The organism is Psychrobacillus sp. NPDC058041 (assembly GCF_042885655.1).
Lineage (GTDB): Bacteria > Bacillota > Bacilli > Bacillales_A > Planococcaceae > Psychrobacillus.
In genome coordinates, this window is the sequence record NZ_JBHVRO010000016.1 from 1 (window position 1) to 57671 (window position 57671).

The window sequence follows — 57671 nt, forward strand, 5'->3', positions numbered from 1 at the left end:
ATCAAACTCTCCATAATAGAGAACTTAAAAAGCTCATTTTGTTTTGCTGGCATCATCATTAAATGATGTCAAAATTGTTTTGCTATCAAACTAACGAAGTTAGTCTTTCAAGCTGTATGTCTTAACGTTTTGCATGTTCAGTTTTCAATGTTCATGTTGTGTTTTTGTTGCCGTGTCGTTTTGGCGACTTTAATATCATAACAAGTTTCGTTATCAATGTCAACAACTTTTTTATTTCTTTTTTTGAAGAAGTCATTAATGAAAATGACAACTTGATAACTATACCACCCTCTAATGTATCTGACAAGGGTTTTTCTGCACTTTTTTTAAAAAGAATTTACTTATAATATTCAGCACAATATCTAGTAGATATTAAAAAGGCGAGGCACTATAAATAGTAGTACCTCACCCTCCTATTATAAAGACTTCTATATTAATTAATCTTTATGTCGCATTGTTGGGAACAATAATACATCGCGAATAGATGCAGCGTTAGTTAATAACATAACCAATCTGTCTATTCCAATTCCTAAACCACCAGTTGGAGGCATCCCATATTCTAATGCTTCTAAGAAATCTTCATCCATTTCATGTGCTTCATCATTACCTGCTTCTTTTTCTACTAATTGTGCTTCGAAGCGTTGACGTTGATCAATTGGATCATTTAGTTCTGTAAATGCATTTGCATGCTCACGTCTAACAATAAATAGTTCAAAGCGATCTGTAAATCGACCATCTTCCGGATTTTTCTTCGCAAGAGGCGATACTTCTACAGGATGGCCATATATGAATGTCGGTTGAACTAATGTTTCTTCTACTTTTTGCTCAAAGAATTCATTTAATACATGACCTACTTCCATAGAAGGTTTTACTTCAACTCCATGTTCTTTCGCTAACGACTGTGCTTCTTCCTTAGTCATTTCATTCCAGAAGTCCACTCCAGTCGTTTCTTTTACCGCATCCGCCATATGCCAACGTCTCCAGCCTGGTGCGAGATTGATTTCGTCCTCACCGTATGTAACTGTAGTAGATCCCAATACTTCCTGGGCAACATGCGATACTAAATTTTCTGTCAGATTCATGATGTCTTTATAATCAGCATATGCTTCATACAATTCAATCATCGTGAATTCAGGATTATGACGCGTTGAAACGCCTTCGTTTCTGAATACTCGTCCAATTTCATAAACTTTTTCTAGTCCGCCTACTATTAAACGTTTTAAATGTAACTCAATTGCAATACGCATATATAGTTCCATGTCTAGTGCATTATGATGTGTAATGAATGGACGCGCTGCCGCTCCACCCGCAATAGAATGCAATAAAGGCGTTTCCACTTCTAAGTAACCTTGACTATCTAAGTAACGACGCATAGATTGAATGATGCGACTTCTAGTTATGAATGTTTTTTTGCTTTCTTCGCTTGTCATTAGATCTAAATAGCGTTGACGATAGCGCTGCTCAACATCCTTTAAGCCATGGAATTTCTCTGGCATTGGGCGTAGTGATTTTGTTAAAAATGTGAATTCTACAGCTTTAACCGATAATTCACCTACTTGTGTACGGAATACATTTCCTCGCACACCTACGATATCACCTAAGTCCGCTGAGTTAAATAATTCGTATGCTTCTTCACCGATTGCATCTTTACGTACATAAATCTGTATTTGACCACCAAAGTCTTGAATATGAGCAAATCCAGCTTTACCTTTTCCACGCTTTGTCATAATCCGACCAGCAATTACGACTTCATGTGCAGTTTCTTCTAATTGTTCTTTCGAAAAATCAGCAAATTCAGCAATCACTTGATCACTTAAATGCGTACGTTCGAATTTACTACCAAAAGGATCTAATCCTTTCTCTTGTATTGCAGTCATCTTTTGTCTTCTCACCAAAAGTTGATCGTTTAATTCTTCTACATTAGACATGTTCGTCACTCCTCCACTACCTATTATCCGCAAGTATCAATCTATTACGTTGAACTTATTGTACACAATTTCTGCACGCTGTTCACCTTTTTCCTACACCAGGAAATATTTTTCATTATTCAGATTATAAAACGAAATGGAAAGAGCCATCACTTGAAGTGATAGCCCCTTTAATATGAAACAAGAATAGATTCAGCATCGTTGTATTCTTGCGATACTTCTTCTGCAAAATAGTTCAAGTAGTCTTTTAACTCTTGAGCAGACTCTGTTTGGTTAACCATATTTCTCGCTCGTCCATTCCCTCGAATACCTTTTAAGTACCAAGCAGCATGTTTGCGCATTTCTCGTACCGCAATGTCTTCACCTTTTAAGGCAGTTAAGCGATCAAAGTGTAATAGGCACACATCAATTTTTTCTTGTACAGAAGGTTCCGGTTTAAGTTCACCAGATTCCAAGTATTCAACCGTACGATAAATCATCCATGGATCTCCAAGTGCTGCACGACCAATCATTACTGCATCTACACCAGTTTCATCCAACATACGTTTTGCATCTTGAGGAGTATTTACGTCGCCGTTTCCAATGACAGGAATATTTACTGCTTCTTTCACTTGTCGGATCAGATCCCAATTCGCATACCCTTCATACATTTGTAAACGTGTACGTCCATGTACCGCTACCGCCGCTCCTCCTGCGCGTTCAACTGCGCGAGCATTCTCTACAGCATAAATATGATCGTCGTCCCAACCAGTACGCATTTTCACGCTTACCGGTTTTTTAACATTATCCACAACTGTGGACACCATCTCGTAAATCTTGTTCGGATCAAGAAGCCATCTAGCTCCCGCCTCGCATTTAATGATTTTATTTACCGGGCATCCCATATTAATATCAATAATGTCCGCCGAGGTATGTTGATCTACATATTTAGCAGCAGCAACTAGCGTTTCTTTTTCTCCACCAAAAATTTGAAGTGATAATGGATTTTCACGTTCATCAATATAAAGCATACTTAAAGTCTTTTCATTTTTATAAACAATCCCTTTATCACTGATCATTTCCGCGTAAACTAACCCCGCACCAAATTCTTTAACAGTTAATCGGAATGCTGAGTTACATATACCCGCCATCGGTGCTAAAACAACACGATTATCCATTTCAAAGTTACCAATTTTAAATGGTTTTGTTGATGCAATTGACATATTCATTCACCTTCTTTTATTTCTCCTATTAATTCGCCTAGCTGTATATCAAGAACAGAAGAAATTTTTTCTAGCTGCCCCTCATTCGGAACTCTTTTTCCTTGTTCTATTTGACCAAGTATAGACACTGAAATATTCATTTCTTTCGCAAGTTCAACTTGGCTTAATCTTTTCAATCGTCGAAATGCACGAATGCGTCTACCCCATCGAATGTTTTCCATAAATGAACGCCTTCTTTCTGAAGAAGTGCAAGCTTCAATAAAGAATGGTTTGTTAGAGGCTCAACTAATTCTGAATTTAATTCCACAAGAGGAACGAGCACAAAACCTCTTTCCGTCATCCTAGGATGCGGAATAATGAGGTCCTCTGTTTTCATAATCTCTTCATTATACAACAAAATGTCAAGGTCTACAGTCCGTGGTCCCCACCGAATCTCTCGGGTACGCCCAAGTTCTTCTTCAACTTCATTGCATTTTTTTAATAATTCATGAGGTGTAAGTTGCGTTTCAAGCTCCACTACAATATTTAAAAAAGCCGATTGATCTACATAACCAACAGGATCTGTTTCATAAACAGAGGACACCCGATTCACTCGTATACTTCCCGTTTCATTTAGCAATTGAACAGATCTTTTAAGATAATAAAATCGGTCTCCAATATTCGAGCCTAGTGATAGATATGCAATATTCATAGCTTACCTCTCGTAATATCAACCGCAACGGAAGCATAATGACCTGCAATCGGCGGATTTGGCTTCACTAAATGAATACGACAACCAGTTACTTTTGCTTCGTAATCCTTTAATATTCTTCCAGCTATCTTCTCCGCCACTGCCTCTATTAATAAATAGGGTTTTCCTTCCACTATCTCCTTACAAAGTTCAAAAACCTCTGCATAATTAACGGTCTCATCGAGACTATCCATTTCACCAGCTTTTTTTAAATCGCAAGCTAACGTGATCGTTACACGGAAAATCTGACCTAGCTTCGTTTCTTCTGGTAACGCTCCATGATATCCGTAGAACTCTAAATCATTTAAGTGTATGTAATCCATAAATATTACGCCTCACTTTCCTTATATTCCACTTTTCCTGTTAGTGCATCCATCATCTTCGTCATACGTGTAATTTCTTTCACGTCATGTACACGCACCATATGACAACCAAGCTGCAAACCATAGCAAACAGTCGCACCTGTTCCTTCTATTCGTTCATCAACTGGAAGATTGAGCACATTTCCAATTAGTCGTTTACGAGAAGTCGCAAGTAAAACTGGATAGCCCATATCTACTAACTGTCCTAAATGCTGCATCATCCAAATATTTTGGATTGTAGATTTCCCAAAGCCGATACCAGGGTCTAACCAAATATGTTCATCAGGCACTCCCGCCTCTTTTGCAATTTGAATACTTTCTACTAAATCTTGTTTTGCTTCTGCCCAGAAATCGTTGTATTCTTCGTTGTCTCTATTATGCATTAATATTATTGGAACACCCATCTCTGCAGCCACCATTGCCACTTTCGAATCTCTCTTTGCACCCCAAATATCATTAATGACATGGGCGCCAGCTAAAACCGCTGCTCTTGCAACCGCTGATTTGTAAGTATCAATGGATATAATCGCATTTACCTCTGCTCGGATTGCTTTAATAACCGGAACAACACGCGCTATTTCCTCTTCATCTGAAATGGCTGTATGACCTGGTCTAGTAGATTCTCCACCTACGTCGATAATTTTAGCACCATCCGCAACCATCTGTTTCGCTCGAACAACAGCTAATTCAACCTCATTAAATTTACCACCATCCGAAAAAGAATCAGGCGTGACATTTAATATACCCATTACAATCGTTTCTTTTCGAAAATCTAATATAACCCCTGCAGCTTCAAATGGCCTCGTATTATATTTTAAATTCATCTTCTGTACCTTCTTTCTGAATACACTTAACATACGCCTCATGAAGCGTAGCATACACAGGTCCTCGATTACCTAAAAAGTACTTCTCTTCTATCTTTTTAATAGGGACAATTTCTTGAATTGAATTTGTAATAAATACTTCATCCGCTTTCTCTAGTACATCTTTTGTAAATAAACCTTCCTCTACTACGAATGGAGAATCTTTTATCAGCCAATCCCGTGTGATCCCCGCTAAAATTCCTGTATCCAAGGACGGTGTATATACCTTTCCTCCCTTAGCCCAAAATATATTTGACGTAATTCCTTCTGCTACAAATCCATCAGAAGTTAGAAAGAAACCTTCTAAAGAGGCAAGCGAGGGAACTTCAAATCGCGCTTTTACATTATTTGCGTAATGATGGGATTTATGACGTATTGGACTTTCGGGAGAATTTCTCAAGGTTTCAAGCCATACTGCTGATTTTTCCGTTCCTCTAGGAACAGCATGCAATGCTTTTCGGAATAAAATCACTGTTGGCTTTTCATAATTAGAAGGCTGGAGTCCAATATCTTGCACACCCGCCGATATATTTAATCGAAAATAACCGTCTTCATTATTATTTGCCAATGATAACGCTTCTATCGCCTGTATCAGAGTTTCTTTTTCATATGGCATTGTAATACGAAAATCAACCATTGCACGAGTGAGTCGGCTCCAATGCTCTTCCCATAAAAATACTTTCCCATTATACGTACGAAATGTCTCAAAAAAACCAAGCCCATACAAAAAACCATGATCATACGGAGAGATAGTTAGTTCATCCGCTCTGTATAATTTTCCGTCTTTCCAAGCGTCCATATTAGTCCCTCTCCATCATAGAAGGACTGTATGTTTCGATAAAGTTTTGGATAAGCTTTTTTCCTTCCTCAGTCATTATCGACTCTGGATGAAATTGTACACCTTCTATGGGAAACTCTTTATGACGTAGCCCCATAATTTCCCCTTCCTCTGTCCATGAGGTCACCTCTAAACATTCAGGTAACGACTCTTTTTCTACAAGTAATGAATGATATCTTGTTGCTTGAAAAGGATTTGGCATATTCGCATTAACCCCTTTTCCATCATGAAAAACAGGCGAAGTTTTCCCGTGCATTAATCTTTCTGCACGAATTACATTTCCTCCAAATGCTTGTCCAATCGATTGGTGTCCCAGACAAACACCGAATATTGCAATCTTACCTGCAAAGTGTGTGATTGCCTCTAAACTAATTCCAGCCTCATTAGGAGTACAAGGACCTGGTGATACAACAATTATATTTGGCGCTAACTGTTCAATTTCAGCAATCGTTAACTCATCATTGCGAACGACCTTCACTTCTTCTCCGAGCTCTCCTATATATTGAACGAGATTGTAAGTAAAGGAATCATAATTATCAATCATCAAAATCATTGTTTTCCTCCTTCTGCCATAGCTTTCGCTTGCCATAATGCTTTCGCTTTGTTTAAAGACTCTACGTATTCAGCACTTGGTATAGAATCTATTACTATTCCCGCTCCCGCTTGGATATAAGCCATCCCGTCTTGAATAAAGGCGGTTCGGATAACAATATTTAATTCCAAATCCCCAGAAAATCCTAGCCAACCAATGGATCCAGTATACAATCCCCTACGAACTGGTTCTAACTCTTCAATTATTTCCATCGTTCTAATTTTCGGGGCGCCCGTAATTGTTCCACCCGGGAACATCGCTCGGATAATATCTGTATTAGATGTGTTAGGACGTAGTGTCCCTTTCACATTCGAAACAATATGCATAACATGTGAATACCGTTCAATAACCATAAACTCATCCACTTCTACAGAGCCATAAGTAGATACTCTTCCTAAATCATTTCTTTCTAAATCAACAAGCATGACATGTTCTGCTCGCTCTTTTTCATTGTCAATTAATTCATTAGCCAAAGCTATATCTTCTAGATTATTTTTTCCGCGCGGTCTTGTTCCTGCAATTGGACGAGTAGACAAATCGATTCCTTTCTTCTTAACTAATAGTTCTGGTGATCCAGATACTACAGCGAATTCTGGCGATTGAATATAAGCCATATATGGAGATGGATTAAACGCACGAAGAGCTTCATACATAGAAATTGGCTCGACCTCTAATTTTTTGGATTGTCGAACAGATAGATTTACTTGAAATACATCACCTTGTGCAATGTATTCTTGCACTTGACGAATGGCAGATTCAAATTCAGGTTCATTTACAGACACAAATAGTTCTGCTTGATCATCAACTACTTCAGTTGCAGTACCTGGTTGAAATAGTCGTTCTGCCCTTCCACTTGCGGCCTTCAGTTCTTCTTCCATATCGGCTAAATCTACATCACTAGTTGATAGTTTCATGCATGTAACAGTTTCTGCTGCAACATCAAGAACAGCCCAGAAATCAAACACATAAAAATAAATATCCGGAACATGCAAGTCATCCACCGCTAGACTAGGTAGAACTTCTATTTTACGAGCGTAATCGTAACTAATAAAACCAGCAGCTCCGCCTTGGAAATCCGGTAAATTTTCTTGAGAAGGAATGTAGTAAGACTCCACGAGCTTTTCCAATTCGTAAAGCGGTTCACCTAAACGCACCTCGTCTTCTCCGCTTCGCCATTTTATATGTAAACCAGTATCTACTGATTTTGTCACTGCAATTGGATTCCAAGCCGCAACACATAAATGTCCGCCTCTGCCACTTTCCAAAAATAAATGATGTGATTCTTCTTTCGTTATTTCTTTATACGCATAAAAAAAAGCTTCTTTCGACATGTTGAAAGTCCGTGTTTGTAATTTTAGTGAATCCACTTTTCTTAATCCCCCTAAAAAACGATTTGCATTCATCTTAACTTGAAATCGCTACTTTTCGCCACATAAAAAAAGAGGAAGCACAAATAGCTCCTCTCTTTGTCTATAATTGATGACTTAATTTAACGGGCTAACCTAAGACTTAATAAAAAGATTGTCAGTCGAGGCAACCTAAATTCGTGACATCCATATCGCACAGTAGAAAAACTTTTCAGAAACAAGAAAAACCTTCTTTTGAATGCGAGAGTTTCATATCAGACCTAAATTAGTCTTCGAATTGGTATAGTGGTGTACTTAAATAACGCTCACCATTATCTGGAACGATTGCAACAACTTTTTTACCTTTTCCAAGTTGTTTTGCAAGTTGAAGCGCTCCGTAAATAGCAGCTCCTGCAGATACACCACCAAGAATACCTTCCAATTTTGCAACTTCGCGAGATGTTGCATAAGCATCTTCGTTGGAAACTTGAATAATAGAATCATACATTTTTGTATCTAGTACCTCAGGAACGAACCCAGCTCCAATTCCTTGAATTTTATGGGGGCCAGGTTTACCGCCAGATAAAACATTCGAATCTTCTGGTTCTACTGCAGCAATATGAATATTTGGGAATTTTTCTTTTAATACGCCACCCGCACCAGTTATTGTTCCACCCGTTCCAATTCCTGCTACAAAGCCGTCTAACTCATCAAATGCTTCCGCAATTTCGGGACCAGTTGTTAATCGGTGAATTTCTGGGTTCGCTTCATTGTTAAATTGTTGAGGCATAAACCATCCATTTTCATTTGAAAGTTCTTCCGCTTTCGCAATAGCACCTTTCATTCCGTCTGCTCCAGGTGTTAATACTAAATCTGCGCCATAAGCACGAAGTAAGTTTCTACGCTCTAAGCTCATTGTATCTGGCATTACCAATACTGCTTTATAACCTTTTGCCGCTGCAATCATCGAAAGGCCTATGCCAGTATTACCACTAGTAGGCTCAATTATTGTGCTACCTTCTTTTAACTTTCCTTCTTTTTCTGCCGCTTCAATCATGGCAAAAGCAATACGATCTTTTACGCTACTTCCTGGGTTGAAGAATTCTAATTTAACATATACTTCTGCATCCTCAGGGCTTGAAACTCTGTTTAATTTCACTACTGGCGTTTTACCAATCAATTCAACTACGGATTGCGCTAACTTTGCCATTATCTCACTCCTAATCCCTACTATTTTAATAGGTTTTATTTTTTTAATCATACCAATTACAGAGAATAAATGTCAATAAAATAACATTCCAGAAAAGAAAAAATTAGAAAAGCCGAGCAAAAAGACGCCCGGTCCTTTCAAGAAAAGTAGCATATGAATGTCGTTGCTTTCCACTATTGCGGACGCTTTTCGCAGGCATGGCTTCAGTCTCCTCAGGCCAACACTATGTAGGTCACAAAGGCATTGCCACAAGAGGTGGCGTTCTTTAGCCTATGTTCCTGCGTGGCCTTCCGTTATAGAGTGGCATGATCACTACGTTTACTTAAACTAATTCTATCCTCTTAGCGATAGCTTAGCTAAATCATGAGTGAGACCGGTGAGCCAACACAACGAACGCGTATCAGTGGTGATGGTTCATCGCTCACCCCGCTGAACGCGTTCACCTGAAACGGAAATCCGCGGTATTATTTAATTCTCTAAAGTACTATCAGCATTAGTTAGGGAACTACATTTTATCCGGATGCACAAAATTTCACCAAGCAATAGCATCTCTTATTCAACAACGATTACAGGATAGATGATCATTATTTCTATCTTCTTACCGATAGCTGGGCTCAATCTTCTCGTTAAGTACTACTCACTTAATGGATTGTAGTGAAAGGTGACGACTCCAGCGGGATGAGTGAGACAGATGAGCCATCGCAACGTACGCGTAGCGGCGGTGAGGGCTCATCGCTCACCCCGCGGAACGCGTTGAAATCCGCGGTATTAATTAATTCTCTAAAGTACTATGAACACAGTTTCGCAGGATAATATTCCATATACTTTCTTTTAAGAAATGCGAAAGCACCCTTTTAATTACATGTTGTCTTCACTAATTCTTGAGTGCTTTCGACGAAACATTGGCTACACTATTTACGTAGCCTGAGACGACCAACAAGTGTTGGCACAGGCGACTCGATTCTTCGCCCGCAGTAAGCTTCGGAAAACAACTCGGTGGAGGACGTTATAAATAAAAAGCGTACTCTATAGAATACGCTTTTACTTCTCGCTATACGACCATTTGGCATCGAATTCTTGCCAAAACGCTTCTGGGGTAACTGATTGAGTAAGCTGTTCTAGAGCAAGTTCTCGGTGAATGTGATCTTTCACGTCCGCATAAGAGAATGATTCGCCTTTAAAAACACTTACAACTTGCACGACTGCAAATCTTCCATCTTTCAAAGCTACTATATCACTCCATTTACCCACCTCAATGTTTGGTAAAGCAGAGATAATGGCAGTATCTACCGACTGTGCATCTGCTGATATATATCCTATATCCCCCCCTAAACTTGCAGAACTAGCGTCTTTCGAGCGCTCTCTTGCCAGTCCTTCAAAAGATGAACCATTCTTGAGTTCTTTTACAACTTCTTTTGCTTCGTCCTCCGAAGAAGCATAAATAACACTTGTACGGTAGGAAGTAGGGATATTATATAAGTTTTTATTATTATCATAATATGCTTTTATAGCTTCGTCTTCTATTACTATATCCTTCGCTAAAACCTTTTCTAAAATTAAGCGAGATCGAACTTTTTGACGCATCGTTTCTTCATCATACGATTGAAGTGAAGTATCAGTTCCCTCTTGTGTAGAACGAATTAGAGCTAGTTCTAAGTCTATTTCTTGATCCGTTACTTGTATATGGTTCTTTTTAGCTGCAGCTTCCATCACTTCTGCATTCACTAAATCCAGTAATACCTCTTTCCCATACATCGATTCCATTGAAGCCATCCACTGTTCCTTCGTAATAACTTTCCCACCAACAGATGCGACTACTTCTGTTTCACTTACTTTCTCATTCGGTATTAACCAAGCAATAAACCATAGTAAATTGCCTAGAAAAAGAAGACTAAGTAGAAGAAGAACCGGTTTTGTTTTTAAATGTCGTTTTTGTTGTGGATTGAAGTTATCACGCGTTGATTTCATCGATAAATGACTCCAATTCCTCTACTGAGTATTGATATTTCTCCATACAGAAATGGCAATGCGCTTCCGCCCCTCCATCTTCCTCAATCATATCTCGAATTTCATTTTCGCCTAAGCTAATAATTGCACTACCAAATCGTTCTTTTGAACAATTACATTCAAATGAAACAGGAGTAGAGTCCAAAATCTGCACATTATCTTTTCCTAAAATCTCAAAAAGCAATTCTTCAGGAGTTAATCCTTTTTCAATCATTTTTGAAACAGGTTCCATATTATTGAGTCGTTCCTCAAGAATTGTAATCGTTTCATCATCGGTACCAGGCATTAGCTGAATGATAAACCCTCCCGCCGCTAGAATTGTATTGTCCGGATTGACCAATACACCTAGGCCGACAGACGAAGGAACTTGCTCAGATACTGCAAAATAATACGTAAAATCTTCCCCAATTTCTCCAGATACGATTGGCACTTGGCCTGTAAAAAAGTCTCTTAAACCTAAATCCTTTACGATAGTTAGTGTACCTTCCGTCCCTACTGCACGACGAACATCTAGTTTCCCAACTTCATTTAAGTCGAAATGAGTTTGTGGATTCATTACATATCCACGCACTTCACCTTTTGCATTACTATCAACTATCATTGGACCAATTGGACCATTACCTTCTACTTTGATAGTTAGCTTATCTTCACCTTTAAACATAGCCCCCATCATGACTGCAGCCGTCATAGTTCTGCCAAGTGCAGCTGACGCAGTTGGCCATGTTTGATGACGTCTTTGTGCCTCTCCCACAGTTTCGGTTGTCCGGACTGCAAATGCGCGTATACTTCCTTCATAAGCTAGTGCTCTTACTAAATAATCATTCATTTATTTCATTCCTTTTTCATTTAAGTTTCGTTGATAAATTAAATACAATCCTTTTAATGTTAAAAACGGGTCGATTATGTCCACGATAGTTGTTTCTTCACCAATTAAAGTCGCCAGACCGCCTGTTGCAATCACTTTTGGAGTGTGTTTTGATATTTTCTTCATCCGATTTACAATTCCCTCTACTTGTCCTACGTAACCATAAACAATACCGGACTGCATTGCAGCAACTGTGTTTTTCCCTATTACATGTTCTGGTCTAGCTAACTCTATTCGAGGAAGTTTACTAGCTCGAGTAAAAAGAGCCTCTGTTGATATACCAATTCCCGGAGCTATTGCCCCTCCCATGTACTCGCCCTTTTCATTTACAAAACAATAAGTCGTGGCAGTTCCAAAGTCAACTATTATGAGGGGACTACCATACTCATGAATTGCAGCGACAGCATTTACAATTCGATCTGCCCCAACCTCACGAGGATTCTCGTACTTAATATTCAATCCTGTTTTGACGCCCGGTCCTACGACTATTGGTTTAATACCAAAATATTTTTTGCACATAGCCTCTAATGAAAACATAATTGGTGGTACAACGGAGGATATAATAATACCTTCTATTTGGTTAAAGGAAATATTCGCATGTGAAAATAATGCTTTTACTTGCATACCATACTCATCTTCTGTTTTTTGGCGGTCTGTTTCCATTCGCCAATGATGGATAAGCTTTTCTTTTTCATATACACCTAAAACAATGTTTGTGTTCCCTGTATCTAGCACAAGTATCATCTAGCTTGTCCTCACTTTTCGTAAGTTTTCCAACACATCATACCATAGAAAGAGCCAAAGAAAAAAGCTGATTGCCTCGTATAGTACATGAGGCAATCAGCTAATATATTCTATTAATCTCTTCGTTCTTCTTGAATTGGATTATTCGGCTCAATTACTTGGCCATCTTCCTTCGGTAAATCAGCAGTAGATGGATCTGTTGGTGCTCCTACCGCATCCGGTACATCTTCACTTTCTTCCACTTTTACTTCATTGCTAGCTAAATCATACACACGTTCCGGAAGTGTTCCATGTTCTTCCAAATGTTTGATTTGAGCAGCATCAAGCGTTTCTACTTCTAATAACGTTGTCGCAATTAAAGTTAATAATTCACGTTTTTCTGTTAAAATTTGTTTTGTTCGCTCATATTGCTCTTTAATCATTCTTTGCATTTCCTGGTCAATTTCATAGGCAATTGCATCAGAATAATTTTGTTCTGAGTTAAAGTCACGCCCTAAGAAGACGTTTCCGCCTTGCGCTTGACCAAACTGCATTGGACCTAATTTATCACTCATTCCATACTCCGTTACCATGCTTCGAGCAATGCTAGTTGCACGTTGGAAGTCATTATGGGCACCTGTAGATACTTCCCCAAATACGATATCTTCCGCTACACGACCACCTAGTAATCCTGAGATTTTATCTAATAGTTCTGGTTTTGTCATGAAGTAACGATCTTCTTTCGGAAGCATAACCGCATACCCACCAGCTTGACCACGAGGAACGATTGTCACTTTATGCACGATTTCTGCATCATCTAGTGTTAATCCGATAACTACATGTCCCGCTTCATGGAATGCAACAATATTACGTTCTTTTTCAGAAATGACTTTACCGGATTTTGCTGGACCAGCTATTACCCGATCTGTCGCTTCATCGATGTCACTCATGTCAACTTTTTTCTTATCACGTCTAGCCGCTACTAGCGCTGCTTCGTTTAATAAGTTTTCTAAATCTGCTCCAGAGAATCCCGGAGTACGTTGTGCTATCGCTTTTAAGTCCACTGATTCATCAAGCGGCTTATTGCGAGCATGTACTTTAAGTACTGCTTCGCGTCCTTTAACATCTGGACGACCTACTGTAATTTGACGGTCAAAACGACCTGGACGAAGAAGTGCTGGGTCTAAAACATCTGGTCTATTCGTTGCAGCAATGATAATAATACCTTCATTTGCACCGAAACCGTCCATCTCAACAAGTAATTGGTTTAGTGTTTGTTCACGTTCATCATGCCCACCACCAAGACCGGCTCCACGTTGACGACCTACTGCATCAATTTCATCTATGAAAATAATACAAGGTGCATTTTTCTTCGCATTTTCAAACAAATCACGAACACGGGATGCCCCAACTCCGACAAACATTTCTACGAAATCTGATCCACTAATAGAGAAGAATGGTACACCGGATTCCCCTGCTACCGCACGTGCCAGTAATGTTTTACCAGTACCTGGAGGACCTACCAATAAGATCCCTTTCGGAATTCGAGCTCCAATTTCCACGAATTTACGTGGATCTTTTAAGAAATCTACTACTTCTACTAGTTCAGCCTTTTCTTCATCTGCACCAGCAACATCTGTAAACCTTACTTTTTTCTTTTCATTATCGTATAGTTTTGCTTTACTCTTACCAAAGTTCATCACACGGTTTCCACCGCCTTGTGACTGACTCAATAAGAAGAAGAATAAAATAATGATAATTAAAAATGGTATTAATCCTGAGAAAAATTGAACCCAGCCACTTGTTTTAGAAGTTTCTTTAACATCTACTTTGACTGATCCAGCTTCTGCCAGTGCATCAATTTTCGCTTGCAGATTAGTACTATTAGGAGGAAGTTTTGTTAGAAACTTTTCTCCATCTTTATAGCCTTTCATTTCACCTTCAACAAAATATACACCTTGTTCCGGCTGCATTGTAAAGCTTGTTACTTCTCCTTTTGAAAGTGAAGTCATAAATTCAGTATAATTAATATTTTTGGTTGGTGCGTTGCTCGTATTAAACGTGGCAAAGATCCCAACAATTACAAAAAATATTAATAGGTATAATATAGCGTAACGCAATGCTCGATTCATTCCCAGCCTCCTCACAAGGTAAACAGAAAAACTATATGTAATCTTATCATACGATTTTTTTCACGTACAATGAAAAGCCTTTCAGTTCGGTAATCAAATACGCCATGGTATATTTTCTTCCGGACTTTGAATTATTTTGCACGATTAACTCCTACACAAAACCCCTAAAGGTTTTAACTTATCCCACTAGATACAGTTAAATTAAAAAGAATAAACTTCTTTCTTTAACACGCCAACATAAGGCAAATTACGATACTTTTCAGCATAATCTAATCCGTAACCAACAACAAATGCGTCCGGAACTTCAAAACAAACATAATCTGCTTTCAAATCTACTTTTCGACCAGTTGGCTTATCCAGCAATGTAACAAGTTTTATGGACTTTGCTTTACGGTATTTAAATAGATCTACTAGATAACTTAATGTCATACCGCTATCAATAATATCTTCAATGATGAGAATGTCGCGACCCTCTACACTCGTATTTAAATCTTTAATAATTTTTACTTCTCCTGAAGATACAGTAGCGTTTCCGTAACTTGATACATCCATATAATCCATTTCAATGTACGTATCTACACGCTTCATCAAATCGGACATAAACGGCATTGCCCCTTTTAATATTCCAATAGCTAGCGGGAACTTATCTTTATAGTCTGCCGATAGTGTTGCACCAAGTTCACGAGTCTTTTCTTGAATTTGTTCTTCCGTTAATAGAATTTCTAGAATGTCTTTTTCTAACATTTTAGTCCCCCCTAATAGTTAATTTTGTTTTAAGTATATGACATAATTTTGCCCTTGATACTCCTTTGAAAACCGCTTTTCATAACGTAGTCCAATCACCGCAAGTATATCATTGTTCTGATTTACGAGAAGTGGCCAAACACGTCTATCCTCAGCTGAGACCTTTTCGTCTATAAATAATCGAGAAACCTTCTTTGGCGATGACATCCCTTTCACTTGAATGCGATCTCCTTCTTCTTTTTGCCTTATAAAAAGCGGTAGCGAATTATTTTCCAATTGAACAAACCATTTTTCATTTGAAATATTCCCATTTAAATTACTCGTTAAATAAATGGAAAAACCAGCACCAATATCATGCCAATAATCCTCTTGAATTACAATTTCCCCTGGTAGTGGAGATTCATGAAAAGAAGATGTAAATTGGACCGTATTATAATGACGAACGAGGAGAAAACCGTTTGGTAAGTGAATTTCCATGTTGCCTTCACACTCATTACAAACCGAAAGAATGGACTCAACTAATCGATCATTTAGTAGGATCTCGGATTCATTGTAGAGATAGTTTAATAGTAGTAGAACTACTCTTCTTTGTAAAGCGCTGGGAACTTCAGAAAAGCGCATAGTATCAAGAAAAAAGTTGCCATTTGAATTAATCGTCACAAGCTGTTCAAACTTTTCTTTAGCCATCACCTTAAGAAGAGCATCATCCTGTTGTTGTTTCTCAACAAATGATTGAATTTTGTCACTCACATGTGAGTTTTCCTCTACTAAAAAAGGCACCACTTTATGACGAATACGATTTCGAGTATATGTATGTTTGTCATTGCTCGGATCATGTCTAAAATTTTGATGTAACAGTTGGATATAATCGAGAATTTCATCTTTTGTTACACATAAAAAGGGCCGAATAATCTCCCCTACTGAAAAGGATCTTCTCATAGGTATTCCCGTGATAGAAGAGGCCAGCGTTCCCCTCACCAAGGACATCACTACTGTCTCAATTTGATCAACGGCATGATGACCCAGTACTAATTTTTGATATTTATGCTTTTCCATTATCCTTTCGAAATATGCATAGCGTTCCTCTCTACAAATAACCTGAACATTACCACCTTCAATGGAAACCCTGTTTGGAACTTCAATTTTTGTACCGTAAAAAGGTATTCGTAGAGTTTCCGCAAGCTGCTCAACAAAACGCATATCCTCTTCAGATTCCTCTCCTCTTAACTGATGGTCGGTGTGAACAATAGCTATTTCACATGCATACTCCTTTTGAAGTTCATATAGTACACGTACCAATGCAACCGAATCTGCTCCACCAGAACAAGCGAGAAGAAGACGCTCTCCTTCTTCTATCAACTTATGCTTGTCAATGTATTTTTTTACTTTTTGAACGAACGGGAGCATCTTCTCACCTCTTTTCTATTTAATATCTATTCAGATTCCGGTGTTTGTAGTCCTGTGAGACATCGAAGTAGGCACTGCTTGTCAGCGCCTCCGCATTTCTTATTAGTGTACCATTTTTTCTTGAAATTTGGTTGTTTCGCGTGGTGAAAAAATGGACCATTCCGGAACAACATGTCTCACTTGCATGAAAATAACGGTTCGATCGTCTCCAGGCAATGAATAAGTCTCCTCCAACTTCTTTACGAACCTCTCTGCATTCATTGTAGGATCTTGTAATATTTTTTGGTAATACATCTCCTGTTTTTCAATGGAAGTATTAGATGAGAAAACACCATCTGAAAGCATTAATAGAATATCTCCATCCTTAATATCGACTTTCCTTGCCTCTATTGTAAAAGTAGGTAGAAAACCAAATGGCACATGCTTACTTTCGATTTTGCGCATCTCATTTCCTCTAATTAAATACGTCGACATACTCCCTGCTTTCCATGACCAAAGCTCTCCTTTTTGTAAATCAATCAATGCTAAATCTACTGTCGCATAACTATCGGTATCATCTTGCAAACTCATCATATAGTGCAGTGTATGCATAGTGGTTTCAGGATCCATTTTTTTATTTAAACATTCCCGCATAAAATGCATTACTCTTCTACTTTCTCGATGCGCTTCAATATCATTCCCCATTCCGTCAGATAAAATAACAGCTAGTAATCCTGGATGCAAGGAAAAAACAGCATGTGCATCCCCCGAATATATCGTGTTTCTACTAGATGAAGTATAAATGTCATGCCTTACTTCAAAGCGAACAGATGATTTACACGTCATTTGAATATGTTCATATGGATGATGGATTTCCTTCATAGAGGTTATTTCAAATGGTTCTTTCCATAAGTCGTAAAAAATAGGAAGTATTAATCTTTCTCCAACCATTTTTGCTTTGGATTCTACAGGCAAACAACAGACTACTTCCATCTGCCCCACCGCAATATTTAAAACATCTATTTGAAAAAAAGGAATATTACATTGCTGAAATTTCTGCTTCACCTCTTCCTCATGAGATGTATATAAAGTCATACTATTATCTAAATTATTCATAAGTTCACTCATATGGTTGCCCATATCACGAAGCTTTAATGCATACATTTTCTTTCCATGCTGTAGCTGGTTATTTAACCGTTTCTTTGCTTCCCTTTCTGTTAGCTCTTGAATAATTTGCCCTGGCTTAACGCATTTATATTGAATTTTCTTTTCTAATTGTATCCTACTTTTTTTAGTTTCGTCCTCCCATTGTTCCATTAATAATGGGATGCCATTGGATTTCTCTCCCCAGCATTTTTCATACTGAAAACAGGACTGGCATGTTGAAAAAGACATGTTCCTTTCTTTACGAACCGATTCTTTAGAGTCAAATCGATCGGATATAAAACGTGTAATAAAATCAGCGAAATGCTGAAATTCTTTCAATTGATTGTTTACTTTTTCTGTCATCCACTTTTGCCTTCGTATGAGGATATTTGATGAATCCGGGAAAAGTTGATCCTTTAAATATTTTATCCATTTTGAAGGAATGGTAAAAAACAATAACGAAGCAGTTACAAGGGATCCAATATAAACAGTATCTAAAGGTAATGTACGATCATATAAAATAAAGAAAAACGTTGCCCCAAGCATACTGAACGCCTGCCATAACCTTCCAAAAGGTTTATGCAAACCAGCTAAAAATCCAGTAATTGCGTATACAGCGATCATTCCACTAAAGCTGAGCTTCGAAATACTTAATATCGTTCCTGCTAGCACCGCTACCACGGTCCCAAGTTGAACACCACCAACTGCAGCGGCTATAGCAATTACTAAATGAGCAAGTAATAAGGGAATAGAAACATATCCAAAAATAAAGGAAGACATTCCGGTTAAAACCAATGCTCCTATTAATAAAGCGGCACCCATTCTTTCTGCAGTCCACCTTCTATGAAGAAAGTCTGGTAGTGGTAGAAATAACTGAAACAAAAATATGGTCATAAACAAACTCAAAACACCTTCATATCCTATTGCGAGCCAAACGGAACCTGGAATACTTCCCGAGTACGAAACATACTGCCATATAGCTTGAACACAAACAACATCTATAAGCACAAACAGAGGTAAAGGTATTTTCTTTATCGTCCTTTTTAAATGGAGCGGAAAAATCATTGCTTGCATGGCATGAATTAACACTTGTCCTAGTCCTAGAGTAATACTCCCTAGTAAAGCCCCTGCAATTGCCCAAGGTAAAAAACGTTGAAATCGTAAGTTTACCAATGCCCATATTGGTAGGAAAAATGGAACGGAAGCTTCAAATAGTACGACTTGTGCTAAGAAAAAAGCAAGAATAAAAAAAATAACGTTAAATGAAATGGATACTTTTCGTACTTGTATACCTTCCCAAACCTTTCTCCACGTAAATCCTCTTTTTTGACCTTGCCCATATAACGTTTTCAAAAGTAACATACCTCCTATTCAGCTATTGATGGAAGTATACATACAATTAGAACAAAAAGTATGTCTATTTCTGGCATTTGCATTTAAAAAGTTTTCGACTCTTTTAGCCAATTAATAAAAAATTTTTAAAAAATTATTCCAAGAAGTATTGACACTTTGACCAATCGCTTGTAATATGTAATTTGTTCGTTAAAAACGGCGGCGTAGCTCAGCTGGCTAGAGCATTCGGTTCATACCCGAAAGGTCGTGGGTTCGACTCCCTCTGCCGCCATTTATTTTTAAAGGCCCCTTGGTCAAGCGGTTAAGACACCGCCCTTTCACGGCGGTAACACGGGTTCGAATCCCGTAGGGGTCATCAATTGAAAAGCAGGTTCAAAAGTGAAGTCTTTTGAACCTGCTTTTTTTACATAAAAAATTCAAGGAGAACTATAAATGAATTCAAATAGACTAAAGCCTATTGAAGCTGCCACCCAATTTATTTCTCAAAATTTTCCTAATTGCCAAGGTGCACTTTTAGCAGGGAGCATAGTCCGAGGAGAAGCGACAGAAACTTCTGATTTAGATATTGTAGTTTTTATCCAAGATCTTCCTTCCTGCTACAGAGAATCATTAATAAAAGATGGTTGGCCGATAGAAGTTTTTGTACATAATTTAACGTCATACAAAAGTTTCTTTGAAAGCGATAGCAAAAGAGCTAGACCATCGCTACCTAAAATGGTAGCCGAAGGGATAATATTAAAAGACGAGGGTATCTTAGATTCAATCCAAAAAGAAGCCACACAACTAATAGTTAACGGTCCGGAAGTATGGTCTACCGACACGATAAATATAAAACGATACTTTATCACAGATGCTTTAGATGACTTTATTGGAAGTAAAAATAGAGTGGAAGAAATCTTCATCGCTAATACACTAGCTGAGCTAGTAAGTGAATTTGTTTTACGAACTAATCGCAAATGGATTGGTACATCTAAATGGATTGTACGTGCATTAAAAAACTATAATGAGCAGTTTTCAGAACAATTTGTCGAAGCTTTCGATCTTTATTATAAAAGCGGCGACAAAAATAAAGTAATTAATATAGCAGATGCTGTACTAGAGCCATATGGCGGTCGCTTATTCGATGGATTTTCAATAGGAAAATAATCTCTTAATCATTAACGATTACAGGATCGCATGATCACTAAGTTTAATTAAACTATTTCTATCCTCTTAGCGATAGCTGGGCTAAATCCTCTTTTAGGTATTACTCACTTAATGGATTGTAGTGAAAGGTGGCGACTCCAGCCGGAGGCCAACAGGATGTTGTTCACGAAGGCGTTGCCACACGATGTGGCACTCTTAGCCTTTGTTCCTCTGTGAGACAGATGAGCCATCACAACGAACGCGTAGCGGCGCCCCCGCGGAACGCGTCCACCTGAAACGGAAATCCGCGGTATTATTTAAAGCTATTATCAATAGTATCTCTAAAACCTATAATTTCTAATTTTTAATATAACAAATTAAATAGGCATCTAGAATTTTAAATATACCAAACCCTTGATGCCCAATTTTTATTTATGCATTATCTGCTTTTTATGATGATTATCATGATGAATAAAATCAGCAAAATAACTACGAATAGTTAATTTATGCTCGCCAATAAAGAAAGCTTTGTCCCATTCAACTTCATCAATTTGACGAAGCTGCTCTAAAATAGCTTGACGCTGTTTTTTTGCATAATCAAGGGTTTCTTTAAATGATTGCTCATGAGATAGTGCTGCTGCCTTAGCATTAAAACCTTCGAAATCGGGAAACGATTCAAGCTTTTCCCCTTCGTTCATTCGCGGTAGACGTTCTTCTAATGTAAAACGATCCCATTCAGCTAAATGCATTACTATTTCATTTGGCGACCACTTACCTTCTGCATATGGAGATGTTGCTTGTTCTTCCGAAAGCTCCTGCAAGGTATCTATCCACTCTAAGTAATTCCGTTGGTGCTCAAGTATCTTTTCTTTATTCAAATGAATCACTCCCGCATTTTCTTTACATATTTTTAATTCGAGATGTAAATTCAATTTACCTCCTTATTCAAATTATTTTCGCCAATCTATTGTTAAATAAGTTGTCAAAAAACAAAAAAAGTAGAGGGGGAAATTTCAACAATTTCCACACTCTGCTTTAGTTTTTAATTTTAAGAAAATCATTGATAGAAGCTACGCACCAGAGGGAATAGCGTTAGCAGAAGCACACCACTAGCGTATAGGTAACGGGCTTGCGCAGGAGCGAATGATATTAGAACTTTTTTAGACTTATACACTTTATCAGTTGCCTCCGGAAATAGAGCAGTTTTAATGCTATTCTTTTGTTAAAGTACCTGCGTCTTATTTTATTAAATTTAAAAACTGACGAGTACGTTCTTCTTTTGGGTGCATGAACATATCACTTGGAGAGCTGCGTTCTATAATTTTCCCTTGATCCATAAAGAGCACTTCATTGGCTACGTCATTAGCAAAACGCATTTCATGTGTCACTACAACCATCGTAATTCCTTCACTAGCTAAGTCTTTCATTACTTGAAGAACTTCCCCAACAAGTTCTGGATCTAAAGCAGAAGTTGGTTCATCAAACAACATTATTTCTGGCTCAAGTGCAAGTGCTCGTGCTATACCCACACGTTGTTGCTGTCCACCTGATAATTGGTGTGGAAAATAATCGAGTTTGTCTGCAAGTCCTACCTTTTGTAAAAGGATAGCTGCCTTCTCTCTTGCTTTTTCCTTATCTTCCTTTTTAACTGTAACTGGACCTTCCATTACATTCTGCAACGCTGTCATATGTGGAAAAAGATTGTAATGCTGAAAGACCATTGCGGATTTTCTTCGAAAGCTTTCCACTTCTTTTTTCACCATTCGTCTTGAAAAGTCTAGCGTTTGATCGCCAATTGTAATATTTCCTTCAGAGGGAACCTCTAACACATTCAAACAGCGTAACAACGTTGTCTTTCCAGAACCAGATGGTCCGATAACAACAATTACCTGTCCTTTCTCAATGGACAAATCAATTCCTTTTAATACTTCTAAATCATTAAAACGTTTAACTAATCCTTTAATGTTAATCATCGTTAATCCCCCTTCCCCTACTACATCATTTCGATACATACCGATCAAATCGATCTTCTAATTTTCCTTGAACAATAGAGAGGAAGAAACAGATGATCCAATAAAGAATTGCAACTTCGGAATATAGCAAGAGGAACTCATAGTTTGTTGCTGCAATTTCTTGCGCACGTCTGAACATTTCAGTTACTAAAATCAGGGAAGCAAGCGAAGTGTCTTTTATCAAACTAATAAAAGTGTTAGATAATGGAGGAATTGAGACTCGCGTTGCTTGCGGTAAAATAACCCGTCGCAATGACTGCACATAATTCATACCCATCATTTGAGCAGCTTCCCATTGACCTTTTGGTATCGACAATATAGCAGCACGAATCACTTCAGAAGCATAAGCACCTACATTTAATGAAAACCCTAAAACAGCAGCGGGAAACGGGTCAATTACAATCCCAATGGATGGCAAACCATAAAACAAAATAAACAATTGAACGAGTAAAGGGGTGCCACGAATAGAAGAAACATAAGCTCTAGCTAACCATTGAAGAGGTTTTGCATTTGAAATTCGGGATAAGGCTGTCAATACGGCTATTATTAAACCAAGAAAAAAAGTAATAAGCGATAATGGCAACGTATAGACAACAGCTCCCTCCAGCAAAGGCTGAAGGGAGGATCTAGCTATCGTTATATAACGTTCTAATTTGTCTGGGTCTATATCGAAACTATTCCAAAACATTTTCGCCAAACCACTTAACAGAAATTTTTTCATACGTTCCATCTTCAATTATTTCGTTTAACGCTTTATTTACCGCATCTACTAAAGTTTCGTTTCCTTTGCGGAACATAAAACCACTTTGAGAAGCATCATCTGCTTCGGCAACAATTTTAACTGCTGCATCTGGCTTATTTTTCTTAAAATCTAAAACGGATAACTTATCGTTAATTGTAACATCGACACGTTTTGAGTTAATCAGCTCTATTGCTTGGTTAAAGCCCTCGACACCTACTAACGTTGCTCCATAGGATTTTGCTAAATCAGCATAGTTACTTGTTAGTGATTGTGCAGACCGTAGACCTTTTATATCTTCAAAACTTTTCACATCGCTGTTATCCGTGTTCGTTACTAACACCGCTGCAGAAGAAATATACGGCTTAGAAAAATCATATTTTTCTAAGCGATCTTCACGAATCCCTACTTGGTTTGCTATTACATCGAAACGCTTGGAGTCAAGACCGCCAAAAATAGCATCCCACTGTGTTTCCATAAACTTTGCTTTTACTCCTAAACGTGAAGCCACTTCTTCTGCTAATTCTACGTCAAAACCTGTTAGCTTCCCTGAGTCATCATGGAACGAAAACGGTGGATATGTTCCTTCTGTACCGATTAATAACTCACCGTTCCCTTTAATATTTGCCAATAAATCGTCACTAGCTTTGTTTTCGCTTGTATTATTTTTATCGGATGTTTTTTCATCTGAATTTCCGCATGCAGCAAGCATAAAAATCGATGTAGCTATAGCAAGCAATAAAATATATAACTTTTTCATTTTCATCCCCCTTATTCATATAGAATTACTAGGTTTTATAATATATTAAAAGAAAGCAAACGTCAAAGTATTTTGATTAACTTATTTAAATTTACTCTTCATGCATTTTCCCTATTCTATTCACCTATCATCAATTATTCCATCATTTTTTGACAATAAGAAAGACGCAAGTGTCCTTTAAGTGCATCCTGTCCTCATCGTTTCCAGAGTGCTTTGGAAGAAACATTGGGTACATCATTACCGTTAGAGTAATGGATAATGAAAGATAAGATGCTTTCATATTCTGTTAAAAGCGGACGAAGATACAATTTCGTCCGCGATTTCCCTACTTTATTAATCGATACTATATATTTTTCTCTATACCCACTTTTCCTATTGATAAACAAATGAAAGCACATGTTCATTATTTCGTTGAAACATAGTGTCTTTCTTATTTGCACTGTTGATTGAAGCGGAAGGCGGCGACTCCTAGGGGATTAGCAAGCAAATCAAGGCCCTGGACTGAGCGTAACGAAATTAATTTTTGCGACGAGCTTTGCGCAGGAGCAAAATCTTTTCTGCGACGAGCTTGCGCAGGAGCACAGTCTTTTCTGCGACGAGCTTGCGCAGGAGCACAGTCTTTTCTGCGACGAGCTTGCGCAGGAGCAAGAGAAGCTGCTTGATGCTTGCCCCCTGGAAACATACTAACATTAGTAGAAGTGAAGTCGAGCGGACGTGGGGATCTTAGAATCCGTAGAAGGAAACCGATTCACTTCACCCCCTTATTTGAATCAGTTTAGTATGTTGAATCCTCGAGATCGTGTATAAGAAAGTGGGATCGATAGGGCACTGTGAAGGCTTTTATGAAACAACCTAAGAAGGTGGATGAACGATGGAACATGTAATTGCTTTTAGATCTATTTGGCATGCAAATTAGAAAGAGAAAATCCTAATAAAGTAATTAATTTTAAAGGTGATAATTGATAAGTTCCTTTGTTTAGTATTCATTGTTGCTAGGAGTGCAGGTGCTCTACTCCTGCGGGAATAGCACATGTTTTCTGCACCGAAAGCGAAGCGGCAGGTACAAGAGCCTTGAGACCCCGCAGGTAGCGAAGCGAACTAGGGGGCTCAAGGCATGCTCGCGGAAAGCGAGCGCCGGAACGGAAAGCAACAACTCGTTGACTGCAGTGGAAACCAACCTGTTCACGGCATAAAAAATTTATATACTTTTTTATTCATTAAAAAAAGCCCAACCTAAGTTGGACTTTAATAATTTCATCTATTAAACATTTTTTCTACCGATAAAACAAACAGCAAATTACCCTCTTTTAGCGCCTCTGCCACCACGCTTAGATTCTGTTGCGCGCTTTAACGTAGACAAACGATCTTCACTGTCCTTTAAGAATCGTGCCATTTTCTGCTCAAAATTCTCTTTGTTTGGACGATCACGATCATTTGGGCGATTGTTGTTACGTGGACGCTGAGGACGTTCTGGTCTCTCTGGTCTTTCCGCTTGAGGCTTTGCTTTACGAATAGATAATCCGATTTTGCCATCCGCTTCAACATTCATCACCTTAACTTCAACAACATCTCCAACCTTCAAATGCTCATTAATATCTTTCACATAATTATCCGCAACTTCGCTAATGTGAACTAGACCTGTTGAGCCTCCTGGCAGCTCGACGAACGCTCCGAAGTTTGTGATTCCTGTTACTTTACCTTGTACCTTGCTGCCTACTTCAATTGACATAAAAAAAATGCTCCTCCTTAAAATTTAAGCGACTCTTTAACGTGTTTGTATGTTTTTTCATACAGACCTTACCTTTATTATATCCAACAAAAAAAGAGTGTCAATAAGACTACTCTTTTGAAGCGCTATTTTATATTATTTTTCCTTGCTTTCAGGCAAAGTAAAAATAATTTCCCCTTCTTCTGAAAGAAAGTAATCTCTTCTCAATAGTTTGCCAATGTACTCATCATCATTTAATTTGGAAATTTGAAGTTTTAATAGTTCTTGTTCTTCTTGTACTTTGGCAAGTTCTTCTGTTACTTGTTCTTTTTTCTTTCTTTTTTCTGCTAAAGCATTATTACTACTTAGCAATGTAGAAATTAAAATTCCAATAATTACAACTGACATAATACCAAATATAGATAAGCGTCTAAATAAACGAACTTTTTTAGCTTTATTACGATTTTCTTGACGTTCGATAGAGCGAACGTAATCAGTATTAATTGATGCAAGTGGTTTCTCAAAAGATACTTTTTTTTGATTTTCTCCCATTTCGCCTCTCCCGTCAAACTGTTTCAATTTTTCGTGTACTTTTTATTATAACGGAAGTTTGGTTTTTTCTGAAGGGCCAAATGCATTGTTTTTTTATATATAACTCGAAACGGTTTAGTAATAGCAAATATTATTAGGATTATAAAACTAATTAGTTTTCCAAAAACTACAAATAAAGCATGTACTATAAACCAAATTGGTTTAACTATTAAACGCAAAAAGATTCTTCCAGCCAATCGAAATGCGGGTTGAAATATCTTTTCGTATAAAAGTATTCCTAACAATTGCGCCAATGGATCATAAACTCTCCAAATTCCATCTCTTACTTCATATATTAACAAAAAAGTTCCTAATCCAAGTGAAGTCCAAATAATAATTTCTATACCTATCCGATATTTGAAAACAAAGGAACGCTTTGAAAAGCTTTCTGTAACAAAGCGCGTTCCTTCGATAATTGCTCCAATTAAAATTCCACTCACCATCATCAATAATAAGCTAACAAATTGGAGAGAAAGTGTCATCCGAATAGTTTATGAAGTAATCCTCTTGCTCCGTCTACCTGCTGCTCATCATCGTATTGCATAAGTCGAACGATTCCTTCTAATGTCAGGAGTCCTTTATCTACATCTAAGTGCACAATCTTTAATTCTTCTCCTTTAATGTGAAGGATTCCCTGTGATGTTCTAACGTAAAATTCTTGTTGGTCAAATCGTTCAATGGATTTTACTGATGTTAAATCCATTCTTTTTCGATTTCTTAGTGAAATCAAATGATCCCCCGATGGAATAGTAATTGTTTGGTTTTCTGCTTGAAATTGCATATACTCTCTCCTCTCCTTGTCCTATCTTTTTATTGTATGCTCATAAAAAAAAAGCATGACAGTTGCCATGCTTTTTCTTAAAATATTGGAAATTTTAATTTCTTTTTACTTCTCTTCTCAATCTTCATCATCAATAAATGCTGGATCTATTTTTTCTAGTCTTTCTTCTTTAATAATCGTGAACATAGATGCAGCATCTTCTTTTTTCGCAGAGTCCTTAATAGCATCGACAGTAGCAGTAACCACTTTTTGTCCGAAACGAATAGATAATTCATCTCCTGCCTTCACATCAGAACTAGCTTTTGCCACTTTTCCGTTAATCATTATTCTTCCTTGATCGGCCACTTCTTTTGCAAGCGTTCTTCGTTTTATCAACCTTGATACTTTTAAAAACTTATCTAATCTCATATTACCCCTACCTCTCTAATTTCTTTGCCTCATTCCAAAATTCATCAAGCTCACCTAATGAATAATGCGAAAAGTCCCCTTTTCCTTTTTTAACACTCGACTCAATGTATTGAAATCTTCTCTTAAACTTTTCATTTGCTTGTATCATAGCTTGTTCAGGAGATAACTCATAAAAACGCGCTAAATTGACAATTGTAAATAACACATCTCCAAGCTCATCCACTTGCATATCCTTCGTGCCATCTTTCAACTCTCTTTTCCATTCCTCTAGTTCTTCATCAAATTTCTCCCAAGCACCAGCCACATTCGGCCAATCAAAACCGACTTTAGCCACTTTCTTTTGATAATTAAAAGATGTGAGTAGGGAGGAATCGAATCGCCATTCTCCGTCTAATAGCGAACCTCCAACCTCTTTTTTCTCGTCTGTTTTGATTTTTTGCCAGTTACGAAGCACTTCTTCTGAATCGTTAGCAATAACATCTCCAAAAACATGCGGATGTCTCCGTATCATTTTATCCGAAACTGACTGAAGAACATCCTCTAAACTAAAGTATCCGTTGTCTTCGCCTATTTGCGCATGCAAAAACACTTGTAATAGCACGTCTCCTAGTTCTTCAACAATGTGATCATCATCTTCTTCATCAATAGCCTGTAATAACTCATAGATCTCTTCTATAGCAAATTTCTTTAGTGATGAGTGTGTTTGTTCCTGATCCCACGGACAGCCATTAGGCCCCCTTAGATCAGCCACAATTTTTCGTAATGTTTGCCATTCTTTCAATCGATTTTCTTGCTCCTGTATTGGTGGAACATATAATGTTGTTAGATTATCTAGTTCCATTACACGATCTAGCTTGTATAATGGCACTTTCGTTAGTTTCTCCTTTGTAGAGCCAGCAGCAGTAACAATCGTTACTTCGTACTCATCTGAATACTTCTCCATAAGCGTCAATTTTACTTCAGAAGCACTAAATGCATCGTACACCTGACCAATTAGCACATGCGAGTTCATTTGAATATTATCGCGTTTCAAACTGGTCCCATCTAGCAATTGAAACCCATCAATGGGATCTATTCGAAGTGCTGCAAAGATAGGGTCCAAGAAGCTTTGCCCACCTTCGATGTGAATTTTCACTTTCCCTTTTTTCTCTGCTTCAATTAATAATTGAACAGTTTGTTCAGCTACAAGTGGATGTCCAGGCACTGCATACATAATAGAAGATTCATTTGCTAGCTGAAGAAGTGTTTCGGCAATTTCCTCATAAACCGATTCAAATTGATCATTTCTTTCATATATCGCATCAAAACTTGTCCAAGAAAGCCCTTCTTTTTTTAATTCTTGCAAAACTGGATGCTGCTCCGTACGAACATAAAGATGTCCAGCAGCTTTAAGTTTTTTATATATTCCTAGAGTTAACTGATCTAAATCACTCGCACCTAGACCGATTATCGTAATTTCATTCATTTCCTCACAACCTTATTTTTCTTTATTCAACCATAGTTGGAATATAGCCATTCTTTTTCCGAACGGCAATAAAAACCACTCTTTCTCTCCGATAACTCGTCTTTTTGCAATAATTATTAGAAAAATAAACGCTCCAATTATCACTGCACTGAAAGAAATAAATACAGACTGGATTCGACTCGAAAAATTATCAAATAGAATCGTATCCGCTAACCATTCATACACCGTTACACCAACAATCATCATTAGTGAAGCAATTGCAATGCCTTTATAGAACACAAAAGGTGCAAATGAAATATTCCAATTCTTTTTAAAATAGTAAAGCATTAATAAAAACACAACGACTAAACTAATATTCCCGGAAATTGCCGCTCCTAATACACCATAAGTTGATATAAGCATACCATTAAATAGCCATTTACTGCATACGCCAATAAGTAAAAACAATGTAGGGATTTTTACTTTTCCAATTCCTTGAAGCATCGCCATTAACGTAAGAATTAAAGACATCCAAACAATCTGAATACAAAACACCATTATAGTAATCGATTCTTCTTTCGTTTGAAACAGCATTTCATTTACATATGGAAGAACAACAATAAGTCCCAGTGCTGCAGCTATTCCAAACGTGAATGCTACTCTAAATGTAAGTTGCATAAATGGGATAGCAGTTCTACCTTTTTCTTTATTCATTCGATGTGCAACTAGCGGTACGATGGCTAAGGACAATGTAGAAGCAATTACAATTCCCAATTGAACAAGTGGTTGCCCCCTATCATAAATCCCTTTTTTCTCCATCGCCTGTAATTTTCCCATACCATTTTCAAGTAATATTTGAAAAACCGTAAAGGAATCAACCAATTGAAAAAGTAAAAATAAAAGCGCACTTATACTTGCACTTATACTAATTATCGTCAAATCTTTTATAATCTTGTACGTTTTTAATTGTTGTTTTTGTTTTACACTTTTATGTACGAAACCTTTCCAATAAATAATAACAAGGAAGATAACTCCAACCAATTCCCCGACAACAGCACCGTACATCGCCATGCTTCCCGCTTTATATAAATCTAAACTTTTAGAAACGACAATCCATGTACCCAATAAAATGACTGTCACACGAACAATTTGTTCTACTACTTGAGCATATGCTACAGGGCCCATACGGCCGTCTGATTGAAATTTCCCTTTTAAAACAGCAAGCATTGGCATTAACAAAATAACAAAGGAACCAGCTTTTAATAACCTAGCTAGCTGCTTATCTCCCATTGCTTCTGCTAAAAATCCTGATCCAAAAAATAATAATAAAAAAAATATTATAGAGATTATTCCAATATAAACAAAGGCTATTTGCATAATCTTTGGGATTGCATTCGTTTTACCGGTCGATTTATAGTCAGATAAAATTTTTGATAGAGCAACAGCAAATCCAAAAGAGGTCCATGTCGTAATTATTCCAATGAATGGATAAATCTGTTGATAAATATAAAATCCTTCATCTCCAACTAAGTTTTGAAAAGGCACACGGTAAATAGCGCTGAGCAGCTTTACAATAATAGCCGATACGGTCAACATTGCCGCACCTTTCATATAAGTTTTCATATTCCATTCATTACTCATTCGATAATCCTTCTTCCATTCAGTCCAATGCATTCATTATACATCATGAAAAGCGCAAACGCCCTTTAAGTTCATCTTGTCTTCACCGCATTCGCTACAATATTACCGTTAGAATAATGGATCGCGAAGGTGCTTTGGGTTTAGATAATGAAAGATAATATCCTGTCCTACTTCTGAGGATTTGAGTAACTAGAGACAAAACTGTTCCACAAAGTTTCTTAAATAAAAAAGGCCTTCCCGTGTTAGAGAAAGACCTTTGTATATTTCTAAATAAATTAGCTTTCCATTTGTTTTGCTAAAAAATTTGCAGCAGTTTCGATTGCCTTCATTTCTGCTTCACCAATAAAGTGAACTTTAGATATAATAAATACTGCTCCAATTGGATCTCCTGATGAGATAATCGGTGCAATACAATATGACTTTACCGTTTCAAAAACTCCCGGCACCCATTCTACCGAGTTTTCGTGTTTTTCCGTAACTATTGATCGTTTTCCAACAATTTCTTCTACATCTGGACTTAGTCTTCTATTTAAATAGTCCTTTTTAGATAATCCTGCCGCTGCAATCATTTCATCACGATCACTTATTAAAACTGGTGTTCCTAACGTTTCGTATAGGGTTTCAGCATATTCCTTTGCAAAATCTCCAAGTTCACTAATAGGTGAATATTTTTTTAATATGACTTCTCCTTCTCTATCCGTAAAAATTTCCAGTGGGTCTCCTTCACGGATGCGAAGCGTTCTGCGTATTTCTTTTGGGATAACTACTCTACCTAAATCATCAATGCGTCGTACGATGCCTGTTGCTTTCATGTAATGTGCCTCACTTTCGACTGATTGGGTATTAAATTTCATTTCTGCCATAGTATGCATCACATTACCAAAAAATATGCAAAGTGTTAATTCACTTTAGTCGTTTCTTTTTTTGCTTCAGGCAATAGCCTCATCATTTCTTCCAAGATATCAAATGGATTAAACTTCCCAGTTTTTCGCTCATCTATTGTAATGACTAGATTCGTATTATCCATACTGAATCCCACTGCACGTCCATACTTCATTGATTTTTCAACAAGCATTGCACCATTTATACTTTTAGTGCCTTCCGCGCTAAAACGAATAGATACGATCTTGTTTACTTCTTTAATCGATTCTACCCCTACTTCTTTACCCCAAACCTTCATACGTGCAATTCGCAGCAGTTTTTCTGCTTCAAGCGGAATATCTCCAAAACGATCCTGTAATTCATCTACAAGGTCTAAATATTCTTCTTCCTTCTCCATCGCTTTCACACGTTTGTACATTTGAATTTTTTGATATCCATCTGGTATATATTCGTCTGAAATATAGGCATCCGTTGATAAAACAATTTCTAAATCTTGAATTTCTTCTTTTTTAATACCGGTCCGTTTTTCTTCAATAGCGTCTTCTAACATTTGTGTATATAAATCAAAACCAACCGAATCTATGAACCCATGTTGCTGAGACCCTAATAAATTTCCTGCTCCCCGAATTGATAGATCACGCATCGCTATCTTAAATCCAGATCCAAGCTCAGTAAATTCTTTTATTGCTTGTAATCTTTTTTCTGCTACATCTGTTAAAATCTTATCTCTTTGATGCATTAAGTAGGCATATGCAACTCGATTTGATCGTCCTACACGCCCGCGCAATTGATAAAGCTGAGATAATCCCATTTTATCTGCATCGTGGATAATAAGTGTATTTACATTTGGTATATCAATACCGGTTTCAATAATAGTTGTTGTCACGAGGACATCGTACTCGCCTTCTAAAAAGCTAATTATGACCGATTCCAGTTCGGATTCAGGCATCTGACCATGTGCAAAACCTACTCTTGCTCCAGGGACCAACATTTGAATCTCATCTACTTTTCGAGTAATGTCTTCTACTCGGTTATATAGATAAAATGCCTGTCCTCCTCTTGCTAATTCTCTTTCAATCGCCTCACGTACAAGCGATCCATTAAATTCCATAACATATGTTTGAACAGGAAAACGATTTTTGGGTGGTGTCTCAATAACCGATAAATCTCTCACACCTATCATCGACATATGCAATGTGCGAGGAATCGGAGTTGCAGTTAGCGTAAGGACATCTACGTTTGTTTTTAATTGTTTTATTTTTTCCTTATGCTTTACCCCAAAACGTTGCTCTTCATCGACAACTAAAAGCCCTAAATCATGGTATACAACATCCTTTGATAAAATACGATGTGTACCTACTACTACATCTACCATTCCTTTTTTTAACCCACTAATAGTCTCTGTTTGCTGTTTTTTGGAACGGAAACGACTGAGCAAGCCAACTTCAATTGGAAAGTCTTGAAAACGCTCTAGCATCGTTTCGTAATGTTGTTGAGCAAGGATAGTTGTCGGACAAAGGAATGCTACCTGTTTCCCTTCCATTACTGCTTTGAATGCAGCTCTTATAGCAACCTCTGTTTTTCCGTATCCTACATCTCCACAAATAAGGCGATCCATTGGACGCGGCTTTTCCATGTCTTGTTTTACTTCTTGAATGGAACGAAGCTGATCTTCTGTTTCCTCATATGGGAAAGCTGTTTCAAATGATCGCTGCATTTCTCCATCTGGTTCGTATGCGTATCCAACTTCAGACTCCCGTTTTGCATAAAGTTTCAATAACTCATCAGCTATATCCTGTACAGCTGCTGACACCTTAGTTTTAGTCTTTTTCCAATCTGCTCCACCTAGTTTATGTAGCTTTGGATCTTTTTCGCCGGAAGCAACATACTTTTGAATAAGGTCAATTTGATCCACAGGAACAAATAATTTATCCTCCCCACGATAGCGTATATGCAAATAGTCTTTATGAATTCCATTCACTAAAAGCGTTTCAATTCCAATATATTTCCCAATCCCATGATTAATATGTACAACATTATCGCCAGGTTTTATTTCAGAATAGCTTTTAATACGCTCCGCATTGGATACTTTTTGAGCTCTCGCTTTTTTCTTATGTTTTTGTTTAAACAATTCTGCATCTGTAATGACTGCAATTCGTTGAAGAGGTAATTCAAACCCGGCTTCCAAATCCCCATCTACAATAAAGATTCCTGGTTTCTTCAAATCTTCTTCAGAAGCACCAATCTTAGAAACTATTTCATAATCTTCCAAAACCGTATGAATCTTTTGTACACGGTCTTTCCCCTCTGCAAGAATAACAACACGAAACTTACCATTTGTAAATCTCTCAAGCTCATTTTTTAATAAATGCATTTGCCCATGAAAATTTTGCATTGGCTTACATGAAAAAGTAATATTCTTTTTAATCGTTATTCCTGAAAATGTACGAGAAAATAAAGAGAAGTAAAGTTTCTCGTTAGGAAGCATTTGAATAATTTCTTTCAAGTTAAAAGACGGTTTCACATCATGAACTGTTTTCCCTTCCTCTAACAACTCTAAAAACCAATCATTTTCCTCTCGTTCTAACGTCTCGGTAACTTCTTGAATTCTACCAAGTTCGTCAAATAACACCATCCCTTTTTGATTGAAATAGTTGCCTAAAAAGCTATTACTGTCTTCTAACAGCGAGACGTACTTCATAAATTGTTTTGGTTGCTCACCTTGTTTTAAAAGCTCAATATCATGTTGGATATTTTGATAAAATTGATCTTTTATTTCGGGTGTTTTTACTTTTTTTAGACTTTCTGCTAATGATTCTTCTAATTTATGTGCAAGTAGCTTCTTTTTATTTTCAGTTAAAACATATTCTGTTGCTGGTAAAATTCGAATGGCCTTTAATTTCTCTAAAGAACGTTGATCTTCAGCTGAAAATGAACGAATAGAATCTATCTCCGTATCAAACAGTTCAATACGGATAGGATGCTCTAAATAGAGTGGGTATATATCAACGATTCCACCTCTTAAAGCAAACTCCCCAGGAGCAGTAACCATAGGCTGTCGAATATACCCCATATTCACCAAGCTTTGCAAAAGTGTTTCTAGTACTACTTCTTCTCCTTCTGCAATAGAAACAGTACTCTCTTGCCAGTCTTTAACAGAAGGCATATGTTTTTTTAGACCAGCAATAGGCACAATGTAAACACCGTTTCTTCGCATTAGCATATGGTCAAGTGTTTCGATACGGTGTGCACGAAGCTCAGGACTTGCTATCGATATATCCGCAGCTATAAGCTCATCTGCAGGATACAAACGCACCAAATCATCGCCAACCAACTTTACTAAATCCTCCGTTAGTTTTTGAGCATGCAGTAAATTAGGAGCAACGATAAGAATAGCCTTTTTACGTGCACTATATAACATTTTAATAAATACTGCTCTTGCACTGCCAGAGAGACCAGTTATTAGCTGTTGATCTTGTCCAGCTTCCAACTCTTTCACTAGTTTTTGCATATGTTTATCTTCTATAAATAGATTGCTTAAAAGCTCCATTTCAACCCCCCGTTCTTAAAACAATAGCTTACTTCTCCTACTTAGCCTTGCTATGGCTAGATATCGTATCAAAATAGAAAAAGGCTTTGCGCACGAAAACGTGCCAAAGCAACTTTACTGTATCCACTTTTTTAACGCATAATAATTTGGAAACTTTTGAAGTGAACTTTGACAATCTTCACAAATGCATTGGACTGTATAATCTCCTTCAACTCCATGCATTATATATAAATCCTGTTCTTCTGGTGTGATATTGTTTTTCTGCAAAAATTGCTCATCTATCGAATCCAATGGCAATTGCCCTATTTCTGTTTCACAATGACGGCATTTATAACGAATGGTCATGCATAAAACCTCCTTTTTAGGAAGTATAGGTATGTACCTTAAAGTTTATGCACCATTGTATATATTCATCACTTCTAAGAAACTTTTTGATAGCCATGCTTCACATGCATCTGCACTCTTTTTAACAGCATCTAATACATCAGCTTTCTCTTCTTCTGTAAACCTAGATAAAACATAGTCAGGAACCTTCATTCCATTTGTCGGTCGATCAATCCCAATACGAAGTCGATTAAACTCCTGTGTACCTAAATGCTGAATGAGCGATTTAATCCCATTATGCCCTCCTGCGCTTCCTTTTTGACGAAGTCGTAATCTACCAACTTGTAAGTCTAAATCATCATAGACCACAACAATTTGGTCATCCTCTACATCAAAATAATCCATCATAGGCACAATACATTCGCCGGAAAGGTTCATATACGTTAATGGTTTTAGAAGCATTACTTTTTCAGTTCCAATATGGGAAATACCATACATACCATTAAATTTAGATTGAGTAAGGGGTATGTTAAGTCGATTTGCGAGTTCATCTATTACATGAAATCCGATATTATGTCTCGTCGCTTCATACTGTTTACCAGGATTCCCAAGTCCAACAATAATTTTCATTCATTTCCATTCCTTTAATACGTATTTCATTCATTTTATCATATTCATTAGAAAAAAGAGATTGTCATTAGACAATCTCTCTTCTTTTATGAATCTTCAGTTGGTGTATCGGTTTCTTCTACTTCAGTTGTTTCAGTTTCTTCCTCTTCCACGCGAGGTGCTGAAACAGTTGCCAATGTATAATCATCGTCATTTACAATTGTATAATCTGATATACCTCGAATTTCTGCTACTGTTAATGTATCACCGATCCCCATCCTTGATACATCCACCTCAATGCTCTCCGGAATCTCAGATGGTTTTACTGTAATTGTTACTTCACGATTTGGCTGTTGAAGAATTCCACCTTCAGAAACTCCAACGGAATCACCCTTTAAAGTCACTGATACATTTACTTCCAATTCTTCTTTCATGTTAATCGCTAAAAAATCCGCATGTATCATTTGACCTTTTAAAATATTCATTTGATAATCACTCATTACTACGTTGACTGTTTTGCCGTCAACTTCTAATTTCATGACACCATTGCGACCTACTTCACGAAGCGTTTTGGCTAAATCTTTTTCATTTACGGCAATGGATTGGGATTCCACTTGGAAACCATAAACTACTGCTGGTATAAATCCATTTTTTCTCAAACTTGCATTCTCATTATGTTTACGCTTTTGGGCATTGATTAGTGTACTCATAGTTTGTCATCCTCCTATAGGTTCCTACCTAGATTAATACCCATTTAGAGGAGGTTTCAAACGTTACAAAACTTAATCAAATAATGTGCTTACCGACTTCTCTTCGAAAACTCGTACAATCGCATCACCTAGAAGTTTTGCTACAGATAATTCTTTTATTTTTGGAGAAGTTTTATCCTCAGATAACTGAATTGAGTTCGTAATAACCAATTCTTTTATCACTGAGTTATCAATTCGTTCAATTGCAGGACCAGATAATACTGGATGAGTACAACATGCATAAACTTCTTTTGCACCACTTTCCATTAATGCTTGAGCTGCTATGGAAATAGTACCCGCAGTATCAATAATATCGTCAATTAATATAGCGGTTTTTCCTTCCACATTACCAACAATATTCATTACTTCCGCAACATTTGGACGTGGACGACGTTTATCAATAATTGCAATAGGCGTTTTAAGACGATCTGCCATCTTACGAGCACGTGTCACTCCACCGTGATCTGGAGATACAATAACTACTTCTGATGGGTTCAAGTTTTTGCTTAAGAAATAATCAGATAAAATAGGTACAGCTACTAAATGATCAATTGGAATATCAAAGAATCCTTGAATTTGAGGTGCGTGTAAATCAAGTACGATTGCACGTGTTGCACCTGCAGTTGTTAACAAGTTTGCTACAAGTTTCGCTGTAATTGGTTCACGTGCACGTGCTTTTCTATCTTGACGAGCATATCCATAGTAAGGTAAAACTACACTAACTGTACGAGCTGAAGCACGTTTAACTGCATCTAACATTATTAATAATTCCATAATGTGCTCATTTACAGGGCCAGACGTTGATTGGACGATAAATACATCACAACCACGAATACTTTCATCTATATTAATCTGAACTTCTCCATCACTAAAACGAGTTACAGTACTTTTTCCTAGTGGAACTCCTACTTCTTTTGCGATTTCTTCAGCTAATTTTTTATTAGAATTTAAAGTAAATATTTTTAATTTTGAATTAGAATATTGTTCTGGCATGGTAATCCTCCTGAAAATTGGGTTATTTTAAATTTAGTTTGTTTACATAGCCTTCTTTATTTTCTTGTCGAGCACGAGCTATAGCGAGCGATTCTCCGGGAACATTTTTTGTTATCGTAGAGCCTGCTGCAATGTATGCGCTATTGCCAATTGTAACTGGTGCTATTAAATTGGAGTTACAACCAACAAAAGCATTATCTTCAATCTTTGTTACAAACTTATTTTTCCCATCATAGTTGACAGTAATTGTTCCACATCCAATATTTACATTGGAGCCAATAGAGGCATCACCCATATAGCTTAAATGAGAGATTTTGCTCCCATTATCTACTATGGATTTTTTCACTTCGACAAAGTTACCAATCTTCACATTATTTCTAATCTCAGTCTGTGGACGAATATGTGCAAATGGGCCAATAGATGTTTGATCGCCAACCTCGCTTGATAGAATTACAGACGAGTGGATAGTCGTTCCTGTACCAATTACACTAGAATCTATATGACTGTTTGGACCAATGATGCAGTTTTCCCCAATAATAGTTTTTCCTTCAATGATTACTCCGGGCTGGATAACTGTATCCGACCCAATGATAGCGTCGCTACTAATGTATGTATTTTGAGGATCAATAATTGTCACGCCTTCACGCATATGGTGATGTGCAATACGAGATCTCATAATTTGTTCTGCTTGAGAAAGTGCAATTCGATCATTTATGCCCAAAATTTCGTCGAAGTCTTTTGCAGCATAGGCAGAAATTACCTCTCCACCTTTTTGTAATATCTCAATTACATCAGGTAAATAATATTCACCTTGGGCATTCTCATTTTTTACTAATTTCAACGATTTGAATAATGCTTCGTTATCAAAACAATAAGTTCCTGAGTTAATTTCATTTACAAGTTGTTCTTCTGCAGATGTATCTTTTTGTTCTACAATACTTTTAACATTTCCATCTTCCGCGCGAATAACTCTCCCATAACCTGTTGGATCATTCGCAATTGCTGTTAATATGGTTGCCTTTGCACCTGTTTCTTTATGATGATTCAATAAATCACTCATTGTTTCTGCAGTAATAAGAGGAGTATCTCCACATACAACAATGGTTGTTCCTGAAAGATTTAAAAGAGCATTCTCCGCTTGTAACACGGCATGAGCTGTTCCTAGTTGCTCCGCTTGCAAGGCATATTCACTTCTATTACCTAACTTACTTTGAACAGTTTCCGCACCATGTCCAACGATTGTTATAATTTTTTCTACGCCTAGCTTCTCCATGTTTGATACAACATGTTCTACCATTGGCTTTCCACAAACAGGATGTAATACTTTATATAGACTAGACTTCATACGAGTTCCCTTACCAGCAGCTAACACAACCGCATAAGTATTTGTCATTTTCCGTTTCCCTCCAGTGGGCTAATTTCCTCTTTTGACTATAGCGGAAAAAGAGTGATTTTTCAAGGAAATATCTCTTGACAAATACATGACAAAACTAGTAATATGGATAATTTTTGCACAAAAAAAACCATTTCTTATGAAATGGTTTCAGGTTGTAGACAAAGTCATTTTTAATTGGTATCTCTTCATACTGTCTTGAATACGCTTGTCAGTCGAGGCGCGCTGGCACGAGGCGGAAGCGAATAGAACTAAAGTTCATGAGCTTACAATGAAGTGCAAGCAACGAAGAATGCGAGCGTTTGTTAACAGTCTGAAACCTTTTGAATTTCCCGAGGAAGAACATACCAGCAAGATCTTGTAGAGGAGCTTATGCTATGGAAGAGGCTTGATGTTTTTGTCCGCGAAAAGAGAATGTCTTTTTTCAGACTCAATTTTTCTTTGCAATTTATAAAAAAAAAATTATAAAATACAATTTTTACCTCATTCTTTTAAAATATTGATTTACTAATAACTAGCCTCTACTATTTGCTCCTCTGGTTCACCACTTAAATGATAAGCATATAACACCGCTTCTTGGATTTTAGTGCGAGTTCCAGAATTTATAGGATGAGCTACATCTCTAAATTCACCCTCTGGAGTTCTTTTACTCGGCATTGCAACAAATAACCCCGCATTTCCATCAATTACTCGTATATCGTGTACAACAAACTCGTTGTCCAGTGTAATGGAAGCGATAGCCCTCATACGACCATCTGATAGTACCTTACGTAATCTCACGTCAGTAACTTCCACTTTTACACCACCCCTCTTCTTAGTTGAAAAAATCCTTTTATAATTATTCTACAAAACTCACCAGTATCCTTCTTTCTTGTGAAATTTTTTTCAATATTATAATATAATAGTTTTTTTATATCTTTTACCTCTTTATTTTAAGAAAAACCGGGCAAAAATACGCCCGGTTCTTTCAAGAAGAGTATGTATGAATGTTGTTGCTTTCCGCTGTGTGGCCTTCCGATCATGCACCTGCCGCTTCGCTTTCGGTGCAGAAAACATCTGCTATTCTCGCAAAAGTCGTCGCCTATGCTCCAAACAACTAGTATGCACGGGACGATTTATAATTGCTTAGAGTTAGGGAACTACAATTTATCTGGATGCACAAAATTTCACTAAATTTTAAAAAGTAATAGCATGTCCTATCCAACAACGATTACAGGATGGTATGATCACTACGTTTACTTAAACTATTTCTACCCTCTTGCTAATAACCTAATCCTGCGAAACCAGTGTTCCTAGTATTTTATAGGATTAAATAATACCGGGGATTTCCGTTTCAGGTGGACGCTTTCCGCGGGGTGAGCGATGAGCCATCACCGCCGCTACGCGTTCGTTGTGATGACTCATCTGTCTCACTCATCCCGCTGGAGTCGCCACCTTTCACTACAATCCATTAAGTGAGTAGTACCTAAAAGAAGATTTAGCCCAACTATTGCTAAAGTAAATCAAGACCCTGGACGGAGCGCAGCGAAATTAATTTCTACGACGAGTTTTCGCAGAAGCAAGGGAAGTGATATTTTATAAAATCCTTCCCCTCTTTTATAAACGGTGAATCTATGGTTAATTTCCCCCTCAATTGGTGACGTTAAATAGTATGTTTTACAAAATACCACGATTACTGGGTCCCTAATAGCCAAGTTTATTTACTTTCTTAATCTTTTAAAAAAAGGGTATGCCTTCCTCGGAAAGCATACCCTTTTGTTTAAACTACTGCTATTACTTCTATTTCAACTTTTACATCTTTCGGGAGTCTTGCTACTTCTACAGCTGAGCGAGCTGGTTTATGCCCAGCAAAATGCTTTTCATATGCTTCGTTAAATTCAGCAAAATCATTCATATCTTTTAGGAATACTAGTGTCTTAACTACTTTTGATAATGAAGTTCCGGCTTCTGTAAGAACCGCGTTTAAATTAGCAAATACTTGTGCTGTTTGTTCTGTAATAGAGCCTTCTACAACTTCGCCTTGTGGAGTTAATGGAATTTGCCCTGAACTGTAAAACATTCCGTTAACAAGAATTCCCTGTACATATGGTCCGATAGCTGCCGGTGCATTAGTTGTTGATACTGCTTTCATCAAAGTTTCCACCCTTCTCAAAATAGTTTCCTTCTGCTAAAGCAATTGTACCATCTTTTTCATTTACTTCATGTAATTTTATAAGTGATAAATATTCATCCACTAATTGCTCGCCTTCATGATCTGCTTCCACTAGGACAGCTATACCTGCAAGCTCACAATTAAACTCTTCAAGCAAGCTTTTCATCCCATTAATTGTCCCGCCAACTTTCATAAAATCGTCTGTGATTAATACTCGTTGACCTTTTTCCATACTTCTTTTAGAGAGAACCATAGTTTGTATACGTCTTGCAGACCCAGATACGTAATTAATACTTACCGTCGGACCCTCCGTTACTTTACTATCTCTACGAACAACAACAACCGGTACATTTAAATGTCTTGCAATAGCGTGTGCGATCGAAATACCTTTAGTAGCAACCGTCATAATCGCATCTATTTTTTCACCTGCAAAAGCGGATGCAAATACTTTACCTACTTTATTCATAAGAGATGGGTTACCTAATAAATCCGTCATATATAAATAACCACCAGGTAACAGACGATCCGCTTTTGATAGCTGATCCATGAGGCTCATCGTTATTTCCTTCACGTCGTTTCTTGTCATTGTAGGTATGAACTTTACACCTCCAGCTGCTCCTGGTACGGTTATAAGTAAGCCTCTACCTCTTTCCTCAAATGTTTCTTTTATAATCGTTAAATCTTCACTTATAGAAGATTTTGCGGATTGATATAAAGATGCAAAGAACGTTAAAGGAATTAACTTATGAGGATGCTCTATCATGTATTGCGTCATATCTACGAGTCGTTCACTTCTTTTCCATTTCATACAATCACCTCCAAACACGAATGTTTTAAAGAAAACTTATCACAATTATCCGCCTTTAAGCAAGTGAGTCACGTTCTCCTATTAATCTAACAGCATATACTTCATCACAAAAACCACGAAGTCCATTATATATTCTTTGTACTCTTGATTCATGTTGAACTATACCAAACACTGTAGGACCACTACCGCTCATTAAAACTGCATCAGCCCCGAACTTTTGCATTTGATCCTTTAAACTAGCAACTTCTGGATACAGTTTTAATGTGACACTTTCTAGCACATTACCCACGGAAGCACACATCTGATCAAAATCTTTTTTTTCAATCGCTTCAACCATTTGTTTTGTTTTGGGATGTTCTATTTGATTTATTTTTAAATTTCCGTAAATGTCTGCTGTAGAAACACCTAGAGTTGGTTTGGCAAGAATTACCCAACAATTTGCCGGAGACGGCAGTTCTTGAATTTTTTCTCCTCGTCCTGTAGCAAGCGCTGTTCCACCATAAACACAAAAAGCAACATCAGAACCTATTTTTGTACCGATTTGTGCCAGTTCATCTAGTGACAGCCCTAAACTCCATAGCGTATTCAATCCCCGTAGAGTTGCAGCAGCATCACTACTACCTCCAGCTAATCCCGCGGCAACGGGAATGTTTTTTTCGATCTTAATCGTAACCCCGGATTTTATACCATACATTTCTTTTAATATTTTAGCTGCTTGATATGCTAAATTTCTATAATCAGTAGGAACAAAACGATCAACAGAAAGAATATGTATTTTCCCATCTTCTCTTAGCTCTAATCCAATACGGTCTGCCAAATCAACTGTCGTCATAATCATTTCAACTTCATGATAACCATCTGGACGTTTATGTAGTACATCGAGTGTTAAATTTATTTTAGCAGGTGCTTTTACATAGTACATTCCATCTGCTCCTTTTCAAACATAGGTTGTCCCCTATTTTACCACAGTGCATAAGAAATGAGGAAGTTACTATGTCATGGAATAGTGGAGACTAAATATAAGAACACTTGTATTCTTCTCATTACTCAAAGAAAAGGCGGATTTCTCCGCCTTTTCTAAACGCTAGTTGTTCGTTTTTTTGGATCTCGTTTGCATGCCAGTTTAAACTGAATGGCCATGGTCACAATTTACTTTGGTGATTTCATTTGTTGTTCAGCCATTTCTATTGCTCGTTTAACCATATTACCCGCATCACGTGATTTTATTCCACCCCAGCCCTCGGTCTTGACTACATCATAAAATCCAAGATCTTTTGCAATCTCTTCTTTCAATTGATCAGACATAATACCTTTTTTAGCCATACGTGGTGAATCCTCCTTTAAACAACTAGCCTTTTTAGTATATCCGGTAAATAGAAAAAAACTCTCTTTACATTCAACGGAATGAAAAGAGAGTTTTTCTCGAAATATAAAAAATTAAAAGTTCTAAACAATCATTTTACAACTATTAAATTATTTGCTTCATCAAAGATAGTGATTTCTACTGCTTCTGTCAAAATGTCTGCATAACTATAAGATACACGTTCAAAAGAATTTTCATCTTGATCCAAGTCGATAACGAAAACGGCATGATAAGTTTCTCTTAATACACCAGCTCGCTCGATTGTTTTCTTGCGTCCTCCGTTTGCTTTTAACTGCAAACGCTTGCCTAAATGATGATCTAATGACTTCTTAATATCAGCTAAAGTTTTTGGCATTCCGCTTACACCTCACTGAATATTACTATAACATCATTTTATTTTTTTGTCAAACAAAATATTTTAACAACCAAAGTATATACTTGTCAATATATTTATTATTTCTTATTACTACTTTTTTTCATAAACATTACTAATATTGTAACAAGTATTATTAATGAAAGTACGGATATAATTCATCTGCTAAACGCCCAAATTCTTGAATGGACAAAGTCTCGCCTCGTCTGTTTGGGTCAATATTTACTTTTTCTAAGGATTGAAGGATCAAATCTTTCTTTTCTTTCCCATTTGGTAAAGAAGATTGTAAATTATTTATAATTGTTTTTCTTCTTTGAACGAACGAACCTCTAGAAACTTTAAATAAAAAATCTTCATCAATAACTTGGACCGGCGGCATCTCGTGACGAGTAAGTTTAATAACCGCGGAATCTACGTTTGGTTGTGGCATAAAAACAGCTTTCGGTACAACCATTGCCACTTCTGCTTTCATATAATATTGTATTGCAATGGAAAGTGAACCATAAGCTTTTGTTCCAGGAGATGCTGTAATTCGATCTGCTACTTCTTTTTGCATCATAACAACCATTCCCCGAATAGGTAAACGATCCATCAGCAACTTTAATAAAATTGGTGTTGTCACGTAATAAGGTAAATTTGCAACAACCATTACATCTTTATAATCAACCAACTTTTCTTGAAATATTTGCTTCACGTTTGCTTCTAAAATATCAGCGTGAATAATATCTACATTATCATAAGGAGAAAGTGTATCTTCCAAAACCGGCAACAATCTTTGATCAATTTCAAAAGCAATTACTTTTCCTGCAGCTCGTGCTAAATGCTCAGTGAGTGCTCCTATACCAGGCCCTATTTCAATTGCAGCTGATTCTTTTGTAAGAACCGCATTAGCAACAATATTCCGTAAGATATTTGGATCAATTAAAAAGTTTTGTCCTAAGCTTTTTTTGAATGAAAAGCCATATTTTTTTAAAATTTCTTGTGTACGAATTGGTGTTGCTATATCTTTTTGCATAAATTATTTATCCTCCATATCGAGCTGCATAATTGCTTCCTCTAGCTGCTGTTTACTAATCTGAAAAATAGAAAGACGTTTTTGTAGTTGCTTCCCATTTGTATACCCAATTTTTAATAATTCTCCAAGTTTTGTTCTTCGCTCTTTAGAGTTTGGATGACCAATAAGCTTTCCTTCCACTAAAATTTCAAAAGGAATATTTGGCGCTACATCCATATCTGACTTCGGAGTATAAACACTAGCAAGCGCCTTTCGAATATCTTCATCTTTGGCATGTTCAATGCCCAGCCCTTTTCCATTCTTAGCAATTGTTTTTTCTTTTGATAAAAATGCATGTTTTACACCAGGTACATGTTCCTCAATAATTGCACGTATACGTCTTCCTGGATAATCCGGGTCAGTAAAAACAATAACCCCTCTTTTATCTTGAGCATGTTGGATTTTAATTAGAGTTTCTTTAGAGATTGCAGAACCATTCGTTTCTATAGTATCCGCATCTACCGATCGTTTAATAGCAGTTGTGTCATCTTTTCCTTCTACAACTATAACTTCTTTTATTCGCAAGCAAACTTCCTCTTTTCTTTCTTTCTACTGCTTTCTATCATAACGCAAAAAAGCTTCCCCCACCAACAAAAGGGAAGCTATAAGTAATACTGATGATTTTTACTTACACCCGAATGAAAACATTCTCCTAACATACAAGTGATATCCAAGTAGCAAGTAATTGATTTTTATCGAACTTGGACAATAAATTTTGCTTAAAAATCTGCGACATCCATAGAACGCTTAGGAAAATGTTAGTCAGGTGTTGTCATTGAATGTGATGTTTTTAAACCTGAGTAAATCTGCCAAAGTTAATTTAAAACTTTTATTCGTACTTTTTTACGCCCAAAGTCATATGCTTTAGACTTAGATGACATAAATAAATCTATTTTTTTCCCTTTAATTGCTCCACCAGTATCACCTGCTACTGCATAACCATAGCCTTCAACCCAAACTTTTGATCCAAGTGGAATAACATTAGGATCTACAGCAATGACTTTTAAGTCTGGATTAGCTTTTAAGTTAAGACCAGATGTAGTTACACCAGAACAACCGTTACAATAAGCTGTGTAAGCTGTTGCTGTTACGTAAAACTCGTTTTCTCCCGTTGAAGAAGAGGATGAATTTTCCCCACGAGAAACACTAGCAGTGACAATCTTCGTCCCTACTGCTACAACTTTTTTAATTGGCTCTTTTGTAACTTTTTCACTAACTACATTACGAGATACTTCGTTGCCATTTTCTTTAACAACTTCATATGTTCGTGAAACGGATCCTTTTTCTCCCGCTTGCACCACTTTTTCTTTCCCTTTTAATAGCGAGTCATCTTTTTTCGTTTCTACTGCAAAGTTTGTTTCTTCCTCAACTACATCGGTGACCTTTTCTACTCGCACTATTTGTATAACAGAATTTGGAAGTACTAATTCATCCATTTCCCGTCCCACTCGGTCAAATTCATTCAATTGAATGTTATGTTGTTTTAAAAAGTCAGCGACCGTAGTCGAAGTGGACCTTACTTTCTGCTCGTTTTTACCATCTAAAAGTGTTACTTCAAACGCCTTTTCTATAGAAACTTTGCAATCTGATCCAACCTCTGCATTTATTGCAGGAGTTATTACGTCATGTTCACCTATTTGAACATTCGCCTTTGCGAGTATTTCTGAAACTAAATCTGCAGTCGTATGGATGGTTTGAATTTTTCCATCTACTGTGATTTCTATCTGTCTTGCCTGCTCCCACTCAATCGCTAAATTATTTTTGATTGAAGTGTTCACTGAGGGTTTTAAATAATCTTCGTTGGAGACTACTATGTTATTTTGCCTTAGTAATTCTCCAACTGTATTTGCATGCGTTAAAATCTCTTGTTGTTCACCGTTAACTGTTAAAGCAACAGTTTTTTTTGTTCCTTCGAATAAAACGAAAGAAACCACTGCAAGAAACAATAGAATAGACATAATAGTTACTAAGGTTTGCTTGCTCCTCAATGAATGAAAGAACAGGTTTTTCATGGTATTATTTGACATGAAAAACGCCTCCTTGTTCACTCGTGTGATTATATAGAGTACTTTTCAGCTTGTCAACTCTTTAAGATTTTTTTATAGTTCTAACTCACCAAAAATACCTCTATTAACAGTATGGAAAGTTTTACATTTTTTAATCAATTAGTCCAAAAAATTCTTCTGCATTTTTCGTAGTTGCAAAAGCAACTTCTTCAACAGTAAGACCTTTTAAACGTGCAATTTCTTCAGCAACTAGTGGCACAAGTGAAGGTTCATTTCTTTTTCCACGATGAGGATGTGGAGCTAAATAAGGTGCATCTGTTTCGATCAATAAATGTTCTAAAGATATTTCTGTTGCTACCTCTTTTGGTTTTTTTGCATTTTTAAATGTCACTGGACCACCAAGTGAAATTTTAAAGTTCATATCGATACATTGAATTGCCGTCTCTACACTTCCACCAAAGCAATGCATAATGCCACCTGTTAAATGTGCTTCTTCTTCTTTCAAGATTCGTAAAACGTCTTCCGTTGCATCGCGATTATGTATGATAATCGGTAAATTTACTTTTTGCGCTAATCGTATCTGTTTACGAAACAATTCTTGTTGAACATCTTTAGGTGACTTATCCCAATAATAATCAAGTCCTGTTTCCCCAATACCAACCACTTTTTTATGTGCAGCAAGATCTTCAATCCATTGCAGATCTTCTTCTGTGCAATCAATTGCATCAACTGGATGCCAACCTATCACAGCATAAATAAAAGGATAATTTTCTGCTAGCTTCATGGCACGCTCAATTGTTTTGTGATCAAATCCAATGACAACCATTTTCTTAACATTTGCAGCTAATGCTCTATCAATCACTTCTTGAAGATCTTCTTCGTATTGATCTGCATTTAGATGAACATGCGTGTCTATATACATAGTTTTCTCCTTACTTAGTTTAATTTTTGGAATGACTTTATCTACATCACAATACTATTACAATTACTTTAATAAAGTCACGTTTTTTAGTTTAAAGCATTAACATTTAAAGACCATTATTTCAAAATCCCACCATTAATATCTCGTCAAAAATAGTATTTTAAAATATTTGTTTAATAAAAAAACCTGCCACCAATTTCGTGACAGGTCTTGGGTTATTTATTTTACTTGAGCGCCATTTTCAAGTTTTTCATCAACTGAAGCAAGTGTTAAAAAGCCATCTTTTTCACCTGCAAGAATCATCCCCTGAGACAGCTCTCCTCGAAGTTTTACTGGCTTCAAGTTTGCTACTACAATTACTTTTTTACCTACAAGATCTTCTGGTTTATAATGTTGGGCAATTCCAGAAACAACTTGACGTTTTTCATACCCCATATCCAGTTGTAATTTCAATAATTTGTCTGCTTTTGGAATCGGTTCACAGTCGATAACTGTTGCAACACGTAAATCCACTTTGAAGAAATCATCAATAGAAATTTCTTCTGCTTGAGGATCTTCTTCCACTTCTTCTTGTGGAGTTAGTACCGAACCGCGCATTTGCTCTCTAATATAGGCTACTTCTACTTCCACATCTAACCTTGGGAAAATAGGAACTCCGGTTTTAATGACTTCTACTCCATTTTTAATTACATTAAAAGATCCTAGTAGATCCCATTTCAAATCATCTTCAGTTAAACCAAGCTGTCCAATAATTTCTTTAGGACTATTTGTCATAAACGGTTGAATCAATATAGCAATTTGGCGCAAGCTTTCTGCTAAATTAGTCATTACCATTGCTAATTGACCTTTCAAAGCTTCGTCTTTTGCAAGTACCCAAGGTTGTGTTTCATCAATATATTTATTTGTACGAGACACTAGGGACCATAAATCTCCTAGAACTACGCTAAATTGCATTTTTTCCATATTTGTTTCATATTTTTCTACTGTTTCTTCTGCAAATTGATAAAGAGCTGCATCATATTCAGTAGGTTGGCTTTGATTAACTGGAAGTTTTCCATCAAAGTATTTATTAATCATAGAAACAGTTCTATTTAACAGATTACCTAAGTCATTTGCTAAATCGAAGTTTGTTCTTTCTACAAATGATTCTGGTGAAAAAACACCATCTTGTCCAAATGGAAGTTCACGCAATAAGAAGTAGCGAGTTGCATCTAAACCGTAGCGTTCTACCAACATTTCTGGATATACAACATTTCCTTTGGATTTCGACATTTTTCCATCCTTCATCATAATAAATCCATGAGCAAATACTTTTTTAGGGAGTGGTAAGTCTAATGCCATTAAGAAAATTGGCCAATAAATTGTATGGAAACGAACAATATCCTTCCCTACCACATGTACGTCAGCTGGCCAAAATTTACGGAACAGTGAATCATCCTCTGAAAGATATCCAAGAGAAGTAATGTAATTCGTTAATGCATCCACCCATACATAGATGACATGTTTTGGATCTCCAGGAACGTGAATTCCCCAATCAAAGGATGTTCGGGATACAGATAGATCCTCTAAACCAGGCTTAATAAAGTTATTAATCATTTCGTTTTTTCTAGATTCAGGTTCAATAAATCCTAAGTTGTCTTCATAATAAGCCAATAAACGATCTGCATATTTCTTCATATTAAAGAAATAAGATTCTTCTTTTACTTTATTAACAGAGCGGCCGCAATCTGGACAATTGCCATCTACTAATTGTGTTTCTGTAAAAAAGGATTCACAAGGTGTACAATACCACCCTTCATATTCGCCTTTATAAATATCTCCATTATCTAAAAACTTTTGAAAAATCTTTTCAACTACTTTTTTATGACGCTCTTCTGTAGTTTGGATAAAATCATCATATGAAATATCCATTAGCTCCCACACTTTTTTGGCAGCCGTTGCAATTTCATTTACATATGCTTGGGGTTCCATTCCAGCTTCTTGGGCTTTTTCCTGTATTTTCTGTCCATGTTCATCCATCCCTGTAAGAAAACGTACATCAAAACCTCTTAATCTTTTGTAACGTGCCATTGCATCTGATGCTACAGTTGTGTAGGCAGTACCAATATGGAATTTACCACTTGGATAATAAATAGGTGTTGTTATATAAAATGTTTTCAGTTGATCTTTCAATGTAAAGATGCCTCCAATGTTGAATCTTCTTTATTCTTTATTCTATCGAAACGACGAACTTGTTTCAATTAATTAATTGGTTTGCGCTATTTTTGTCGAAAGTTAATTATATTAATGCTTTTTCCATTTAAATAGTTAATATATCAAAATAATTCCTTTTATCATAAAAGTGACATCATTTTTTTATTAAAACAGCTAATAATCTAATATTTTTTTATTATAAACCGTAATTTGTCTTCGATTTAATTATTGACGGAAATGGTATTACTTGGTATGATAAATAACATCAAAGAGATTTATGTCGAATCTTGACGAAAAAAACGTACTCTTGAGAGGAGAAAAATTTATTATGAAATCTACAGGTATTGTTCGTAAAGTTGATGAGCTAGGACGCGTAGTTATTCCAATTGAACTTCGTCGCACGTTAGGTATTGCAGAAAAGGATGCTCTTGAAATCTACGTAGATGATGACAAAATTATTCTAAAAAAATACATGCCAAACATGACTTGTGCTGTAACTGGTGAAGTATCAGACGACAATCTACGTCTAGTTGGCGGAAAATTAATTCTAAGCCCTGAAGGTGCGGAATTACTAATTAAAGAAATTCAAAACAATTTAAAATAATATAATTTAAAATAAGAAAAACATCCGTATCCTTTTTGGTATACGGATGTTTTTTAATTTCATAGAATAGTAATGCTTGCTATTATTTCACATGATAATCTTGATAAATTTCTCTCTTCGACAAGCCTCTTTGTATTGCTACTTCTTTGATAGCCTCTTTCGAAGTACATTGCTTTTCTTCTATAATACTGTTCACATGTTCTTCAATACTTAATTGTTCCCACCAAGGAGATTCTTGCTCATTTACTGATTCTTCGCTTGATCCTTCTAAAACGATACAAAATTCACCACGTACTTCTGATCGCTCTGCCCAAGCTACCGCTTCGTCAATAGTCCCTCTTAAAAATTCCTCAAACTTTTTTGTCAGTTCTCTTGCAAGTACAATTTTTCTACTTCCATCCATTATTGCTTGCATATCTTTCAATGAGTCCTTTAATCGATGAGGTGATTCATATAGAATAATTGATTCTTGTCTCTTTTGAATCTTTGTGATTTCTTCTTTTCTTTCTTTTTTATTTCTACTTAAAAAACCATAAAAGAAAAATGGCTGTGTTGATAATCCAGATGCAATTAAAGCACTAAGTGCCGCATTTGCCCCTGGAATTGGAACAACTGCAAACCCTTCGCTAACCGCTTTTGCTGCAATATCTGCTCCAGGATCTGAAATACAAGGTAGGCCTGCATCACTTACTAATGCAATACGTTTTCCTTGCCTTAATAATTCTAATAATTTTTCTCCACCTACTTGTTGATTATGATCATGATAGCTCATAAGTGGAGTTGATATCTCAAAATAATTACAAAGCTTTTTTGTATTTCGTGTGTCTTCAGCGGCAATTATATCTACTTCTTTTAATATTCGAATTGCGCGCATCGTCATATCTTCTAAATTTCCAATGGGAGTCGCAACTAAATATAAGCAGCTACTCTGTTCATGTTCGGTCGATTTTTGAGATTTCATCTTTGATTAGCCCTCCCATATAGTGAATCTTTTGTTTCCTAGTAAGTTGTTTAAATGCATACTCCGCTCTCATTGCATCTTGCTTAGATTCAAATACTTCATGATATATGCAAAAAACGGGGAGTTTTGCTCTTGTATATTTAGCTCCCTTACCATCATTATGTATGTTAACTCTTTTTTCTAAATCATTTGTGTATCCGGCATAGAAAGATCCGTCACTACATTGTAATACATAAAAGGTATGTCTTTTATCATTCTTTTCCATAAAGCAGCTCTTTTACTTCTTCTGTATATTCCCCGTCCTTGTTGTATACATACAGAGGGGGTAAGATTTTCAAATCTGGTTTTCCATCTTTAATGGCTTCTATTAATAACGTGTTCGCTTCTTTACCTTCTTTAGGATAAACAAATCGAATGCGCTTTGGTTCTAAACGGTTTGCTCTCATTGCCGTAATGATATCTATGAGTCTTCCAGGTCGATGGACAAAAGCGGCCTTCCCACCTTGTTTTAACAATTCACTTGCAGAAAGAACAGCTTCATCTAGAGTGAGATGGATTTCATGTCTTGCTATCGCTAAATGCTCTTTCAGGTTTTTTTCACTTGCTTCATGCGCAGGAAAATAAGGTGGATTACATGTTACAACATCATATTTTTCATACCCAACTTGATTGGCAATCCCTTTGACATCTGCTTGTTCAATTATGATTTGTGTCTCTAACTTATTATACTCTACACTTCTTTTTGCCATATCTGCTAGTCGTTCCTGTAGCTCGATTCCAATAATCTTAGCGTTTGTTCGTGCACTTAAAAATAATGGTATCGCTCCATTCCCTGTGCATAGATCTACAATCTTCCCTTTATTTATTGGGACATAAGCAAATCTTGAAAGAAGCACTGCATCTAAAGAAAATGAAAAAACAGATGGACTTTGAATAATTCTCAATTCTTCCGCTAATAAGTAATCAAGTCTTTCATCATCCTTTAACCATTGTTCCATAATTGATTCCCCCAGCAAAACAAAAGACTGACACCCACTTATGGAGTGGCATCAGTCAATTGATTATATGTTTTGTTTACTTAAAAATGATAAGCAAAATAGACAATCTTCTTCTTTTCTTGAGCTTCCGAAGTGGACATGACATACATGATAACCTTCCTGATATAATCGCGCAAGATTATCATAGCCTTCCCCAATATCTTTTTTGCTTAACAGCACTTTTTCTTCTTGTGCCTTCTCTAACAGTAATTCTTTTTCATGCATCTCATCAAGTCTTTGTCTTAAGTGAGTATTCTCTTGCTGCAGCGCTTGACGTTCCTCTACCATTATCGCTACAAATTCTTTTAAAGCTCGAAATTGCAGCTGCGTGGACTCTAATTGTTTCTCAAATTCTGTAATTGTATCAAAAAAATTTCGGTCCATCACACATTCACCTCATTGCCCTGACCATTGTACCGGATTTTCCGCATGGTTTATAATTTCTTCTAACGTGTAATCTAACACTCTTAGTGGATCATTTAACTCTATTCGTAGTACTCTTTCTAAAATATTCATACTGACGACTTTTCCAAAACCGTCTGGAGTTTCTACTTTATCTCCAACGTCTGGCATTTGCTCTCGAGCTGCTTCATACTCATCATTTTCATATTTCAAACAACACATAAGTCGCCCACATAATCCAGAAATCTTAGACGGATTTAAAGACAAGTTTTGATCTTTAGCCATTTTAATAGAAACTGGTTCAAAGTCTCCTAAAAAAGTTGAACAGCAGAGCATCCGCCCACACGGTCCAATTCCACCCAACATCTTCGCTTCATCTCGAACCCCGATTTGTCTTAGTTCAATCCGCGTTCGAAAAACAGATGCTAAGTCTTTTACTAAGTCACGAAAATCTACTCGTCCTTCTGCTGTGAAATAAAAAATAATCTTATTTCTGTCAAACGTATATTCAACATCCACAAGCTTCATTTCTAATTCTCTTTCAACTATTTTTTCCGTTCCTAAAGCTAAAGCTTGGGCCGATTCTAATCGATTTTCATCCACTTGAATTCGATCTTTTTCTGTCGATGGTCTAACTACTTGCTTTAATGGAAGCACAACATCATGCTCACCTACCTGCTTAATTGGTACAACAACTTTACCGTACTCCACACCTCTTGCAGTTTCTACGATGACATAGTCATCTTTCTCTAAAATAAAATCCACTGGATCAAAATAATATATTTTACCCGCTTTTTTAAAGCGGACTCCTACAACATTATACAAAAGTAAATCCCTCCTGCAGATTTAACATTAATTGCTCCATCATCAGTGTTCGGTTCATGTTTTTATGCAAATTTTGTTTCGCATGTAATATCATTTCTAATTGTTTGGAAAGTTGCTCATACGTTGTATGTAAAGCAACCTGCTTCCAATAATGAACCATGTCCGGATAAGTACAAACTGCGATGGGACTTGCTTTTATTGCTACTATATCACGATAGGCGAACAGTAGTAAATCTAATGCTTGTTCTGCTTGTTCTTTCTCTTTTAGAAGCGGACCAAAATCCTCTTGAATACACATTAGCGCATCATGAATACTTTTACCACTCACTTCAACCAATTTTAACACTGATTTCCTTGCAAGTCCAAAATGCTCGTCTTTCGCTAATGTTATTGCTTCTTCGACCTGATTCGTCATTTTACTTACCGTAGAGGCCATCGATTCTGTAATACCAGCTTCTATTAATTTCTGTTTTAAGAAGGATTGTGGCATAGAACTTAAACTAAGTTGCTGACATCTAGAGCTTATTGTGGGAATTAGTGCATGAGCTTTATCTGTTAAAAGAATTGCAGTTATTTCACTTTGAGGCTCTTCTAAAAATTTTAACAATGCATTAGCTGCGCTAGCATTTAGCTGATCCGCATGGTGAATAACATATATTTTACGTCCAGTTTCAATTGCTGTCTTACTCATCTCATGTATTAATTCATCAATTTGACCCCTTTTAATAAATTGACCTTCTGGCTCTAGTTCAATAAAGTTCAAATGATTATTTGATTTTAACCTTTTACACGATCGACATGTTTCACATGGAACATTTTTTGTCGGATTTTCGCATAAAATGAGTTGAACAAAAAATTGCATGACCCTAGTTTTTCCTGTCCCTTTCGCTCCCTCTATTACGTATGCATGTCCTATACGCTTTTTGGAGAAAATAGACTGTATTTGTTTAATAGCAACAGGCTGTAATTTCTCTATACCTTCTATTGACCAGCTTTCCATGTTTATCACCTTCTTATATTAAATACGTTTTTATGTAATTAAACTAGCGCAAGAGTAACTGGAAAGGAAATGTACAAATCTTTTGAGAAAAAACAAGCAAAAAGACGCCCGTTCCTTCCGAGAAGAGTATCCGTAGTTAATTGGAGCGGAAGACGATGGCTCCTAGTGAATTAGCAAGCAGATCAAGATCCAGCCCTCACGCTCAGCGAAATTAATTTCTGCGACGAGCTTGCGCAGGAGCAAAATCTTTTTCTGCGACGAGCTTGCGCAGGAGCAAGGAAAATAGCTTGATGCTTGCCTCCCCGGAAAGCGTCCGCCTGCAGCGAAGATCAACCTGTAATGAATATACTATATTGTCTTTTGAAAAAATCCCGTGCCTCGCTTAAAGCGAAAACACGGGAAATTTACGTGTATAGATTGATTAGTAGACCTTTTATTTCACCAATCTTATCTAACAAATCAATAGAGCTCTTCTCTTTAACTAGAATTTCTTCCGCTAACTCGACTAATTTTTCATCAATAGTCTCAACTATTTTCAGTTTTCTACCTTCGCCAAAACGATTCCAAGTATGTGATTGTTTTAATCCCATCCCAAAATCCACGGCTTCATGTAGAAACTTTCGTATTAGCATTTTAAACTTTGCCATATCACGTAAATTTCTTGAACGTGCAAGTCTATCGCCCGCAGTTGAAATATCTCCTAATAATCTAGTCAATGTTTCTGTCTGCATTCTTTGATCATGTTTCGTTATCATTTGTCCAAACTTTGCTGATTGTGTGTTATTTTGAATAGAATCTTTACGAACTTTATCTATTCCAACTCGTAAATCTTGATTAATTTTCATTTTTTTCTACGCCTTCCTTCATTATTAGAAATGATGGAATTGTTCAATTGGTAGAACAAATACTGTTGCGCCTCCAACCTCTACTTCCACTGGATATGGGATATATGAATCAGCATTTCCACCCATTGGCGAAACAGGTGCAACCATTTGCTCTCTTGCTCTACAATTATCTCTAATTAACTCTAACGCTGATGATACTAATGAGTCGTCTGTGCCGATTAAAAAAGTAGTATTACCAGAGCGTAAAAACCCACCTGTACTAGCCAGTTTAGTTGCTCTGAACTTTGCTTTTGTTAAAGCATTAGACAATCGATTACTATCCTGATCCTGCACTACCGCTACTATCAATTTCATCGATACTCACCCCTATTATTATTATCTTCTTATTATAACATGAATTATCTAATAATTTCTAATTCCCTTTTTATAACGTTATAAACTTCTTCTAATACTATCTCTAATGATTGAGAAGCATCAACTACTTGAATACGTTTTGGATATTGATCTATGAGTGATAAATAGCCTTCTCTTACTTTTTGATGAAAAACTAGACTTTCTACATCTAATCGATTTTTTTCTCTGTTATTATGTGCTTCGATTCTGGCAAGTCCTACTTCAGGTTCTATATCAAATAGGATGGTTTTATCCGGCATTGTTTTACCTATAGCAAACTTATTAATAGCCAAAATTTCATCTACCCCAATTCCTCTAGCATAACCTTGATAAGCAAGAGAGCTATCGATAAATCGATCACATATAACAATTTTTCCAGCATCTATTGCTGGTTGTACCTTTTCTACTAAATGCTGTCTTCTGGCTGCTGCATATAATAATGCTTCTGTACGGCTATCCATCATTGTATGCTCATTATCTAAAATTATGTCTCTAATTTTCTCTGAAATCATAATTCCGCCGGGCTCCCTAGTCATAACAACATCATAGCCTTCTTCTTTCAACCTAATTCCAAGTAAATTCATGATGGTTGTCTTTCCAGCACCTTCAGGACCCTCACTTGAAATAAAATACCCTTTTTTCTGCACATTTACTCCTCCACTACATATATTAACTTTTCATCCAGTCTATGTTGACCTTGAAATAACGCACCTTTTTCCATCCATTCTTCTAGTTCCGTTAACATAGCTATCGTTATCTTCTCACCAACCAATATTAGCGGAATGCCTGGAGGATAGGGAATAATCATTCCTTTTGCAATTCTACCTAAGGACCGTGCGTACGGTATCCATTCCCCTTGTTTTTCATTTAACAAACTTATATTCATATGTAATGTTGAAATAGATTTTTGTTTTATTAATTGAGCATCATTTGGAATGATAGGAACTTCTTTACGCAAAATATCCACAGCATGCTTTATCCGCTTTCTAATTTCTGCAAAAGGATACTCATGCTCAACTTTTAATAATGGCAAAATCATTAAAACTTGATAGGTATCCGCAAGTTCCACATAGATATTCTGCTGTTCCAACACTTTTTGTAATTGAAATCCTGAATACTTTTCCATACGTATTAATAATTTAAGAGGATCATCTACCTGCACGATTTCTAATTGAGGAATCGTTTCTAATGCCTCTATAAATAATTTCCTTCTATATATAAGCTGTTTAAAATCAATTTCATTGTATCTCTCCACATAGCTTCTTGAATCATCTAATGAAGCTAATAAGAGATATGATGGACTACTTGACTGTAACATCCTTAAATATTTATTTACTCGACTTGTATCTATTAGATTGGAGTTGACATGTAAAAAGGAGCCCATCGTCAATGCAGGTAATGTTTTGTGAGCTGATTGAACAACTATGTCAGCTCCATATATAAGAGAAGACTTTGGAAAGTCTTTATTAGCCCGAAAATGTGCACCATGTGCCTCATCCACCAACACGGGGATGTTATGAGCATGACATAAGTTTATTATGCTTTCTAATTGTAACGAAGAAACTCCATAATAACTCGGATAAGTTAGTACAATAGC

The 57671-nt window shown here is 36.7% G+C and carries 58 protein-coding genes and 2 tRNA genes (1 of these 60 running past the window's edge); 4 read left to right on the forward strand and 56 right to left on the reverse strand.

Features of this window, described 5'->3' with window-relative positions; translation table 11 throughout:
* Positions 1-437: 437 nt before the first annotated feature.
* The 17 genes from lysS to ACFVR1_RS18210 all read right to left on the reverse strand — a co-directional run bounded on the left by lysS (position 438) and on the right by ACFVR1_RS18210 (position 19427).
* A complete protein-coding gene (gene lysS / locus ACFVR1_RS18130) occupies positions 438-1928 on the reverse strand; it encodes a lysine--tRNA ligase (protein WP_387586038.1) in 1491 nt (496 codons plus the stop codon).
* A gap of 170 nt (positions 1929-2098) precedes the next feature.
* Complete coding sequence (dusB, locus tag ACFVR1_RS18135) at positions 2099-3130, reverse strand: tRNA dihydrouridine synthase DusB (protein ID WP_387586039.1); 1032 nt, start codon at positions 3128-3130, stop codon at positions 2099-2101.
* Positions 3131-3132: 2 nt separating this feature from the next.
* Positions 3133-3351, reverse strand: coding sequence for a helix-turn-helix domain-containing protein (locus ACFVR1_RS18140; protein WP_387586041.1), 219 nt, complete (start codon positions 3349-3351; stop codon positions 3133-3135).
* Positions 3303-3821 (reverse strand): 2-amino-4-hydroxy-6-hydroxymethyldihydropteridine diphosphokinase, encoded by a 519-nt coding sequence (folK, locus tag ACFVR1_RS18145; protein ID WP_387586042.1) that lies wholly within the window; start codon positions 3819-3821, stop codon positions 3303-3305. The genes ACFVR1_RS18140 and folK overlap by 49 nt, the downstream gene beginning before the upstream one ends.
* Positions 3818-4183, reverse strand: a complete 366-nt coding sequence (gene folB, locus ACFVR1_RS18150) for a dihydroneopterin aldolase (protein WP_387586044.1) — start codon at positions 4181-4183, stop codon at positions 3818-3820. Before folB ends, folK begins: the two co-directional genes overlap by 4 nt.
* A gap of 5 nt (positions 4184-4188) precedes the next feature.
* The gene (gene folP, locus ACFVR1_RS18155) at positions 4189-5046 is read right to left on the reverse strand and encodes a dihydropteroate synthase (protein ID WP_387586045.1); all 858 of its coding nucleotides are present in this window, start codon (positions 5044-5046) and stop codon (positions 4189-4191) included.
* A complete protein-coding gene (gene pabC, locus ACFVR1_RS18160) occupies positions 5030-5884 on the reverse strand; it encodes an aminodeoxychorismate lyase (RefSeq protein WP_387586047.1) in 855 nt (284 codons plus the stop codon). The genes folP and pabC overlap by 17 nt, the downstream gene beginning before the upstream one ends.
* Position 5885: 1 nt before the next feature.
* Positions 5886-6476: an aminodeoxychorismate/anthranilate synthase component II gene (gene pabA / locus ACFVR1_RS18165; protein WP_387586049.1), complete on the reverse strand. Its 591-nt coding sequence runs from the start codon at positions 6474-6476 to the stop codon at positions 5886-5888.
* On the reverse strand, positions 6473-7846 hold the full coding sequence (locus ACFVR1_RS18170; RefSeq protein ID WP_387586121.1) for an anthranilate synthase component I family protein: 1374 nt from the start codon (positions 7844-7846) through the stop codon (positions 6473-6475). The genes pabA and ACFVR1_RS18170 overlap by 4 nt, the downstream gene beginning before the upstream one ends.
* A 301-nt stretch (positions 7847-8147) precedes the next feature.
* The gene (cysK, locus tag ACFVR1_RS18175) at positions 8148-9071 is read right to left on the reverse strand and encodes a cysteine synthase A (protein ID WP_387586050.1); all 924 of its coding nucleotides are present in this window, start codon (positions 9069-9071) and stop codon (positions 8148-8150) included.
* 1041 nt (positions 9072-10112) lie between these two features.
* Positions 10113-11039: a peptidyl-prolyl cis-trans isomerase gene (locus ACFVR1_RS18180; RefSeq protein WP_387586052.1), complete on the reverse strand. Its 927-nt coding sequence runs from the start codon at positions 11037-11039 to the stop codon at positions 10113-10115.
* The gene (gene hslO, locus ACFVR1_RS18185) at positions 11023-11904 is read right to left on the reverse strand and encodes an Hsp33 family molecular chaperone HslO (protein WP_387586053.1); all 882 of its coding nucleotides are present in this window, start codon (positions 11902-11904) and stop codon (positions 11023-11025) included. Before hslO ends, ACFVR1_RS18180 begins: the two co-directional genes overlap by 17 nt.
* A complete protein-coding gene (locus tag ACFVR1_RS18190; RefSeq protein WP_387586054.1) occupies positions 11905-12687 on the reverse strand; it encodes a type III pantothenate kinase in 783 nt (260 codons plus the stop codon). It lies immediately after the preceding gene.
* A 113-nt stretch (positions 12688-12800) separates the two neighbouring features.
* Positions 12801-14798: an ATP-dependent zinc metalloprotease FtsH gene (gene ftsH, locus ACFVR1_RS18195; RefSeq protein ID WP_387586055.1), complete on the reverse strand. Its 1998-nt coding sequence runs from the start codon at positions 14796-14798 to the stop codon at positions 12801-12803.
* Positions 14799-14999: 201 nt separating this feature from the next.
* The gene (gene hpt / locus ACFVR1_RS18200) at positions 15000-15542 is read right to left on the reverse strand and encodes a hypoxanthine phosphoribosyltransferase (RefSeq protein WP_387586056.1); all 543 of its coding nucleotides are present in this window, start codon (positions 15540-15542) and stop codon (positions 15000-15002) included.
* 18 nt (positions 15543-15560) lie between these two features.
* Positions 15561-16949, reverse strand: a complete 1389-nt coding sequence (tilS, locus tag ACFVR1_RS18205) for a tRNA lysidine(34) synthetase TilS (RefSeq protein WP_387586058.1) — start codon at positions 16947-16949, stop codon at positions 15561-15563.
* Between the two features lie 102 nt (positions 16950-17051).
* The gene (locus tag ACFVR1_RS18210; protein WP_387586060.1) at positions 17052-19427 is read right to left on the reverse strand and encodes a SpoIIE family protein phosphatase; all 2376 of its coding nucleotides are present in this window, start codon (positions 19425-19427) and stop codon (positions 17052-17054) included.
* Positions 19428-19624: 197 nt separating this feature from the next.
* On the opposite strand from ACFVR1_RS18210, the gene ACFVR1_RS18215 reads away from it, so the two are divergent.
* From ACFVR1_RS18215 to ACFVR1_RS18225, 3 genes are all read left to right on the forward strand, one after another.
* Positions 19625-19698 (forward strand) — tRNA-Met (locus tag ACFVR1_RS18215).
* Positions 19699-19710: 12 nt separating this feature from the next.
* Positions 19711-19782: transfer RNA gene (locus tag ACFVR1_RS18220), tRNA-Glu, on the forward strand.
* Positions 19783-19859: 77 nt separating this feature from the next.
* Positions 19860-20573 carry a nucleotidyltransferase domain-containing protein gene (locus ACFVR1_RS18225; protein WP_387586061.1) on the forward strand — a complete coding sequence of 238 codons (714 nt, stop codon included), beginning with the start codon at positions 19860-19862 and terminating at the stop codon, positions 20571-20573.
* 407 nt (positions 20574-20980) lie between these two features.
* On the opposite strand, the gene ACFVR1_RS18230 is transcribed toward ACFVR1_RS18225, so the two are convergent.
* From ACFVR1_RS18230 to metG, 29 genes are all read right to left on the reverse strand, one after another.
* Positions 20981-21430 carry a DinB family protein gene (locus tag ACFVR1_RS18230; protein ID WP_387586063.1) on the reverse strand — a complete coding sequence of 150 codons (450 nt, stop codon included), beginning with the start codon at positions 21428-21430 and terminating at the stop codon, positions 20981-20983.
* 360 nt (positions 21431-21790) lie between these two features.
* Positions 21791-22525, reverse strand: coding sequence for an amino acid ABC transporter ATP-binding protein (locus ACFVR1_RS18235; protein WP_387586064.1), 735 nt, complete (start codon positions 22523-22525; stop codon positions 21791-21793).
* Between the two features lie 25 nt (positions 22526-22550).
* A complete protein-coding gene (locus ACFVR1_RS18240; RefSeq protein WP_387586065.1) occupies positions 22551-23285 on the reverse strand; it encodes an amino acid ABC transporter permease in 735 nt (244 codons plus the stop codon).
* A complete protein-coding gene (locus tag ACFVR1_RS18245) occupies positions 23239-24063 on the reverse strand; it encodes an amino acid ABC transporter substrate-binding protein (RefSeq protein ID WP_387586067.1) in 825 nt (274 codons plus the stop codon). Before ACFVR1_RS18245 ends, ACFVR1_RS18240 begins: the two co-directional genes overlap by 47 nt.
* 1297 nt (positions 24064-25360) lie before the next feature.
* Positions 25361-25792, reverse strand: a complete 432-nt coding sequence (locus ACFVR1_RS18250; RefSeq protein ID WP_053591080.1) for a S1 domain-containing RNA-binding protein — start codon at positions 25790-25792, stop codon at positions 25361-25363.
* Between the two features lie 135 nt (positions 25793-25927).
* Positions 25928-26323 carry an FtsB family cell division protein gene (locus ACFVR1_RS18255; protein ID WP_387586069.1) on the reverse strand — a complete coding sequence of 132 codons (396 nt, stop codon included), beginning with the start codon at positions 26321-26323 and terminating at the stop codon, positions 25928-25930.
* Between the two features lie 23 nt (positions 26324-26346).
* Positions 26347-26844 carry a spore cortex biosynthesis protein YabQ gene (gene yabQ / locus ACFVR1_RS18260; RefSeq protein WP_387586071.1) on the reverse strand — a complete coding sequence of 166 codons (498 nt, stop codon included), beginning with the start codon at positions 26842-26844 and terminating at the stop codon, positions 26347-26349.
* Entirely contained in the window at positions 26841-27143 is a 303-nt protein-coding gene (gene yabP, locus ACFVR1_RS18265) for a sporulation protein YabP (RefSeq protein ID WP_387586073.1), read from the reverse strand. Before yabP ends, yabQ begins: the two co-directional genes overlap by 4 nt.
* A gap of 117 nt (positions 27144-27260) precedes the next feature.
* Positions 27261-27551, reverse strand: a complete 291-nt coding sequence (locus ACFVR1_RS18270; protein ID WP_387586074.1) for an RNA-binding S4 domain-containing protein — start codon at positions 27549-27551, stop codon at positions 27261-27263.
* 7 nt (positions 27552-27558) lie between these two features.
* Positions 27559-29016: a bifunctional methyltransferase/pyrophosphohydrolase YabN gene (gene yabN / locus ACFVR1_RS18275; protein WP_387586075.1), complete on the reverse strand. Its 1458-nt coding sequence runs from the start codon at positions 29014-29016 to the stop codon at positions 27559-27561.
* A gap of 12 nt (positions 29017-29028) precedes the next feature.
* The gene (locus ACFVR1_RS18280) at positions 29029-30636 is read right to left on the reverse strand and encodes a putative polysaccharide biosynthesis protein (RefSeq protein WP_387586076.1); all 1608 of its coding nucleotides are present in this window, start codon (positions 30634-30636) and stop codon (positions 29029-29031) included.
* 275 nt (positions 30637-30911) lie between these two features.
* Positions 30912-31448: a stage V sporulation protein T gene (gene spoVT / locus ACFVR1_RS18285; protein WP_387586122.1), complete on the reverse strand. Its 537-nt coding sequence runs from the start codon at positions 31446-31448 to the stop codon at positions 30912-30914.
* A gap of 86 nt (positions 31449-31534) precedes the next feature.
* A complete protein-coding gene (gene mfd, locus ACFVR1_RS18290) occupies positions 31535-35068 on the reverse strand; it encodes a transcription-repair coupling factor (RefSeq protein WP_387586077.1) in 3534 nt (1177 codons plus the stop codon).
* Positions 35069-35182: 114 nt separating this feature from the next.
* Positions 35183-35413 carry an anti-sigma-F factor Fin gene (locus ACFVR1_RS18295; protein ID WP_387586078.1) on the reverse strand — a complete coding sequence of 77 codons (231 nt, stop codon included), beginning with the start codon at positions 35411-35413 and terminating at the stop codon, positions 35183-35185.
* 45 nt (positions 35414-35458) lie between these two features.
* Positions 35459-36022 (reverse strand): aminoacyl-tRNA hydrolase, encoded by a 564-nt coding sequence (pth, locus tag ACFVR1_RS18300; protein WP_387586080.1) that lies wholly within the window; start codon positions 36020-36022, stop codon positions 35459-35461.
* 86 nt (positions 36023-36108) lie between these two features.
* Complete coding sequence (locus ACFVR1_RS18305; protein ID WP_387586082.1) at positions 36109-36711, reverse strand: 50S ribosomal protein L25/general stress protein Ctc; 603 nt, start codon at positions 36709-36711, stop codon at positions 36109-36111.
* Between the two features lie 72 nt (positions 36712-36783).
* On the reverse strand, positions 36784-37743 hold the full coding sequence (locus tag ACFVR1_RS18310; RefSeq protein ID WP_387586084.1) for a ribose-phosphate diphosphokinase: 960 nt from the start codon (positions 37741-37743) through the stop codon (positions 36784-36786).
* A 22-nt stretch (positions 37744-37765) separates the two neighbouring features.
* Positions 37766-39136, reverse strand: coding sequence for a bifunctional UDP-N-acetylglucosamine diphosphorylase/glucosamine-1-phosphate N-acetyltransferase GlmU (glmU, locus tag ACFVR1_RS18315; protein WP_387586086.1), 1371 nt, complete (start codon positions 39134-39136; stop codon positions 37766-37768).
* Between the two features lie 507 nt (positions 39137-39643).
* Positions 39644-39931, reverse strand: coding sequence for a septation regulator SpoVG (gene spoVG / locus ACFVR1_RS18320; protein ID WP_387586088.1), 288 nt, complete (start codon positions 39929-39931; stop codon positions 39644-39646).
* A 964-nt stretch (positions 39932-40895) separates the two neighbouring features.
* Entirely contained in the window at positions 40896-41267 is a 372-nt protein-coding gene (locus tag ACFVR1_RS18325; RefSeq protein WP_387586090.1) for a RidA family protein, read from the reverse strand.
* On the reverse strand, positions 41245-42096 hold the full coding sequence (gene purR, locus ACFVR1_RS18330) for a pur operon repressor (RefSeq protein ID WP_387586092.1): 852 nt from the start codon (positions 42094-42096) through the stop codon (positions 41245-41247). Before purR ends, ACFVR1_RS18325 begins: the two co-directional genes overlap by 23 nt.
* 55 nt (positions 42097-42151) lie before the next feature.
* Positions 42152-43018, reverse strand: a complete 867-nt coding sequence (gene ispE, locus ACFVR1_RS18335; RefSeq protein WP_387586094.1) for a 4-(cytidine 5'-diphospho)-2-C-methyl-D-erythritol kinase — start codon at positions 43016-43018, stop codon at positions 42152-42154.
* 227 nt (positions 43019-43245) lie between these two features.
* Positions 43246-43419, reverse strand: a complete 174-nt coding sequence (locus ACFVR1_RS18340) for a small, acid-soluble spore protein, alpha/beta type (protein WP_387586096.1) — start codon at positions 43417-43419, stop codon at positions 43246-43248.
* 131 nt (positions 43420-43550) lie between these two features.
* A complete protein-coding gene (gene veg / locus ACFVR1_RS18345) occupies positions 43551-43814 on the reverse strand; it encodes a biofilm formation stimulator Veg (RefSeq protein ID WP_053591096.1) in 264 nt (87 codons plus the stop codon).
* Positions 43815-43968: 154 nt separating this feature from the next.
* The gene (rsmA, locus tag ACFVR1_RS18350; protein WP_387586099.1) at positions 43969-44847 is read right to left on the reverse strand and encodes a 16S rRNA (adenine(1518)-N(6)/adenine(1519)-N(6))-dimethyltransferase RsmA; all 879 of its coding nucleotides are present in this window, start codon (positions 44845-44847) and stop codon (positions 43969-43971) included.
* Positions 44848-44850: 3 nt separating this feature from the next.
* Positions 44851-45411 carry a ribonuclease M5 gene (gene rnmV, locus ACFVR1_RS18355; protein ID WP_387586101.1) on the reverse strand — a complete coding sequence of 187 codons (561 nt, stop codon included), beginning with the start codon at positions 45409-45411 and terminating at the stop codon, positions 44851-44853.
* 290 nt (positions 45412-45701) lie between these two features.
* Positions 45702-46913 carry a ubiquitin-like domain-containing protein gene (locus ACFVR1_RS18360; RefSeq protein ID WP_387586102.1) on the reverse strand — a complete coding sequence of 404 codons (1212 nt, stop codon included), beginning with the start codon at positions 46911-46913 and terminating at the stop codon, positions 45702-45704.
* Between the two features lie 130 nt (positions 46914-47043).
* A complete protein-coding gene (locus tag ACFVR1_RS18365) occupies positions 47044-47814 on the reverse strand; it encodes a TatD family hydrolase (protein WP_387586104.1) in 771 nt (256 codons plus the stop codon).
* 219 nt (positions 47815-48033) lie between these two features.
* The gene (metG, locus tag ACFVR1_RS18370) at positions 48034-49986 is read right to left on the reverse strand and encodes a methionine--tRNA ligase (RefSeq protein ID WP_387586106.1); all 1953 of its coding nucleotides are present in this window, start codon (positions 49984-49986) and stop codon (positions 48034-48036) included.
* Positions 49987-50335: 349 nt separating this feature from the next.
* Between metG and ACFVR1_RS18375 the strand changes: the two genes are divergently transcribed.
* Positions 50336-50611, forward strand: a complete 276-nt coding sequence (locus tag ACFVR1_RS18375; protein WP_142540905.1) for a transition state genes transcriptional regulator AbrB — start codon at positions 50336-50338, stop codon at positions 50609-50611.
* A gap of 82 nt (positions 50612-50693) precedes the next feature.
* Here the strand turns inward: ACFVR1_RS18375 and rsmI are convergent, their stop codons facing one another.
* The 10 genes from rsmI to ACFVR1_RS18425 form a co-directional block, all read right to left on the reverse strand.
* Positions 50694-51572, reverse strand: coding sequence for a 16S rRNA (cytidine(1402)-2'-O)-methyltransferase (gene rsmI, locus ACFVR1_RS18380; RefSeq protein ID WP_387586108.1), 879 nt, complete (start codon positions 51570-51572; stop codon positions 50694-50696).
* Entirely contained in the window at positions 51544-51837 is a 294-nt protein-coding gene (locus ACFVR1_RS18385) for a GIY-YIG nuclease family protein (RefSeq protein WP_387586110.1), read from the reverse strand. Before ACFVR1_RS18385 ends, rsmI begins: the two co-directional genes overlap by 29 nt.
* Positions 51824-52570: a tRNA1(Val) (adenine(37)-N6)-methyltransferase gene (locus ACFVR1_RS18390; protein WP_387586111.1), complete on the reverse strand. Its 747-nt coding sequence runs from the start codon at positions 52568-52570 to the stop codon at positions 51824-51826. Before ACFVR1_RS18390 ends, ACFVR1_RS18385 begins: the two co-directional genes overlap by 14 nt.
* 63 nt (positions 52571-52633) lie before the next feature.
* The gene (gene yabA, locus ACFVR1_RS18395) at positions 52634-52996 is read right to left on the reverse strand and encodes a DNA replication initiation control protein YabA (RefSeq protein ID WP_387586113.1); all 363 of its coding nucleotides are present in this window, start codon (positions 52994-52996) and stop codon (positions 52634-52636) included.
* A 9-nt stretch (positions 52997-53005) separates the two neighbouring features.
* Positions 53006-53836, reverse strand: coding sequence for a PSP1 domain-containing protein (locus ACFVR1_RS18400; protein ID WP_387586114.1), 831 nt, complete (start codon positions 53834-53836; stop codon positions 53006-53008).
* Positions 53829-54836 carry a DNA polymerase III subunit delta' gene (gene holB, locus ACFVR1_RS18405; protein ID WP_387586116.1) on the reverse strand — a complete coding sequence of 336 codons (1008 nt, stop codon included), beginning with the start codon at positions 54834-54836 and terminating at the stop codon, positions 53829-53831. Before holB ends, ACFVR1_RS18400 begins: the two co-directional genes overlap by 8 nt.
* Positions 54837-55240: 404 nt before the next feature.
* Positions 55241-55681 carry a YaaR family protein gene (locus ACFVR1_RS18410; protein WP_387586117.1) on the reverse strand — a complete coding sequence of 147 codons (441 nt, stop codon included), beginning with the start codon at positions 55679-55681 and terminating at the stop codon, positions 55241-55243.
* 24 nt (positions 55682-55705) lie between these two features.
* On the reverse strand, positions 55706-56035 hold the full coding sequence (locus tag ACFVR1_RS18415) for a cyclic-di-AMP receptor (protein ID WP_142643831.1): 330 nt from the start codon (positions 56033-56035) through the stop codon (positions 55706-55708).
* 44 nt (positions 56036-56079) lie between these two features.
* A complete protein-coding gene (tmk, locus tag ACFVR1_RS18420; RefSeq protein WP_387586118.1) occupies positions 56080-56721 on the reverse strand; it encodes a dTMP kinase in 642 nt (213 codons plus the stop codon).
* Positions 56722-56723: 2 nt separating this feature from the next.
* A protein-coding gene (locus ACFVR1_RS18425) for an aminotransferase class I/II-fold pyridoxal phosphate-dependent enzyme (protein WP_387586119.1) crosses the window boundary here: on the reverse strand, positions 56724-57671 show its 3' portion. Its footprint extends 474 nt past the window's final position; 948 of the gene's 1422 nt are visible here — the last part of the coding sequence; its start codon lies beyond the right edge, outside the window — the gene reads right to left on this strand; it ends in the stop codon at positions 56724-56726.

Coding starts and splice junctions, on each gene's coding strand:
- lysS (WP_387586038.1), bottom strand. CDS start 1,928: ATGTCTAATGTAGAAGAATTAAACGATCAACTTTTGGTGAGAAGACAA.
- dusB (WP_387586039.1), bottom strand. CDS start 3,130: ATGTCAATTGCATCAACAAAACCATTTAAAATTGGTAACTTTGAAATG.
- ACFVR1_RS18140 (WP_387586041.1), bottom strand. CDS start 3,351: ATGGAAAACATTCGATGGGGTAGACGCATTCGTGCATTTCGACGATTG.
- folK (WP_387586042.1), bottom strand. CDS start 3,821: ATGAATATTGCATATCTATCACTAGGCTCGAATATTGGAGACCGATTT.
- folB (WP_387586044.1), bottom strand. CDS start 4,183: ATGGATTACATACACTTAAATGATTTAGAGTTCTACGGATATCATGGA.
- folP (WP_387586045.1), bottom strand. CDS start 5,046: ATGAATTTAAAATATAATACGAGGCCATTTGAAGCTGCAGGGGTTATA.
- pabC (WP_387586047.1), bottom strand. CDS start 5,884: ATGGACGCTTGGAAAGACGGAAAATTATACAGAGCGGATGAACTAACT.
- pabA (WP_387586049.1), bottom strand. CDS start 6,476: ATGATTTTGATGATTGATAATTATGATTCCTTTACTTACAATCTCGTT.
- ACFVR1_RS18170 (WP_387586121.1), bottom strand. CDS start 7,846: ATGTCGAAAGAAGCTTTTTTTTATGCGTATAAAGAAATAACGAAAGAA.
- cysK (WP_387586050.1), bottom strand. CDS start 9,071: ATGGCAAAGTTAGCGCAATCCGTAGTTGAATTGATTGGTAAAACGCCA.
- ACFVR1_RS18180 (WP_387586052.1), bottom strand. CDS start 11,039: ATGAAATCAACGCGTGATAACTTCAATCCACAACAAAAACGACATTTA.
- hslO (WP_387586053.1), bottom strand. CDS start 11,904: ATGAATGATTATTTAGTAAGAGCACTAGCTTATGAAGGAAGTATACGC.
- ACFVR1_RS18190 (WP_387586054.1), bottom strand. CDS start 12,687: ATGATACTTGTGCTAGATACAGGGAACACAAACATTGTTTTAGGTGTA.
- ftsH (WP_387586055.1), bottom strand. CDS start 14,798: ATGAATCGAGCATTGCGTTACGCTATATTATACCTATTAATATTTTTT.
- hpt (WP_387586056.1), bottom strand. CDS start 15,542: ATGTTAGAAAAAGACATTCTAGAAATTCTATTAACGGAAGAACAAATT.
- tilS (WP_387586058.1), bottom strand. CDS start 16,949: ATGCTCCCGTTCGTTCAAAAAGTAAAAAAATACATTGACAAGCATAAG.
- ACFVR1_RS18225 (WP_387586061.1), top strand. CDS start 19,860: ATGAATTCAAATAGACTAAAGCCTATTGAAGCTGCCACCCAATTTATT.
- ACFVR1_RS18235 (WP_387586064.1), bottom strand. CDS start 22,525: ATGATTAACATTAAAGGATTAGTTAAACGTTTTAATGATTTAGAAGTA.
- ACFVR1_RS18240 (WP_387586065.1), bottom strand. CDS start 23,285: ATGAAAAAATTTCTGTTAAGTGGTTTGGCGAAAATGTTTTGGAATAGT.
- ACFVR1_RS18245 (WP_387586067.1), bottom strand. CDS start 24,063: ATGAAAAAGTTATATATTTTATTGCTTGCTATAGCTACATCGATTTTT.
- ACFVR1_RS18250 (WP_053591080.1), bottom strand. CDS start 25,792: ATGTCAATTGAAGTAGGCAGCAAGGTACAAGGTAAAGTAACAGGAATC.
- ACFVR1_RS18255 (WP_387586069.1), bottom strand. CDS start 26,323: ATGGGAGAAAATCAAAAAAAAGTATCTTTTGAGAAACCACTTGCATCA.
- yabQ (WP_387586071.1), bottom strand. CDS start 26,844: ATGACACTTTCTCTCCAATTTGTTAGCTTATTATTGATGATGGTGAGT.
- yabP (WP_387586073.1), bottom strand. CDS start 27,143: ATGCAATTTCAAGCAGAAAACCAAACAATTACTATTCCATCGGGGGAT.
- ACFVR1_RS18270 (WP_387586074.1), bottom strand. CDS start 27,551: ATGAGATTAGATAAGTTTTTAAAAGTATCAAGGTTGATAAAACGAAGA.
- yabN (WP_387586075.1), bottom strand. CDS start 29,016: ATGAATGAAATTACGATAATCGGTCTAGGTGCGAGTGATTTAGATCAG.
- ACFVR1_RS18280 (WP_387586076.1), bottom strand. CDS start 30,636: ATGAGTAATGAATGGAATATGAAAACTTATATGAAAGGTGCGGCAATG.
- spoVT (WP_387586122.1), bottom strand. CDS start 31,448: ATGAAAGCAACAGGCATCGTACGACGCATTGATGATTTAGGTAGAGTA.
- mfd (WP_387586077.1), bottom strand. CDS start 35,068: ATGGAGCTTTTAAGCAATCTATTTATAGAAGATAAACATATGCAAAAA.
- ACFVR1_RS18295 (WP_387586078.1), bottom strand. CDS start 35,413: ATGACCATTCGTTATAAATGCCGTCATTGTGAAACAGAAATAGGGCAA.
- pth (WP_387586080.1), bottom strand. CDS start 36,022: ATGAAAATTATTGTTGGACTTGGGAATCCTGGTAAACAGTATGAAGCG.
- ACFVR1_RS18305 (WP_387586082.1), bottom strand. CDS start 36,711: ATGAGTACACTAATCAATGCCCAAAAGCGTAAACATAATGAGAATGCA.
- ACFVR1_RS18310 (WP_387586084.1), bottom strand. CDS start 37,743: ATGCCAGAACAATATTCTAATTCAAAATTAAAAATATTTACTTTAAAT.
- glmU (WP_387586086.1), bottom strand. CDS start 39,136: ATGACAAATACTTATGCGGTTGTGTTAGCTGCTGGTAAGGGAACTCGT.
- ACFVR1_RS18325 (WP_387586090.1), bottom strand. CDS start 41,267: ATGAAAGCAGTATCAACAACTAATGCACCGGCAGCTATCGGACCATAT.
- purR (WP_387586092.1), bottom strand. CDS start 42,096: ATGAAATGGAAAAGAAGTGAACGACTCGTAGATATGACGCAATACATG.
- ispE (WP_387586094.1), bottom strand. CDS start 43,018: ATGTACTATGTAAAAGCACCTGCTAAAATAAATTTAACACTCGATGTA.
- ACFVR1_RS18340 (WP_387586096.1), bottom strand. CDS start 43,419: ATGGCTAAAAAAGGTATTATGTCTGATCAATTGAAAGAAGAGATTGCA.
- veg (WP_053591096.1), bottom strand. CDS start 43,814: ATGCCAAAAACTTTAGCTGATATTAAGAAGTCATTAGATCATCATTTA.
- rsmA (WP_387586099.1), bottom strand. CDS start 44,847: ATGCAAAAAGATATAGCAACACCAATTCGTACACAAGAAATTTTAAAA.
- ACFVR1_RS18360 (WP_387586102.1), bottom strand. CDS start 46,913: ATGTCAAATAATACCATGAAAAACCTGTTCTTTCATTCATTGAGGAGC.
- ACFVR1_RS18365 (WP_387586104.1), bottom strand. CDS start 47,814: ATGTATATAGACACGCATGTTCATCTAAATGCAGATCAATACGAAGAA.
- ACFVR1_RS18375 (WP_142540905.1), top strand. CDS start 50,336: ATGAAATCTACAGGTATTGTTCGTAAAGTTGATGAGCTAGGACGCGTA.
- rsmI (WP_387586108.1), bottom strand. CDS start 51,572: ATGAAATCTCAAAAATCGACCGAACATGAACAGAGTAGCTGCTTATAT.
- ACFVR1_RS18385 (WP_387586110.1), bottom strand. CDS start 51,837: ATGGAAAAGAATGATAAAAGACATACCTTTTATGTATTACAATGTAGT.
- ACFVR1_RS18390 (WP_387586111.1), bottom strand. CDS start 52,570: ATGGAACAATGGTTAAAGGATGATGAAAGACTTGATTACTTATTAGCG.
- holB (WP_387586116.1), bottom strand. CDS start 54,836: ATGGAAAGCTGGTCAATAGAAGGTATAGAGAAATTACAGCCTGTTGCT.
- ACFVR1_RS18410 (WP_387586117.1), bottom strand. CDS start 55,681: ATGAAAATTAATCAAGATTTACGAGTTGGAATAGATAAAGTTCGTAAA.
- ACFVR1_RS18415 (WP_142643831.1), bottom strand. CDS start 56,035: ATGAAATTGATAGTAGCGGTAGTGCAGGATCAGGATAGTAATCGATTG.